Annotated in this window: 55 protein-coding genes and 1 pseudogene (1 of these 56 running past the window's edge); 13 read left to right on the top strand and 43 right to left on the bottom strand. The window is 33.8% G+C overall.

Going from position 1 to position 57,671, the window contains the following annotated elements:
• Positions 1-69: 69 nt before the first annotated feature.
• The 6 genes from ACZLO7_RS10250 to ACZLO7_RS10225 form a co-directional block, all read right to left on the bottom strand.
• Positions 70-309, bottom strand: coding sequence for a hypothetical protein (locus tag ACZLO7_RS10250; protein ID WP_464940198.1), 240 nt, complete (start codon positions 307-309; stop codon positions 70-72).
• Between the two features lie 320 nt (positions 310-629).
• Entirely contained in the window at positions 630-1,922 is a 1,293-nt protein-coding gene (hutI, locus tag ACZLO7_RS10245) for an imidazolonepropionase (RefSeq protein ID WP_464940199.1), read from the bottom strand.
• Between the two features lie 6 nt (positions 1,923-1,928).
• Positions 1,929-3,599 (bottom strand): urocanate hydratase, encoded by a 1,671-nt coding sequence (gene hutU / locus ACZLO7_RS10240; protein WP_464940201.1) that lies wholly within the window; start codon positions 3,597-3,599, stop codon positions 1,929-1,931.
• 15 nt (positions 3,600-3,614) lie between these two features.
• Positions 3,615-4,892, bottom strand: coding sequence for a YjiH family protein (locus ACZLO7_RS10235; protein WP_464940254.1), 1,278 nt, complete (start codon positions 4,890-4,892; stop codon positions 3,615-3,617).
• A gap of 331 nt (positions 4,893-5,223) precedes the next feature.
• On the bottom strand, positions 5,224-5,796 hold the full coding sequence (locus tag ACZLO7_RS10230; RefSeq protein WP_464940202.1) for a hypothetical protein: 573 nt from the start codon (positions 5,794-5,796) through the stop codon (positions 5,224-5,226).
• A gap of 105 nt (positions 5,797-5,901) precedes the next feature.
• Complete coding sequence (locus ACZLO7_RS10225; RefSeq protein ID WP_464940204.1) at positions 5,902-7,506, bottom strand: pyocin knob domain-containing protein; 1,605 nt, start codon at positions 7,504-7,506, stop codon at positions 5,902-5,904.
• A gap of 666 nt (positions 7,507-8,172) precedes the next feature.
• On the opposite strand from ACZLO7_RS10225, the gene ACZLO7_RS10220 reads away from it, so the two are divergent.
• On the top strand, positions 8,173-9,648 hold the full coding sequence (locus tag ACZLO7_RS10220; RefSeq protein ID WP_464940206.1) for a helix-turn-helix domain-containing protein: 1,476 nt from the start codon (positions 8,173-8,175) through the stop codon (positions 9,646-9,648).
• 842 nt (positions 9,649-10,490) lie between these two features.
• Here ACZLO7_RS10220 and ACZLO7_RS10215 read toward each other — a convergent pair.
• The 7 genes and pseudogenes from ACZLO7_RS10215 to ACZLO7_RS10185 all read right to left on the bottom strand — a co-directional run.
• A pseudogene (locus ACZLO7_RS10215) lies at positions 10,491-10,627 on the bottom strand (glycerophosphodiester phosphodiesterase family protein); the annotation flags it as partial.
• A gap of 299 nt (positions 10,628-10,926) precedes the next feature.
• On the bottom strand, positions 10,927-11,346 hold the full coding sequence (locus tag ACZLO7_RS10210) for a hypothetical protein (protein WP_464940207.1): 420 nt from the start codon (positions 11,344-11,346) through the stop codon (positions 10,927-10,929).
• Positions 11,347-11,642: 296 nt separating this feature from the next.
• Complete coding sequence (locus tag ACZLO7_RS10205) at positions 11,643-13,310, bottom strand: MutS-related protein (protein WP_464940255.1); 1,668 nt, start codon at positions 13,308-13,310, stop codon at positions 11,643-11,645.
• A 215-nt stretch (positions 13,311-13,525) separates the two neighbouring features.
• On the bottom strand, positions 13,526-13,780 hold the full coding sequence (locus ACZLO7_RS10200; RefSeq protein WP_464940209.1) for a hypothetical protein: 255 nt from the start codon (positions 13,778-13,780) through the stop codon (positions 13,526-13,528).
• Positions 13,781-14,081: 301 nt separating this feature from the next.
• Positions 14,082-14,468 (bottom strand): hypothetical protein, encoded by a 387-nt coding sequence (locus ACZLO7_RS10195; protein WP_464940210.1) that lies wholly within the window; start codon positions 14,466-14,468, stop codon positions 14,082-14,084.
• Between the two features lie 405 nt (positions 14,469-14,873).
• On the bottom strand, positions 14,874-15,299 hold the full coding sequence (locus ACZLO7_RS10190; RefSeq protein WP_464940211.1) for an HIT family protein: 426 nt from the start codon (positions 15,297-15,299) through the stop codon (positions 14,874-14,876).
• Positions 15,300-15,398: 99 nt separating this feature from the next.
• Positions 15,399-15,914, bottom strand: coding sequence for a GNAT family N-acetyltransferase (locus ACZLO7_RS10185; protein ID WP_464940257.1), 516 nt, complete (start codon positions 15,912-15,914; stop codon positions 15,399-15,401).
• A gap of 414 nt (positions 15,915-16,328) precedes the next feature.
• Here ACZLO7_RS10185 and ACZLO7_RS10180 point away from each other — a divergent pair, with 414 nt between their 5' ends.
• The 3 genes from ACZLO7_RS10180 (at position 16,329) to ACZLO7_RS10170 (ending at position 19,366) form a co-directional block, all read left to right on the top strand.
• Positions 16,329-17,717, top strand: a complete 1,389-nt coding sequence (locus tag ACZLO7_RS10180) for an alkaline phosphatase (protein WP_464940212.1) — start codon at positions 16,329-16,331, stop codon at positions 17,715-17,717.
• 62 nt (positions 17,718-17,779) lie between these two features.
• Positions 17,780-18,415 carry a hypothetical protein gene (locus ACZLO7_RS10175; RefSeq protein WP_464940213.1) on the top strand — a complete coding sequence of 212 codons (636 nt, stop codon included), beginning with the start codon at positions 17,780-17,782 and terminating at the stop codon, positions 18,413-18,415.
• Between the two features lie 225 nt (positions 18,416-18,640).
• On the top strand, positions 18,641-19,366 hold the full coding sequence (locus tag ACZLO7_RS10170) for a metallophosphoesterase family protein (protein ID WP_464940214.1): 726 nt from the start codon (positions 18,641-18,643) through the stop codon (positions 19,364-19,366).
• Positions 19,367-19,615: 249 nt separating this feature from the next.
• On the opposite strand, the gene ACZLO7_RS10165 is transcribed toward ACZLO7_RS10170, so the two are convergent.
• The 3 genes from ACZLO7_RS10165 to ACZLO7_RS10155 are packed head-to-tail and all read right to left on the bottom strand — an operon-like array spanning position 19,616 to position 21,650.
• Positions 19,616-20,635 (bottom strand): phosphotransferase family protein, encoded by a 1,020-nt coding sequence (locus ACZLO7_RS10165; protein WP_464940215.1) that lies wholly within the window; start codon positions 20,633-20,635, stop codon positions 19,616-19,618.
• Positions 20,636-20,692: 57 nt separating this feature from the next.
• Positions 20,693-21,235, bottom strand: a complete 543-nt coding sequence (locus ACZLO7_RS10160; protein WP_464940216.1) for a DJ-1/PfpI family protein — start codon at positions 21,233-21,235, stop codon at positions 20,693-20,695.
• A 37-nt stretch (positions 21,236-21,272) separates the two neighbouring features.
• A complete protein-coding gene (locus ACZLO7_RS10155; RefSeq protein WP_511261418.1) occupies positions 21,273-21,650 on the bottom strand; it encodes a GNAT family N-acetyltransferase in 378 nt (125 codons plus the stop codon).
• Between the two features lie 291 nt (positions 21,651-21,941).
• Here ACZLO7_RS10155 and ACZLO7_RS10150 point away from each other — a divergent pair, with 291 nt between their 5' ends.
• The gene (locus ACZLO7_RS10150; protein ID WP_464940217.1) at positions 21,942-22,424 is read left to right on the top strand and encodes an NUDIX hydrolase; all 483 of its coding nucleotides are present in this window, start codon (positions 21,942-21,944) and stop codon (positions 22,422-22,424) included.
• A gap of 68 nt (positions 22,425-22,492) precedes the next feature.
• On the opposite strand, the gene ACZLO7_RS10145 is transcribed toward ACZLO7_RS10150, so the two are convergent.
• The 13 genes from ACZLO7_RS10145 to ACZLO7_RS10085 all read right to left on the bottom strand — a co-directional run bounded on the left by ACZLO7_RS10145 (position 22,493) and on the right by ACZLO7_RS10085 (position 32,859).
• On the bottom strand, positions 22,493-22,894 hold the full coding sequence (locus ACZLO7_RS10145) for a VOC family protein (RefSeq protein WP_464940218.1): 402 nt from the start codon (positions 22,892-22,894) through the stop codon (positions 22,493-22,495).
• 219 nt (positions 22,895-23,113) lie between these two features.
• The gene (locus ACZLO7_RS10140; protein ID WP_464940219.1) at positions 23,114-23,947 is read right to left on the bottom strand and encodes a DUF6612 family protein; all 834 of its coding nucleotides are present in this window, start codon (positions 23,945-23,947) and stop codon (positions 23,114-23,116) included.
• 174 nt (positions 23,948-24,121) lie between these two features.
• Positions 24,122-24,505 carry a hypothetical protein gene (locus ACZLO7_RS10135; protein WP_464940220.1) on the bottom strand — a complete coding sequence of 128 codons (384 nt, stop codon included), beginning with the start codon at positions 24,503-24,505 and terminating at the stop codon, positions 24,122-24,124.
• Between the two features lie 315 nt (positions 24,506-24,820).
• Positions 24,821-25,750, bottom strand: a complete 930-nt coding sequence (locus tag ACZLO7_RS10130; RefSeq protein WP_464940221.1) for a GNAT family N-acetyltransferase — start codon at positions 25,748-25,750, stop codon at positions 24,821-24,823.
• A gap of 21 nt (positions 25,751-25,771) precedes the next feature.
• Positions 25,772-26,176, bottom strand: a complete 405-nt coding sequence (locus ACZLO7_RS10125; RefSeq protein ID WP_464940222.1) for an NUDIX hydrolase — start codon at positions 26,174-26,176, stop codon at positions 25,772-25,774.
• Positions 26,177-26,209: 33 nt separating this feature from the next.
• On the bottom strand, positions 26,210-26,647 hold the full coding sequence (locus tag ACZLO7_RS10120; protein ID WP_464940223.1) for an ASCH domain-containing protein: 438 nt from the start codon (positions 26,645-26,647) through the stop codon (positions 26,210-26,212).
• Between the two features lie 121 nt (positions 26,648-26,768).
• Positions 26,769-27,332: a nucleotidyltransferase family protein gene (locus ACZLO7_RS10115; RefSeq protein WP_464940224.1), complete on the bottom strand. Its 564-nt coding sequence runs from the start codon at positions 27,330-27,332 to the stop codon at positions 26,769-26,771.
• 237 nt (positions 27,333-27,569) lie between these two features.
• Positions 27,570-28,403, bottom strand: coding sequence for an MBL fold metallo-hydrolase (locus ACZLO7_RS10110; RefSeq protein WP_464940225.1), 834 nt, complete (start codon positions 28,401-28,403; stop codon positions 27,570-27,572).
• A 90-nt stretch (positions 28,404-28,493) separates the two neighbouring features.
• Positions 28,494-28,874 carry a GNAT family N-acetyltransferase gene (locus ACZLO7_RS10105; protein ID WP_464940226.1) on the bottom strand — a complete coding sequence of 127 codons (381 nt, stop codon included), beginning with the start codon at positions 28,872-28,874 and terminating at the stop codon, positions 28,494-28,496.
• Between the two features lie 852 nt (positions 28,875-29,726).
• Complete coding sequence (locus ACZLO7_RS10100; protein ID WP_464940227.1) at positions 29,727-30,638, bottom strand: GNAT family N-acetyltransferase; 912 nt, start codon at positions 30,636-30,638, stop codon at positions 29,727-29,729.
• A 102-nt stretch (positions 30,639-30,740) separates the two neighbouring features.
• Positions 30,741-31,034, bottom strand: coding sequence for a CD3324 family protein (locus tag ACZLO7_RS10095; RefSeq protein WP_464940228.1), 294 nt, complete (start codon positions 31,032-31,034; stop codon positions 30,741-30,743).
• A 182-nt stretch (positions 31,035-31,216) separates the two neighbouring features.
• The gene (locus tag ACZLO7_RS10090; protein ID WP_464940229.1) at positions 31,217-32,095 is read right to left on the bottom strand and encodes a helix-turn-helix domain-containing protein; all 879 of its coding nucleotides are present in this window, start codon (positions 32,093-32,095) and stop codon (positions 31,217-31,219) included.
• A 620-nt stretch (positions 32,096-32,715) separates the two neighbouring features.
• Positions 32,716-32,859 carry a hypothetical protein gene (locus ACZLO7_RS10085; RefSeq protein WP_464940230.1) on the bottom strand — a complete coding sequence of 48 codons (144 nt, stop codon included), beginning with the start codon at positions 32,857-32,859 and terminating at the stop codon, positions 32,716-32,718.
• 153 nt (positions 32,860-33,012) lie between these two features.
• On the opposite strand from ACZLO7_RS10085, the gene ACZLO7_RS10080 reads away from it, so the two are divergent.
• A complete protein-coding gene (locus tag ACZLO7_RS10080) occupies positions 33,013-33,435 on the top strand; it encodes a hypothetical protein (protein WP_464940231.1) in 423 nt (140 codons plus the stop codon).
• A 236-nt stretch (positions 33,436-33,671) separates the two neighbouring features.
• Here ACZLO7_RS10080 and ACZLO7_RS10075 read toward each other — a convergent pair whose 3' ends face one another.
• Together ACZLO7_RS10075 and ACZLO7_RS10070 are read right to left on the bottom strand one after the other, a co-directional pair.
• The gene (locus ACZLO7_RS10075) at positions 33,672-33,839 is read right to left on the bottom strand and encodes a hypothetical protein (RefSeq protein WP_464940232.1); all 168 of its coding nucleotides are present in this window, start codon (positions 33,837-33,839) and stop codon (positions 33,672-33,674) included.
• 432 nt (positions 33,840-34,271) lie between these two features.
• Positions 34,272-34,796, bottom strand: a complete 525-nt coding sequence (locus ACZLO7_RS10070) for a hypothetical protein (protein WP_464940233.1) — start codon at positions 34,794-34,796, stop codon at positions 34,272-34,274.
• Positions 34,797-35,079: 283 nt separating this feature from the next.
• Here ACZLO7_RS10070 and ACZLO7_RS10065 point away from each other — a divergent pair, with 283 nt between their 5' ends.
• Positions 35,080-36,744 carry a ribonuclease J gene (locus ACZLO7_RS10065; protein WP_464940234.1) on the top strand — a complete coding sequence of 555 codons (1,665 nt, stop codon included), beginning with the start codon at positions 35,080-35,082 and terminating at the stop codon, positions 36,742-36,744.
• 567 nt (positions 36,745-37,311) lie between these two features.
• Here ACZLO7_RS10065 and ACZLO7_RS10060 read toward each other — a convergent pair.
• The 4 genes from ACZLO7_RS10060 to ACZLO7_RS10045 all read right to left on the bottom strand — a co-directional run bounded on the left by ACZLO7_RS10060 (position 37,312) and on the right by ACZLO7_RS10045 (position 40,903).
• The gene (locus tag ACZLO7_RS10060; protein WP_464940235.1) at positions 37,312-37,506 is read right to left on the bottom strand and encodes a hypothetical protein; all 195 of its coding nucleotides are present in this window, start codon (positions 37,504-37,506) and stop codon (positions 37,312-37,314) included.
• 188 nt (positions 37,507-37,694) lie between these two features.
• Positions 37,695-38,840, bottom strand: a complete 1,146-nt coding sequence (locus ACZLO7_RS10055) for a WD40 repeat domain-containing protein (protein ID WP_464940236.1) — start codon at positions 38,838-38,840, stop codon at positions 37,695-37,697.
• A 334-nt stretch (positions 38,841-39,174) separates the two neighbouring features.
• A complete protein-coding gene (locus ACZLO7_RS10050; protein WP_464940260.1) occupies positions 39,175-40,341 on the bottom strand; it encodes a hypothetical protein in 1,167 nt (388 codons plus the stop codon).
• Between the two features lie 298 nt (positions 40,342-40,639).
• Positions 40,640-40,903, bottom strand: coding sequence for a hypothetical protein (locus ACZLO7_RS10045; RefSeq protein WP_464940237.1), 264 nt, complete (start codon positions 40,901-40,903; stop codon positions 40,640-40,642).
• 98 nt (positions 40,904-41,001) lie between these two features.
• Here ACZLO7_RS10045 and ACZLO7_RS10040 point away from each other — a divergent pair, with 98 nt between their 5' ends.
• Positions 41,002-41,508 (top strand): DJ-1/PfpI family protein, encoded by a 507-nt coding sequence (locus tag ACZLO7_RS10040; protein ID WP_464940238.1) that lies wholly within the window; start codon positions 41,002-41,004, stop codon positions 41,506-41,508.
• Positions 41,509-41,862: 354 nt separating this feature from the next.
• Positions 41,863-42,135, top strand: a complete 273-nt coding sequence (locus tag ACZLO7_RS10035) for a hypothetical protein (protein WP_464940240.1) — start codon at positions 41,863-41,865, stop codon at positions 42,133-42,135.
• 169 nt (positions 42,136-42,304) lie between these two features.
• Here ACZLO7_RS10035 and ACZLO7_RS10030 read toward each other — a convergent pair whose 3' ends face one another.
• The 3 genes from ACZLO7_RS10030 to ACZLO7_RS10020 all read right to left on the bottom strand — a co-directional run bounded on the left by ACZLO7_RS10030 (position 42,305) and on the right by ACZLO7_RS10020 (position 45,408).
• Positions 42,305-42,742, bottom strand: coding sequence for a HEAT repeat domain-containing protein (locus tag ACZLO7_RS10030; protein ID WP_464940241.1), 438 nt, complete (start codon positions 42,740-42,742; stop codon positions 42,305-42,307).
• A gap of 1,167 nt (positions 42,743-43,909) precedes the next feature.
• Positions 43,910-44,902, bottom strand: coding sequence for a serine hydrolase domain-containing protein (locus ACZLO7_RS10025; RefSeq protein ID WP_464940243.1), 993 nt, complete (start codon positions 44,900-44,902; stop codon positions 43,910-43,912).
• 41 nt (positions 44,903-44,943) lie between these two features.
• Positions 44,944-45,408: a GNAT family N-acetyltransferase gene (locus tag ACZLO7_RS10020; RefSeq protein ID WP_464940244.1), complete on the bottom strand. Its 465-nt coding sequence runs from the start codon at positions 45,406-45,408 to the stop codon at positions 44,944-44,946.
• Between the two features lie 273 nt (positions 45,409-45,681).
• Here ACZLO7_RS10020 and ACZLO7_RS10015 point away from each other — a divergent pair, with 273 nt between their 5' ends.
• Together ACZLO7_RS10015 and ACZLO7_RS10010 are read left to right on the top strand one after the other, a co-directional pair.
• Positions 45,682-46,449: an ABC transporter ATP-binding protein gene (locus tag ACZLO7_RS10015; protein WP_464940245.1), complete on the top strand. Its 768-nt coding sequence runs from the start codon at positions 45,682-45,684 to the stop codon at positions 46,447-46,449.
• Positions 46,436-48,367 carry an ABC transporter permease gene (locus ACZLO7_RS10010; RefSeq protein WP_464940246.1) on the top strand — a complete coding sequence of 644 codons (1,932 nt, stop codon included), beginning with the start codon at positions 46,436-46,438 and terminating at the stop codon, positions 48,365-48,367. The genes ACZLO7_RS10015 and ACZLO7_RS10010 overlap by 14 nt, the downstream gene beginning before the upstream one ends.
• A 487-nt stretch (positions 48,368-48,854) precedes the next feature.
• On the opposite strand, the gene ACZLO7_RS10005 is transcribed toward ACZLO7_RS10010, so the two are convergent.
• Positions 48,855-49,592, bottom strand: a complete 738-nt coding sequence (locus ACZLO7_RS10005; RefSeq protein WP_464940247.1) for a sensor histidine kinase — start codon at positions 49,590-49,592, stop codon at positions 48,855-48,857.
• A gap of 275 nt (positions 49,593-49,867) precedes the next feature.
• On the bottom strand, positions 49,868-50,551 hold the full coding sequence (locus ACZLO7_RS10000; RefSeq protein ID WP_464940248.1) for a response regulator transcription factor: 684 nt from the start codon (positions 50,549-50,551) through the stop codon (positions 49,868-49,870).
• A gap of 402 nt (positions 50,552-50,953) precedes the next feature.
• Here ACZLO7_RS10000 and ACZLO7_RS09995 point away from each other — a divergent pair, with 402 nt between their 5' ends.
• Positions 50,954-51,385 carry a hypothetical protein gene (locus ACZLO7_RS09995; RefSeq protein WP_464940249.1) on the top strand — a complete coding sequence of 144 codons (432 nt, stop codon included), beginning with the start codon at positions 50,954-50,956 and terminating at the stop codon, positions 51,383-51,385.
• A gap of 83 nt (positions 51,386-51,468) precedes the next feature.
• Here the strand turns inward: ACZLO7_RS09995 and resA are convergent, their stop codons facing one another.
• From resA to ACZLO7_RS09980, 3 genes are all read right to left on the bottom strand, one after another.
• A complete protein-coding gene (resA, locus tag ACZLO7_RS09990; protein ID WP_464940250.1) occupies positions 51,469-51,990 on the bottom strand; it encodes a thiol-disulfide oxidoreductase ResA in 522 nt (173 codons plus the stop codon).
• Between the two features lie 65 nt (positions 51,991-52,055).
• Positions 52,056-55,070 (bottom strand): efflux RND transporter permease subunit, encoded by a 3,015-nt coding sequence (locus ACZLO7_RS09985; RefSeq protein ID WP_464940251.1) that lies wholly within the window; start codon positions 55,068-55,070, stop codon positions 52,056-52,058.
• 598 nt (positions 55,071-55,668) lie between these two features.
• Positions 55,669-55,899: a hypothetical protein gene (locus tag ACZLO7_RS09980; protein ID WP_464940252.1), complete on the bottom strand. Its 231-nt coding sequence runs from the start codon at positions 55,897-55,899 to the stop codon at positions 55,669-55,671.
• Positions 55,900-56,908: 1,009 nt separating this feature from the next.
• Between ACZLO7_RS09980 and ACZLO7_RS09975 the strand changes: the two genes are divergently transcribed.
• Positions 56,909-57,671, top strand: partial view of a serine hydrolase domain-containing protein gene (locus tag ACZLO7_RS09975; protein ID WP_464940253.1) — the 5' portion only. It continues 548 nt past the right edge of the window; 763 of the gene's 1,311 nt are visible here — the first part of the coding sequence; it begins with the start codon at positions 56,909-56,911; its stop codon lies beyond the right edge, outside the window.

Below are 57,671 nucleotides of genomic sequence, written 5' to 3'. Positions count from 1 at the left end.
TCAGAGAGTACATGTTGGCGTTTGATTTGTTTTGCGGTCATTGATTAGCCCTCCCTTTGATATTTTGCCTTAGCAAATATAACTGTTGGTACATCTACCTAACTTCGATAGATCAACAATTTTAATAATCCAAGTACCATCTTCATCAATCTTATTTAATTCACGTAATAATTCACCATTGTATTCATGAAATTCACCATTTCTATAAGCTTCTTCCTTTGTGTACTTTTCACAAACAGTTATTTCGTCTGTGTATCCACCAAAAGAGCGTTCTTCTGCATCATCTAGTGTCTGAGTACCCCAAAACACCAACTTTCCTCTCGTCTATTTAACAGATAATAAAACGTATTCACGCTCTTTATTAATTTTCATCACGCCACATACCCCTTACCCTGCATATTTAACCGTCTAGCAACTTCAATGGCATAATCCGTCGCTCTATCTTTACAAAGCCCTGTATGGCTTATGATCGTGCTTAGATGTGAATCGAAATTTGGGGCACTTCCCCCATATAAGTCCTCTAAATACTGATAAATAAAGGATTTTATAAAGTACTCACTATTAAACCATAGAAAAAACCTCTGATTATAGCAATCAGAGGTCTCTTCCATTATTATTTCAAGCTCATTTCAATTAGTAACATCCAGTATTTCATCACACAGCACACCATTCTCAACAACAACTCGACCATTTTTAATAACCGTATGTGTATGATTCATGCCGTAGAAATATTGTAATTGCTGATAATTAGCAACATCTAGAATAAGTACATCTGCTTTTTTGCCTTCTTCAAGTGAACCAATTTCATGTCCTCTATTAATAGCATACGCTGAGTTGATTGTCGTGGCTGTTAATACTTCTTCCATCGTCATCCCCATATTCATACATGCTAAGTTCATGATAAATGGCAGAGAAATTGTTGGAGAAGATCCTGGGTTAAAGTCAGTTGAAATTGCTACTGGAACACCTTCATCAATCATCAACCTACCTCTAGCCGATGCAGCCTTCAAGAAGAAAGCTGTTCCAGGCAATAAAACGGCAACTGTTCCTGTTTTCGCCATATCACTAATCCCCTGATCAGAAGCGACAAGTAAATGCTCCGCTGAAATTGCACCTACTTCTGCTGCAAGCTCTGCACCTTCATATGGTTCTATTTCATCTGCATGAATTTTAGGTATCAAGCCATATTCTTTTCCAGCTAGTAGAATCTTACGTGATTGCTCAGGTGTGAAAACACCTTTTTCACAGAAAACATCATTAAATTCGGCTAGCTTTTCTTCCGCTACTTTTGGAATCATTTCATTTATGATCAAATCAACATATGCATCAGGATTTTCTTTGTACTCAGCTGGGATAGCATGTGCTCCCATGAACGTACTGGAAACATCAATAACATGATTTTCTTGCAGTTTTTTGACTACTTTTAATTGCTTCTCTTCTGTTGCCCAATCCAATCCATAACCACTTTTAGCTTCAACGGTAGTAATACCATGTCGCAAGAAATCATTTAAATGACCGTATGATTTTTCATAAAGATGTTCAAAAGAGGCCTCGCGTGTTTTTTTCGTTGTTGCATGTATACCACCACCAGCATTCATAATGTCCATATAAGTTGCACCGTTTAGACGCATTTGGAATTCATTTTCTCGCGTTCCACCAAAGACAAGATGTGTATGTGCATCAACTAATCCAGGCATGACCACTTTACCAGTAGCATCAATTATTTTTGCTTGCGACACTAGTTCTGGATAATACGCTCTTATAGATGCCTGTGTACCTGTAGCGACAATACGATCTCCACTTATTAATACACTGCCTTTTTCAATGATTTGTAGATCACTCATCTCTTCTCTAGTGCGAGCTTTATTCTTCGTTCCTTTTAAGGTAATTAATTGATTTGCATTTTCAATAAGTAAAATCATGTGTTTTCACCCTTCTGTTTTTAACATTGGCATATTCACATTTTTCTCTTGTGCCGTTTTTATAGCGATATCATAACCCGCATCTGCATGTCGAACAATGCCCATTCCAGGATCTGATATTAATACACGACTAATCTTTTCAGCTGCCATTTCCGTTCCATCTGCGACAAGCACTTGCCCGGCGTGTTGTGAATACCCCATTCCTACGCCGCCGCCGTGGTGGACACTCACCCAACTTGCCCCACCTGCTGTATTGACTAAGGCATTTAAGATTGGCCAATCAGACACTGCGTCCGAACCATCTTTCATCCCCTCTGTTTCACGGTTAGGTGATGCAACTGAACCTGAATCTAAGTGATCACGGCCAAATACGATTGGAGCCTTTAACTCACCAGAAGCTACCATTTCATTTACCTTTAAAGCAAATCGGTGACGATCGCCGTAGCCAAGCCAACAAATACGTGCAGGTAACCCTTGCCATTTAACCATTTTCTGTGCCATATCGATCCAGTTCACAAGTCCATCATCATCTGCAAACATTTCTTTCGCAAGGGCATCTGTTTTATAAATATCTTCTGGATCACCAGAAAGTGCAGCCCAGCGGAATGGTCCTTTACCTTCACAAAATAGTGGTCGAATATATGCTGGAACAAAGCCAGGGAAATCAAAGGCATTTTCTACGCCCATTTCTTGTGCATATTTACGAATATTATTGCCGTAATCAAACACTTCTGCCCCAGCTGTTTGGAAATCGAGCATCGCTTGCACATGGTCAGCCATCGCTTGCTTTGCCTTTTTTTCATACAGTTTCGGATCACTTTTGCGTAACTGAAGTGCTTCTTCAAGTGTCATATGATTAGGAATATAGCCATTTAATGGATCATGCGCACTTGTTTGATCTGTTACGAAATCTGGAACGATCCCACGTTCAAAAATTTCACGATAGACATCTGCACAGTTGCCTACAAGCCCGATAGAAGCAGGTTCATTTTTGTCTTGAAGCTGTTTAGCCAATTTTAGGGCTTCATCTAAATCTTCTACTAAATAATCACAATATCCTTCCTTGATTTTACGCTCGATGCGTTTTTTATCCACTTCGACAACAAGAATAACGGCTCCAGCCATTTTCCCCGCTAGCGGTTGAGCGCCACTCATTCCACCCATTCCACCTGTTAAGATTAATTTTCCTTTTAAATCTGCTGAACCAAATACTTTTTTACCTGCCTCCACAAAGCTTAAATATGTGCCTTGTAAAATACCTTGTGCCCCAATATATATCCAACTGCCTGCAGTCATTTGTCCATACATCATCAAATCTTTATCTTCTAATTCATAAAAGTGCTCCCAATTCGCCCATGCTGGAACAAGATTTGAATTTGCGATTAATACACGTGGCGAATGCTCATACGTGCGAAATACCGCTACTGGTTTTCCTGATTGAACAAGTAAAGTTTCATCATTTTCTAGCTTTTTCAATGACTCAATAATTTGCGCATAGCTCTCCCAATTACGAGCGGCTTTCCCAATCCCCCCATAAACGACTAGTTCATCAGGATTTTCAGCCACCTCTGGATCCAAGTTATTCATCAACATACGCATCGCTGCTTCTTGCGTCCAGCCTTTACAAGTTAATTCACTACCAGTTGGTGCTTTAATATTCTGCATAACATTTTCCATTATGACACGCTCCCTTTAAAATAGTAAAAATGCGATTGGTGTTACTAAAATAAGTGTTAAAACAACACGTTGGAACCAAATGATAATTAGTTGACGTATTGTTAAAGGTATATCAGTTGAAATGATTACAGGAATAACTGCTGAGAAAAATAAGATTGCTGAAATGGATACAACTGCTACTATAAATTTTGTGATGATCGTTGCATTCACGACTAATAATGCCGGTAAGAAAATCTCTGCTATTGAAACCGCTAACGCTTTAGCAGTTAACATAGGCTCTGGTAATTGTAAAATCCATGTAAATGGAACGAAAATATAGGCAACCCAATCAAAAATGGGTGTATACATTGCTAATAAAAGTCCTAATAACCCAATAGAAAGAATTGATGGTAGGACACCCATTGTCATCAGCAAGCCTTCTTTTAGATGCTGTAGAAGATTCTTTATAAACGATGGATTTTGTTTCACTGCTTGCATCGCTTCAGTCCATGCTGTTAATAGTCTTTTTTCAGTTACTATCACTTCTGGATCACCTTGTTCTACAATATACTCATCTTTTAATTTTCCAAGTGGCCATATTCTAGCCGTAATTGCCGTGACGATAAAAGTAACGATGAGCGATACCCAGAAGAACGAACTCCAATAGGCCATTAAATCAAGTGTATTCGCAACAACGACCATGAATGTCACCGATACAGTTGAAAAACCAGTTGCAATAATAGCAGCTTCACGAATCGTATATTTCCCTTGTTTGAATACACGATTTGTTAATAATAGGCCTACAGAATAACTACCAACAAAGGATGCTACTGCATCAACTGCTGAACGACCAGGAGTTCTAAAAATTGGTCGCATAATAGGTTGCATAAATACACCTATAAATTCAAGCAATCCATAACTGACTAATAATGCTAAGAAGATGGCTCCTATTGGAATAAGAACACCCACTGGCTTTATTAATTTCTCCATTAAAAATGGCCCTACACTTGGATCAAACAGCCAATCTGGACCTACTCCAGAGATAAGTAATAAGCCAGTACCTAAACCAATTACTTTAAAGACTGACATCACAATATTGACGATGTCCTTATTCCAAGTTTTTGAGATAAACGGATAAGCAGCACCACAAACTAGCATAATAACGATATAGATAGTTACTAAGGCTGGAACATTAATCGATAACCAACTAACAATATGATCTAATAAAATAGAAGATTTACCGTTGTATGTAAAAGTAACAAAGAAGCTAAATATACCAATCAAACTACAGACTACAAATTTAAAGACTGACATTAGATCTGCTTTTGAACTCTTTACAGTCAACTCAGTTTCTCGAACGCCCTCCACTTCAACCACTCCCCTTTATATTATTTTAAAATTCTGACCATTAAATATATATGAGAAAAAGTTTTAAAATAGAGGATTTTTTTTAGATTACATAGAATTTTTTTAGATTACATAGGGAATTTTTTTAGATTTTTTATCAATGACAGATTAATCATAAATAATGGAGAGGTGGAAAATTGAAATTTCGGGAAGATTCGATCCCTTTATTTGAAGAAACACTTTTGCGATGGAAACAAAAAATCAAAAAAAATACGGGGAGCCGAATACCCCCGTAAATTTATACTAATTTGATTGTCATACCTGCTTTATAGACTTTAAAGTTCACTGGATTAACCGTGTTATTGTCGCCGTTTGCTGCAAAAATGTTTAGTTCAATCTGGTCTGTTGGTAAAATTGCCCCCGTGTTAAACCGGATACTTCTCAAATCTTGTTTAACTCCAACGCTCGGTGTGCTTAACATAATTGCCGTACCATTGGAAAGGTATTTTCTTTGAGTGGTGTTCCTTACCCTCACCTGTACAAAATCCGCTCCAGTTAAGTTATACGATACTTCTATAGACATCGTAAAATCGTAATAGTGATTTGGTATTAGGGGGCCGATTGGTACGACAAGACCCGTCCCCGCCCACTTTGTAGCGACGTGGAAATAGTATGGCGTATTTTCTGTAATGATTGATGCCCCGTCATTTGCCCTTGCTGTGGCAGTGCTAATCGGCTTGATGATATTCACGACGCCTTTAATGGCTTTAATGCCCTTATGCGTTTGGATTCTAAGGATTGAAGAATTTTCGACCCCTCTAACTTTCGCATCCACTAGGTCATAGCAAGCTAGGCCCTTATGTGTCATCACCTGCAAGGATTTATCCAGGATGGATGCATCAGTCATCGAATACAAAGGTATTTCAAATGTCCCATTCCCTGTTCGTATGCGTTGATAAGCGATAGGAGTACCCATTTATAGATCACTCCTTATCCACATCTTACCAATTTCCGGATTACCAGGATCTGCAGATAATGATTCAATAATTGCAGGACTACCACCACCTTTTCCACTCAATTTCCATGGTGTCCATCCGGCATTATTAAAGTTGGATCTAAACCACATGCCATCTGTAGAGTGAGGAAAGTACAATTGAACAATCGAGTGTAAGTTGGTCGTTATTTGCAATAGTCCGGAACTGTTCGCCTCTGGTGGCGGTTGATTCTTTTTCGTATCAAAAGATAAATTTGCGAATGAAATTTGATACGTCCCCATTTGTGTTATTAAGTTGAAATCATCCGAATTTTTAATCTGTCTACGTTGAATCATAGCGGTTTTTAATACTTCCAGCTGTGCTGATGACGATAACTGTAACCACGATGTCCAGTCGGTTAAACCGAACTTAGAACGAACATAGATACCTTCTGTTGCTTGATGAGGGACGTAAAATTGAGATACGTTGTCATCCATTGCAAAAACTGTCATGATTCCATATTCGTAAGCACCTACAGGCTGATGACGTGCTGCTGTAAGTCCGGATGGCTCAATGATTCGATACGTTCCCATCTTCTGAATCGTATTCCAGTCCCTTTCTACCAATTCCCCCTCTGCGGACAATCCAGCCACACCGATTCTATTAGTGTTCTCACCATTGTTGACGTAACGTTCCTCAGGAAAGAACATCATATTAATGTTGTTCATGGAACTGGTAGAAGTAAATTCTGCAATAGGTCCTTGGTGTTGAATCATATGTGTATCCCATAGAACGCCCGTGAATGTATTTCCCATACCCGAAATCTTCAGAATTTCCCTCGTAGTTGTGCTTGGTTGAATCTGCAGGTTTGTAAAGATGTTACCTGAACATTCAAATGGAACACTAATATTTGATTCAATCACGATCATTTGATTACACTCTGATAATGTGATCTTATCGAATCGATTTGCATTGATCCACGTTTGCCCCTTAATTGGTTCCGTTGCTTTTAATCGAATTCCAATGTCAAAATTCCATATCACCAATCGTTCAATGTTTAGAAATTGAATCTGATGTGTTTCTCCACCCGAGAATAGAGATAAACCCACCCCGCCTGTAGTTGCCGTCCAGTTCCAAATGACTAAATCACGGATTACTGTTTTGGCACTAGCACTATCATACTTATATTTTCCGTCTAAATAGACAACTTCCTGTGTGTACTTATCAATTCCTATACTGATCGTACCACCACAAAAAGAAGCTTCCTGCTCCAACTCAAATCCCCTCAAATTCGCATCCAGTGAGTAATGCGTTGCACGTTCCCCGCGCAACTCAACCCCTTCACGTATCTTGATTGTTGCGTTTAATTGGTATTTACGTTCTTCTGCAATGACGACTTTTTGCTTATTCGAATACGCAAAATCCAGGGCCGCTTGAATTTTGATGGCATCAGTTTCCCCTGCAAAATCACTGACAAATATCTGTGTTTTTTGGGCAATAATTTCCGAGTCTAGCTTTTTGAAGTTATCATTAATTCCCTCGATATCGATACCATCCGTATTTCCAAAGAGATGCATCTTTAAATTTTTTGTTTTGGATTCACTCATTTAGTAACCTCCACCAATCTAATTTTTATAACTTGACGGAATTTCAACCCATGCTAATGATTCGTTCTTAACTCTCCCTAAGTCCTTTAAGACATTGCGATGGCTATATCTAAATGACAAAGAAAAATGGCCTTCATCCCCTAGAAACGAAGCTTAATTGTTTTATAGGCTTTTTGAGTGGATAGTTTGCTTCACCGCATCATAGGTGTGTTTTATCCAAAACTTATGATCTTACACTTGTAAAATCCCAATTATCACCTCATTGAATCTTTGAATTCTTTCAATGACTTCTGCTCAACGTTTAGCAATATTAAAGGTTAGATTTACCGGAATATTAAAGTCTTTTTCCATTAGATCTAATCACCAAGAAACCGTTTCTGGAAATCATTGTTTCAAGACATCATATGCTAATGCATTTAATCGCACCAATTCATTTGTATTGTTTGAACAATTGACTGTGCTTCAATCGAATCCGTAATAATCTGTTAGCGTCCCAGATATCACTGTTTCACTAACTATCATTCAACGACAGTTTTAAAATACGCGATTACAATAAAAGAGGAATTCCCTTGAATAATAGGGAATTATATTAGATACAATAGGAATTTTTTTCGATTTTTTATCAATAACATTTTAATCAAAAAAAATGTAGAGGTGGTAAGCAGGATGAAGCTATTAATAATAGATAGAGATCCAACTGAAAGAACCGGTATTCAATGGTTTATAAAACATTATCAGTTGGACATTACAATTGTTTATGAGGCGGGAACAGTTGAAGATGCTATAAAATGGCTTGAAATGGAGAATCCAGAAATTATTTTGCTAGAGCTTGAATTATTGATGCAAGATAAAACAAATGGATTAAAACGAGCTTTATCGATTCAACCTCATCATTTAATCGCAATAACAGCTGAACCCTTATTTAAGAATGCCCAAGAAGCACTTTCTTTACGTGCTTTAACCTTGCTAGTAAAACCGATTGATTTAAATTTGTTGAAACAATATTTAACACATGCATCGAGACAAGTTTTGAATCTTTCTAACGATACACTCTCCTATGTACAAGAGAACTCAATGTACCCAGCATTATTTATAGATGATTCCCCTATCGCTATAGAAAACTATGTTTATTGTTTTATGATAGAAACAGAGTTTTCAGAGCAGAATGAATTACTTTTCCACTGGCTACAATCACTGCCATTCTCGCAGCACTTTACTTTTTACCCATTATCAAAAAGAATTATGTGCTTCTCGAATGATTCAAGTCTAGAAGAGTTGGTCAAAAAGGGAAAATCAATTATGCGAGAATGGACTAAATACAACAATACACATTTAAATATTGCCATACACGATTTCCCTATACAATCAATTAAGACAATGTACAATTTATTAAAGCAAGCGTTGAACTTACGTTTTCAGAGTGGCTTTTCTCAAATTTTTTATGTCAGTAAAATACCTGGCTATAAAAAATTTGATCACTTCTTAACTATTGAACAACAACGTCTTTGGATTAATAGCTTAGAGCAAAATGATGCCCAAGCTATTAAGGATTTTTTGTATAACATTTCAAATATGAAAACGTACTATCAACCAGACGCCATCCGTATTCATCTTACAAGTATACTTGCTCAAGTCCGACGCTTTATGCTGAAATATCAAATGGACAAGATAATCGAAGTTGAAAAGAAATATGATCTGCTATTTGATATGATTTTGAATCATCCAGTGCTTTATACCATCATCCAAGAGTTCGTCCTCTTTTGCCAAGATGTTATGAATCATGCTGTACACCGAAAAGAGCACGGACAATTTGATTATGTAAATGGAGCACTTGATTATATTGATATTTATTACACGGATAGCTCATTGAATCTTACAACACTGGCCGAGTTCTTAGGCATTAGCACAAGCTATTTAAGTATGTTATTTTCCTCAACTAAGGGGATTACATTTAAACAATACTTAAATGAAATGCGGCTCACACATGCCCTGCAATTACTTAAAGAAACGAGTTTACCAATTAGCGAGATTGCATCATCCACTGGCTTTAATGATGCTAATTACTTTTCAAAGGTGTTTAAATCTAACTTCACCATTAGTCCTTTAGCCTATCGCCAGGAAATGAAATTGGCCGTAGATTGAGAAATAGGTTATAGATTAGGTTTCCGAAGCTTACCACTCGCTTTCCGCGGGCGAGCGTCGAGCCGCTTCGTCGAGCCGCTTCTTCGCTACGCTCCTGCAGGGTCTCGCCTGTCTCACTTTTCCCGCAGGAGTCGAGTGGACGCTTCTCCAGACTAATAAAATGATACCTGCTACTTTTCTATTGATTCATTCATTTTAATAGATGTTAGACTGTAGACAAGCTGCGAAGAAATTCGGGTTTATCTACAGTCTTTTTATTTGTATACAGGATAGATCAGGTTTCCGAAGCTTACCGCTCGCTTTCCGCGGGCGAGTGTCGAGCCGCTTCGTCGCTACGCTCCTGCAGGGTCTCGCCTGTCTCACTTTTCCCGCAGGAGTCGAGTGGACGCTTCTCCAGACTAATAAAATGATACCTGCTACTTTTCTATTGATTCATTCATTTTAATAGATGTTAGACTGTAGACAAGCTGCGAAGAAATTCGGGTTTATCTACAGTCTTTTTATTTGTATACAGGATAGATCAGGTTTCCGAAGCTTACCGCTCGCTTTCCGCGGGCGAGCGTCGAGCCGCTTCGTCGCTACGCTCCTGCAGGGTCTCGCCTGTCTCGCTTTTCCCGCAGGAGTCGAGTGGACGCTTCTCCAGAATAATAAAATGCTAAAGCTTGTTCTGACAACCATCTGCAATTACAAACTTCCAATTGGAAAATTATCAATTCACCCCTTCCTCATACACTTTCAAAATCAATAGAGGGATATTATCGAAAACACGAGTATGTTTATGATGAAAAAGATAAAAAAAATTTAAAAGGCAGTTGGAATGAGCTCAATCCAACTGCCTTTTAAAGACTATCAGGTATATATCCTATCCAACCATGTAAGTTAGAAGGTATTTTTTTATTGTGGCTTTTGACATCGTTCGTAAACTCGGGTGCCGCTCTCTTATTACAGCGATTGGCTGATTCCCACCATACACAGTTAATTATGTGCGAGAAATATAGGTTCACTCCGCAAGTTTTGCGAACAAAGAACTAATGTTTACATATATAGATATAAGAAGGATAAGAAGATCCAAGCTGTTTTCCATTTGAATATTCTCAGGATTTTGTTCACCAGATTCTCCTTTTGATGATCCATTTAAAAGGTGCGTGATACTAATAATTGAATATGTTGCGAATATTAATTTAGTGGATCATACCTTATACTCTACTAACTATAAAGTATATTTTCAGGAGCCCCATCGATGTGGCATTTTCAATTAGAAAAAAGCTAGGAAATTGCTCATTTTTTACCTAGTCTAAACCCTAAAACGAAAACAATTAACATACAAATAAACGTAAGAATAATAATTGTTGATCCATCAATCATTGTTAATAGTGCTGCCATTTTGCTAGCTAACCAAACAAATGGAAGAATGTAATACTGCGGAATGGCTGCAACACTTCCAAGTCTTCCTACATCATCTGTTAGGATAAATTGCCAGATGAATATTACTAACGAAATCACCCATATACTATTCCCCAACAACATTCCTTTCATAGAGTTTTTGCTAAATCGACCTATTACATATCCGACCCATAGCCAATATACAAAAAAAACAATTTGAGCGATAAGGGGGTAAAATGGAATCATTGATTGATGTGCTAGGTATCCATAGATTCCTGGTATAACGATCAAAATTAGGCCAAGTATATATTTCATCTTTTTCATCTCCTTCTAGATACAGTTTTAAAATCTAGCCAACACTTGTCTCTACTGTTTCTTTCTATTAATATTCATAAGATTTGTAGATATTACTGATTACTATGGAAAAAAACTCATTTCATACATCTTTCGTTTCGAAAAATCGGGCGTTAATAATTTTGATAATACAAGCAGGTTGATTATTCAAAATCACCATTTCAATTACAATACGAAATAATTGTTAATTCTTCTTCACCTATGGAGCATGTGGGTTCAAAAAAATATAAAGGGTGCATTTTTTACTTTACAAACTTTTAATTTCTTTCTTTCATTTCTCCCCACTCACGACGTTCTATGAAATACTCTGCTAACACGTTTGCTTTATTTGTGATACTTTGTGGATAATCCAGTATTTCAAGAAGCTTAATAGCGTTTTTCGTTTTGGATGGTCCAGAATGAATTGTATAATCAAATTGAACTTTACCCTTTTCAACCGATTCACTGAAGTGATAATTTGTATAAGCTTCTCTAGCAATTTCGGTTAATTCAATATCATGTGAAGCAATGATATTCATTCCTTTATTCATAGAAAGCCATTCCATCATTGCGGCCGATGCTGCTATCCGTTCAATCGTATTTGTTCCCTTCAGTATTTCATCAATAAATGAGATACATGGTTTACCTTGTTCACACAGTTGGATAATACGTTTGAGTGACTTTATTTCAGCTATGAAGTAACTATCCCCGTCTAAAACATTATCCTGAATAGCCATTGAAGTTACAATATAGCTAGGTTTCATTGTCCAGTTTTCTGCTAACACTGTATTAATTGTTTGTGCGAAGATTGTATTAATAGCAATTGCCTTGATATACGTGGATTTCCCTGACGCATTAGACCCTGTTATGAGTGTACTCTTGCCGAGCTTAGATGTATTTGTCACCGGGTCCTTGATAAGTGGATGATACATATTTTTGAATGAAAGTTCCTCTTCCTCCACAAATGTAGGAATACAATATGTATTTAGTGATTTACGGTAAAAAGCAACAGCTATCCCTGCATCAAGTTGCCCAATAAGTTGCCATAATTCACGGTATTCTGCTTTATGAGCTGAAATCGTTTTAATAATATTGTTATACGAAATAAAATCTAATAAAAAGAATATTCGAATGTACTCAAAAATAATGTCAAAATCTCCGTTGCCTCTTCCAATCGAAGTAATATTGCTTAAAACTAAAACCTTTTTGATTGGCTGCACCTTGTACTTGAACTCGTTTGCAAAAGTTGTAAATTCCGGATCTTTGATGGATGCAAAGCGTTTTCCAGTTTTAATAACAGCTGCTATGTACGATGTGGAATATAGATTATTCTCTAACGCTGGTTTATTTTTATAATATACAAAAAAGTTAATTAGAAATGATCCTACTAAACTTAGAATCCCGAACTTTAAGCTATACAACATCAAAAAGATTGAAGCAAACGGCAATAAAGCAAGTAGCACATAAACGGTTACATATTTTATGTTACTTTGATCCTCATAAAAAAAAGAAGATGAATTTGTATAATCTTGTTTTCCAAGCCCTGATAGTATTAGTAGGACCTCTTCTCTAAGTGCCTGATTGCTTTCCAATAATGAGTAAAGTTTTTCTTTATCTTGTAGATCTTCAAGGGATGGATCAATATCTCTTAGCTGATTAAATAAATATTCTGACCCTACCGAACTTTGCGTGTAATTGATTTTTTTGAAAACAGTATTCATTGCTAAATCATCCCATGTCAACTGATCTATACCATTATATCTTGGTTCACTATTTTTTTTATTTTCCCAGTACATTGATATTGATTCTTCAGCTTCACTTAGTGCGTTAAACTGCCCTGTTTCCCATTCTTTCCTAAACTTTTTTAGTCTTTTCTTATTTTTCATTAAAAAATTATAGGCAAAGAAAACGATCACGACTATTATAAGAAACATTAATTTATTCACCAATATTATCACTCCTATTACTTTTAAATTGTGTACTACCAGTTGCTACTCTTACATAGATACAAAAAATTCATATAAAATCTAATAGATTAATATAGAGATTTAATTTGTATCCAACCTAATGTGTAATTGCTTTACCCCCCGTTTCAGTAGACCTCTTTTTCAGGTACTAAATATGTCCCCGAAATTGAAATAACATTGTCTTTAGTAGCAATTTACTTGCAGTTGTAAGTGGTTTTATTGTTGATGACTTTACTTTTTTCTACCATTGTAATACTTGGTTGTACTGTCTTAGATTGAGCTATTTGATATATTAAAATAGAAGTAACTAAGACTGTGCAGATTAGAAGCCCTTTGATTGCAAAGTTAAAAGGACGTTTAATGGTATTATCACTTGCTTTTTTATGTAGCAAGTACGTAGATGTATTTTGAAACTGTGTTTCTTCTGGATTAATCTTTGGATCTTTCATGTACATTTACCTCCGAAGTTGTGACTCAGTTTTAACATATATACATTATATACCACCATAAACAAATATTACTTTTTAAATTTTGTGAGTCACAATAGCTATGTCCGAAGACGGCTGCTGTTAAAACGACCTTCAAAGATAATAAATCTCGAGAGCGCTCTTGTATACTTTTGATCAATTTTTTACTCAAACTTTATTCAAATCTACAAATGCATACAAAAAAAGAACTGCTACTTCATGTTTGAAGTCGAAGTTCTTTTAGGAGTTATTATTCAACTTTTCAAGGAGGCTATATTTTGTCTCAACCAATAATTTTCTTCTTACTATAATGATGCCGTATTGATAAAGAAACAGCTACAATGATGATGATGAAGGCTAAACTCATACCGATAATAAAACGAACGGCATAATTTGCTTCAGAATCTGCTAAATTATCCATGATGTTAATATAAATAGGGAAAAATAAAACGGTTCCAAAAATAGTTTGATACGGAATAATCCTACTAGTCTCATCAGTAAACACAATTCCATCTAGTATAAATAAAATGAAAAATACAACACTAATAATAACGCCAACCATTATAAATTCACTATCCATATTGAAACTACCCATATCCATAACGTAAGCTAAATAAAATAAGACGAATCCTAAAAACGCTGAACTTACAATTTGCTTTACAAAATTCATCTTCTCACCCTCTCCCCAATAATTCACTATTATAATACGGCCTTATCACAAGTGTTGAACATACATCATTGCCACTAAAACTGCCATTCCAATGGTCTTTGACTTAATAAATGTACAGTGTAAAAAACGGCTAATCCAGAACTATTCCTTTCACAAATGATAATTATTACTTCTTATTTTATTGATTTTGGAATTGTTAGAGATTATGCACATTCGATTTCTAAGTATGTAGCATTGTCAATTCATGCACGCTTTCTACACCGTATACTAGTCTATGCCCTAACGACTTTTTTTGTGCCGAATCAGTAATTTACTCTTTTTCATTTAGTCTATGCACCATATTATTGTTAATTTAACAAAAAAAAAGAAACTCCACCTGATTGGAAGTTCCTTTTACATTAAACATTATTTATTTAATTCACTAATGGCTTGAATTAGTTTTCCTTTAGTTAATATTAACTTCGATTTCTCTTCTATATAGTTATCTTCACCTGAATAGAAAGTGGCAAATGACTGATTTTTGTATCTTGGTACAACGTGCATATGATAATGAGATAACTCATTGAATATTCCACCGTTTTGACATATAGTGATACCATCTGGATTAAACAGTCTTTTTATTGCTTTAGATAGAAGCATAGATGCCTTCATAATTGCATTTGCAGTATCCTCATCAAGTTCTTCAACATCATAAATATGTTTTTTAGGCAGTATTAAAACATGCCCCTCATTGTATGGATCATGGTCTAAGAAACAACATACATCATCATCCTCGAAAACAACATAAACTGACTCATTTTGATTAGCTAAATTACACCCTAAACAGTCCATTTAAACTCACCTCTTTTAAATTGTCGTTTTTTATAAAAGTTCAATTCAAATGTCACCTCATTTTTGGAAAATCGTATTCTAACCCTCACGCTACACTAATCAGTTCAAATATTCTTCACTTAATACAGCGTAGTAATATTCATCCCACCAAGTATCTCCATGGGGTATGCATTTTTTGAAGAATCCTTCTCTTCTCATACCTATTTTCTCCATAACTCGATAGGAAGGGACATTTTCTGGTTGACAAGTGGCAATTATTCTATGTAACTTTAATTCTTTAAATCCATAGTCTAAAAATGCTTTTGCCGCTTCAGTAGCAAAACCCTTATTACAATACTTCGGATTAAATACCCAACCTATTTCAAAAGTATGTTCACCAAAGTATTTAAAAAATTCGATGTGACCAATAAGAATATTTTCTTCTTTTAGTATAATAGCGAATTTCTCAGCCCTATCAGCTAAATTATTACTCACTAATTGCATTGTTTCAGCTTCATTTAATACACCCGTTGGCATATACTCCATTACCTCTGGGTTAGAAGTATACTCATACAAACTTACCCAGTCTTCCTCGTTAAAATTTCTAATTAAAAGTCTCTCAGTTTTTAAAAACACTTCCATTGTTAACAACCCTCAATTCAATTAAATATTAATATTATCCTTTTATATATCTAGTCATCAAAATGTTTAGCTGTGCCTTTTTGCTAACCTCAAAAAGTTACATTTTCCTCCATCGACACCATTGCATGTAAAACAATATAAAAGCTACTTTTAATGACTGCAACAATCATCTTCTATAATTATACATATTACCTATAATTTGTTTCAATAACTTTTAAATCATTTTATATTCCATTAAATAAAATGCTTCATTTTGAACACACTATAATTTGATCATATATTATTTAGCTTACATGTCGAAATTTCGCTATTACAAATAATTTACATATCTCTTACATGGCGACAACACTATCATAAAATTGTTCCTGTATATTTTAGGTATACAAAAGTTTAGGAGGAATTATATTAATGAGCATGAATATCAAGAAGAAATTACTTGCGTTCGCTGCTGTATCCACTCTGGCAATTAGTAGCTTAGGTGTACCGTTTACTGAGGCGCAAGCAAAATCTGCAGCACCAAAAGAACCCGAGATAAAAAATATTATCTTCCTTATTGGAGATGGCATGGGTGTTTCTTATACTTCAGCCTATCGCTATTTAAAAGGCAGTCCAAATTCAAAATTTGTCAATCCTACATTATTTGATAAATATCTTGTTGGTCAACAAATGACATATCCTGAAGATACAAAAGAAAACGTAACAGATTCGGCATCAGCTGCAACCGCAATGTCAGCAGGTATTAAAACTTACAACAATGCAATTGCAGTAGATAATGATGAATCAGAAGTCAAAACCGTCTTAGAGTCGGCAAAAGAGATGGGAAAAGCGACTGGTTTAGTTGCAACATCTGAGATCACACACGCAACTCCAGCGGCATTTGGCGCTCATGATCCGAGTCGAAAAAACATGAATGCAATTGCAGATGACTATTATGATGAACTCATTAATGGCAAGCACAAAGTCGATGTCTTACTAGGTGGAGGTTCATCATTATTCATCCGCGAAGACCGTGATCTTGTGAAAGAATTTAAAAAAGACGGCTTTAACTATGTGACAACAAAAAATGATTTACAAAAGAATAAAAATAAACAGGTACTTGGCTTATTTGCAACTGGTGGTATGGATAAAATGATTGACCGAAAAGCCGAGACACCTTCTCTTGCTGATATGACAAACTCCGCTATTTCTAGTTTAAAACAAAACAAAAAAGGTTTCTTCTTAATGGTTGAAGGTAGCCAAATCGACTGGGCAGGCCATGATAATGACATCGTTGGTGCGATGAGTGAAATGGCAGACTTCGAAAAAGCATTCAAAGCAGCTATCGACTTTGCTAAAAAAGACAAGCATACATTAGTCGTTGCAACAGCCGATCACTCAACAGGTGGTTTCTCTATTGGTGCAAAAGGCGATTATAACTGGTTCGCAGCTCCTATTAAGGCAGCAAAACGTACACCAGACTTCATGGCTAACAAAATCGCAAATGGTGCCGACGTTGAACAAACATTAAAACAATACATTAACCTTGATTTAACAGCTGAAGAAATTCAATCGGTGAAAGATGCAACAGCTAAAAAAGAAATAGACATCGACAATGCAATCGAGAAAATCTTCGACACACGCTCAAACACAGGTTGGACAACTGGTGGTCATACAGGAGAAGATGTTCCAGTATACGCATACGGTCCATCTTCAAGTAAATTTGCAGGTCAAATTGATAACACAGATAATGCTAAAATCATCTTCAAAATTTTAGAACAAAATAAAAAGAAAAACAAAACAGTCATCAAAGATAAATAATTAAGAGTACGGGCTGACATTCCAAACGTTAGCCCTTTCTTGTATTATGTGGAGGTATAAAAATGAAAAAATCAATTGGCTTTGTACTTTTATCAACCTTATTATTCGGCTGCTCTGACAAAGATTTCAGCGCTAATACCCCTGCTTTGGCTCAAGAAATAGAAAGTAATTATCTTGATGGATATGGAGCAAATCCACAAGTACCTGATGACCGCACATTACTCACTGTTGGGCAATCCATCAAAGATGCAAAAGGTGAAGCAACATTACAAAAGATAAACTTAAAAGAACAATCAATCGACATTGGAGAAATCAAATTAACAGTGAAAGACACAAAACTTATTCACCTCTTCCCCGATTACAGTCTGACTGACTATTTCCATGGTCTTACACATGAAGAGGAGTTTGATTTTGTGAAACTCTTTGTGGAGATTAAAAACAGTTCCAACAAAAAGTTAAACTTCGCACCTATCGCTCTAATAGAAACAAATACTGGACAAAAAATCACTTGGGATCAAGACATTTACTTAGAAAATTTAAACAAAGAAATTGATCGTAATGCATCTAAGAAAGGTAATTTAGGATTCATCATTGATACAAAAACGAACTTAGAATGGATTGAAATTACAACGAGTGATTTATTTGATGCGAACGAAACAAAAGTTGCTGATGCTAAAAAGTTCCGAATAAAATTTTGATTAAAAAGCAATTACAAAAAAGACATTTAGCTAAATTAAACTGAATGTCTTTTTATGTATGTGCAAATTGCAAAATTTTATTTGTTTTAAGTTAATTATCTACAGATGTTTTAAAGCAAACATAAAATTAATGATGTAATAATTTTCTAATCCATGTACTATAAAGGTATGTTTTTAATTCAACTCTAGAGGAGTTAAGGATAGATTTAGAAGGGAGTTTTGTGTATGAAGACGGCTATTATATCTGACATTCACGGAAATAAAGATGCTTTACAGTCAGTACTATTAGACATTAAAAATCGTGGTATTAAATCTATTTATAATTTAGGTGACAGCTTATATGGACCTTTATTCCCTCTAGAAACATATGAACTTTTATTAAAAGTGGATATACAAAATATTAAAGGGAATTGTGATAGAATTTTATTAAATAAAAATACTGATAACCCAACAATACAATATGTACAAAATTTAATGGAAGATGAGCATAAGTCGTGGATTTCGAATTTGCCTTCTTCTTTGCAAACTGATGATTTTTATTTTTGTCATGGTACTCCAAGTTGTGATGAAACGTATTTATTAGAGGAAATGGGTTCAAATGGTTCAACACTTAAGAAAACGGAAGATATTATGAACTTGATTAATGGCATTTCACAGGACATTATTTTTTGTGCACATACTCATATACCTAGAGTTGTTTATTTACCAAATAATAAAATAGTTATTAATCCAGGAAGTGTTGGACTGCCAGCCTATGAAGATGAATTGCCAATTTATCATAAAATGGAATCAGGTTCACCTTTTGCTAATTATACAATTGTTACAAAAGAAGAAAATGAATGGAAGATAGAACAACTACATATTCCTTATAATAGAGATGCTGAAATTATACAAAGTAAAAATAATGGGCGTTTAGATTGGGCAATAGCACTGAAAACCGGGAGAATTTAATATTTTTGGGTCTTTATCGAAAGAATAGACGAGAAAAAACTACTTTATTACCCATTTTTAAACCATAGCATATTTTCACCCTCTAATTAAAGAACTTTCAAGAGAGGTGCTGTACTCATATATAGCATCTCCCTTAGTTTTACACATTAAATTAAATGAACTATATTACCTATACACAAACAGAATATTTTAATCATTATTTACTAGTAATAACAAGTGCTAGTGATATCCTGACTATATGAATTCTCATCATTCGATTTCTCTAATAATCTCATCAATCGTTTTCATATATGGCTGTGCCCAAACAGAAAATGCCATATTTTCATCCCAAGTAACTGCACCGATAGCCTTTGCACAGCCCCAATCTAATATCCGTTGCATAAGCATATGTACTTTTAAACGTTCTGTGATTTGTTCTTTGTTATCAGTATCAGCCATATATACTTTTATAAAGTACTTTGCCTCATGTAATTCATCGTTATCGATATAAATTATTAAAATCTTTATCAAATCCGCTAAGGGATCACCAAAATAGGCATTAGTAAAATCAAATACACCACTTATTTTCCACTCTTGCCCTTCATAAAGAACTAAGAAATTACCTGGCTTAAAATCACCCATTACAAATGTTGGTGTATCGAATTGATCAAAAGCATCTTTAGCATGTTGTAAAACATCATCAACCCATTTTATATCACAAAATGTTATTTCAGAATATTTTCCAGCATCTTTTAACCAATAACGTATTCTATTAAAAAGCCAAATTGTATAACCCTCTTCGAACGCCTTTAAGCTATTCGTTTTTGAATCATACTCTCCACATATATCTACGCTCCAACTATTTAATAGCGATAGAGTGTTCGCTATAATTTCTGCTATCTGCTCTTTATCGTCATTTATTAACTCATTAGCTACTTCTATGTCGTTAAGATGCTTTCCTCTAAGTTTTGGCATAATAGCATAACTCCACCCAAAAATAGATTTAGAACTATCTATGATATACGGCGTTGGAACAGATATATTAATACATTTCGAGATATTATTCACAAAAAATTGTTCTTCTTTCAATTGCCCGGGAAATAGTGGATTGCCCTTTAACACAAAATCTCCTTTTGAGGAATGAACAAACATTGTTTGTCCCATTGCACCATTATCTGTTCTTTTCGCAGAAATAAGTTCACCTAAATTGTGTTGATTTAGCATTTGTTGTAATTGCTCATTCTTAATATCGCCTAATTTATTGGATGCGAAGAGTATTTTTGTTGTCATAAATCAGCCTCCACCATATTTAAAATCAAAGCAAACATGCTTTATCAAAATAATAATTTATTTTCCATACCACGACTCTTCGAAATCAACTTTAACCGCTTCGCCAAATAGAACTCCCCACTTTATAAAGCCAGAACCCCTAGCTGTTATTATATTGCCATCTTGTACGACTAAATCTTCAACATAGTTCGCATCATTAAATAAACCGCATTGCTCTCTATGCTCTTCAAGCAATCCAATTGTGTATTTCTTCCCCTTTAACAACCCCGCTTTTGCTAGTAACATCGGTGAGCTTGAAATACTTGCAATAACAAAGTTTTCTTGGTCAGCAATCTTCTGAATAAAATTAATATATTGTTCATTTTCAACGACACTAGCAATGTCCATACACCCAGTTAATAAAAGGCTATCGAAGTCTTGGTAGTTTACTTGATCTATTGTTTCGTCAGCAACACAGGTTAGACTTGCCTCCCCTTTTACACCTTCTTTTGTTAATGATATTACTGAAATTGATTTTCCACCTTGCATTAAGATAGATAACGCCGTCGTTAATTCATACTCACTAAATTGTGGATATAATAAAACCGCGGTCTTTTTCATTTTTAAACACACCTCTATTCTATTCTTTAAAACTCTATTAAATAAGTATTTTCACCATTGTATAGTAGCTACTACCAGGTGGGTAATCCTTGATTTCACCTACAACTTTATATCCTTTCAACTCATAGAACGAGCGTGCCTGAAAGTCATATGTTGTTAATAATGCCTTTTCCGCACCCTCGTCAATCGCCAGTTTTTCTGTTTTATCTAGTAATTCGCTACCTATACCTTTTCCTCTAAATTCTTCACTAAACCAAAAATTATTAATCTCAACCCAATTCCAATACACTTCGGCAGATATACCACCAATCCATTGTTGCTGATCATTTGACACAATTATATTGATAGGTTGCCTAGCACCATCTTTTCTTACTTCTTTATGGTGTATGGAGTGTTCATTGTTAAACTCTTTTATTTTGTTATTTAAAAAGTTTGAAAAATCTTCATTCTTATCTAGAGATATTTCTATTTGGTATTTCAGCTTTGTTCACCTCAACTATTTTTGTCTTAGAGTAACTTTTCAGAATCATGCTTTTATTAGAATTATTTCCTTATCTTGAATTTTACATTAAAAATTGTAAAATATAAACAAACTATTAGTAATTTATGGAAATATTCTATCTTTCAGTTATACAATTACAAATTTTCTATATATAATAGTGTTTGGAAGTTGCGATAGAGTCTTTTTTTATTAGGGGGAATTCAAGTGGAAATGCCAACACATATTGTTGCTGTAGGTGGAATTGTTGAAGATGAAAATGGCAATATTCTTTTAGTTAAGACACATCATGGGGGCTGGGTTTTTCCGGGTGGGCAAGTGGAAGTTGGAGAGAATCTAATAGATGCATTAATTAGAGAAGTAAAAGAAGAAAGTGGAATTGACATTACTGTATCAAATTTAATTGGTGTTTACTCAAATACAAGCACACATAAATGGTACGACGGAATCACTGATGTTCCTACAAAATTAATGCTAGATTATTGTTGCAAACCTGTTGGCGGTGAATTAACTGTTTCAGAGGAAACATCAGAAAGTTGCTGGGTTGCTAAGGATCAAGTGTTAAAATTTATTACGCAAACTGCTTATCGAACTCGTTATAAAGCCTATTTAAATTTCGATGGAAATATTAATTATATGGAATATATCACTAATCCTGAGTTTGAAATCAAGCTGAACAGGACTGTATAGAGAAGTTTAAATAAAAAAACGGTCATAGCCAATTCGCAATGACCTCTTTCTATTAATGTTTAAACTTACTATAATACCTCTGTTAACCCTAAAATAGTATTAATACGTTCATTTTGTTCTTTCTTATCCAAGTATTCAAAGAAACCCAGTTTATTACCCCAAGGATCTTTAAAAGTCCCCCATTTCGCATTTACTTCCTCACGTGAGTATATTTCGAAATGCTCGACTTTCAATTCTTTCATTATTCTTTTTTGTTCTGCTTCAATATCTTTTACTGCCAATCGTAAAGGCCCACTATCTTCAGAAGGTATTCCTTCTGCAACTTGTAACCAACAGCCAGGGATTATCTCCCACTCTACAAATCCTTCATGTGGTATAATATCTGGTTCCTTATTTAGTAAAGTTTTGTACCACTTATGTCCTTCTTTAATATTAGTAACACGAATTTGCATTGTCATTTCAAAAAACAAATAAATCCCTCCTATTTAGAATTATTATGTATTTCTACAAAGGTTATATTTTCCCTCTCTTATAAACAATTCTATTTGTTAAACAGGATCGTGCAGATTTCTTAACTTAAATCCATGGCCACTATTAAATGAATAATTAATTAGAACTATCTAATCTAAAGGCCCATATATACACTTATAAAAAAAAGGTCATAGCTTTTCAGCTACAACCGATTTTTATTACATTTCTTTAGCTTTTTCAGTTACTTCTTTAGGTACTGTAATTGGTTTAACACTGTTGAAGTTGCTAAGTTTTAAGTCAGTGTTTGTTTTCATCTTCATTTCATTGCCTTCTACTTTCATCGAGATATTCATAATTGTTTTCATATTCTCAATATTGTAGTCTTTGTCAATATTAATTACATATTCAACATTTTCAAATTTCATGTCATCAAGTGGTGGCGTTTCAGCACCTTGTGACATTTGAGCAAGTTGAGCTTCTACTTCAGTTTTCATGAACTTCGTAAATTTCTCACCTTCAGCTTTTAGTGTTAATACATATTTGTCACCTTCAGTATCAACTTTAAAGTCTTCTACAAATTCACTCAGTTTTTTTAATTGTTCAGAAGGATCCGATTGCTCTTTATAAGAACCTAAAACTACATCGTATTGTTCTTTTGGCATCTTCATCCATTGATTCATTGTCGATTCTTTCATATAGAAGCCTTTATCTGTCATATAGCCTTCCATTTTGATATCCATTGCATCTTCTTCACCTATATTTTTCATCTTAGTCGTTGAAGTAAAATATGAACTAAGAGGATCAGCAACAATATCCATTTTCAAATCACTTACAGCATCAATAGACACTTCTTTCCCTTCGTTTTTGAAAGCCATATTATACTTAATATCACCTGCTGCAGAGTAGCTTTTCAAAGATTCTTGGTTCTTTAACGTTTTTTCATAAAGCTCTTTTGCTGTTACATCTGAATCTCCAACTTTTTGATTTGCATTACATGCGCCAAGTACTGCAACTGCTAGAAGCATTACGATTGGCAAAAACCATTTTTTCATTACAAAATCCCACCTTTTTACTTTTAAATAGACATTAACACATTTTACCTTAAAGTAAAATTTGTTAAAATTATCTATTGATAGTATAATACGACAAAAAATAAAAAGTTTCAACAGTTTACTAAACTATGTAAATAAATATATTTCTGATTTTTATAGTAAATCTACTACTTTTTATATATTATTCATTACAATTTCAATACTTAAAAAAACTGTTGTACAAATTAATGCAATCATTAATCCCATTTGGATGTAGACTTCGGGTGAACCACCTGTGATGAAAATATAGACTACGAAAATCATTAAACATATTACTCCACTAACTAGATGAAGCAAGAAACTGATCGTTTTCTTAAATTGATGTTTATGACAAATTTTTTCTATAAGCATTGTGGAAAGTAATCCAAATGTGAAAATGAAAGGAATTGTCATAGAACTGACAACCAACCCAATGATGAAAAAGTCATTAGCATTTTCTCCAATAAAAAATAACGGAAGAATAAAAAAAGTGAACATGGCAGTTAAGGTTGCTACGAATAGTTTTTGTGACAACAACATGATCAATTCCTTTCAGATATTCATTCCAATATCTTTATTCACTGTCTAATGCAATAACACGAATGACTTATATTTATATTTATTAGACTAAGTTTATCACACAAATCGGAATCATTCCTTCTGTAAATTCAGCATTTAAATTCGTTGCTCCTGTCATTTTCACAACTTTCGATATCTCTACAAAAGGATATCAAGATTAAATCAATCCAATTCCTAATCAAAAAAGAACATTCAACATTGTATGTAAAGAGTTAAAAAAATGTTCATTTTACGTAATTATTATGGTTGGTTAACGACTTTCTCTAATAAACTCAATTATTCTTCGTTTACTTGATAATATGCTTCAAGTAGTTTTTCGACTGGGATGTTATCTATTTTCATGCCTGTTATATCACTATCCTGTATTTCTACATCTCTGAGATTGCAAAACCTTAATTTACTACTTTTCAAATCACACCTCTCAAATAATATAGGATTATTTTCTGTCCCAAGATCTGTGTCTAAAAAACGAACTCCGCCTAAAGATGCCAACATAATATCGCTATTTGCTAGATTTAAATCAGCAATAAGCGTATTTTTAAAATTAATATTTTGGAACTTTGAATGGCTGAGGTTACAATTGTTAATATAGGAATTCATCAAATTACTATTACTAAATGAACTACCTTTCAAATTCACTTGATAATACTCGGCTTTAGTCATATCACAATTGTCGTACTGAATACTTGAAAGTTCTTTATTTTCAACTATTTTTTCTTTAGCTACTGATGTTTCTATTTGTTTTATATAATAATATTCATCTTTAGTTTCGAATCTTATTTTATAACCCATCTTTTTATAAAAGTAGTGATTATTGATTTGCCTGCTAGATGTTTCTAGTTCCCATTTCCTTACATCTAAAAACTCTTTTTCCACTAAATTTATCGCTCTTGAACCAAATCCTCTACCTTGATAAATAGGGTCTACGAATATACGGTCTATTCTCCCAAAAGATTTCCCTGATACTGTAACAATGATACCTCCAACGATTATTTCATCAAATATCAACTTATAATAATTCAACTCTTTAATCATATATTTGTTCATTTCAATAGATGAATATCCTGGAGGCTGAATATTAAAATCTACATTCTCCTCATCTTCTGACAACCACTTTTTTGCTTCTTCATCAAAAGTCCTTTTCTTAATTTCCGTTAATATCTCTGCATCATTAATTGTTGCTTTTTCTATTGTTAATATGGACATTTAAAAGTGCTCCTTTTTATTTTAAAAAGATAGAAAGAAAGGCTCTCCCTCGTTATTCAAACAATGCATAAGCTCTTTTCTAAAGTCTTCGTTTTTTATAAGTAATAGAGCATCTTTTGCATCATAGTAGCCAACTTCTATACTTTCAGAACTCGTTCGAAATCCTGTACTTACAGGCGTTGCTAACCACCAAAAATTACAGATTCCCTTATTCAACTCCTGAGATATTCCGCAAAATTTTATTAGTTTGATATCTATGCCCGTCTCTTCTTTAACTTCTCTTATTACAGTTTCTTTAATCATTTCATACTCTTCCAATTGACCTCCAGGCAATTCCCAACCTCTTTCAGGATCTCTTTTTAACAATATTTTATTTTCACTATTAATCACAACCGCTCCAGAAGTCATAATAAATTTTACTGTCATAGGATCTCCTTTCTTAATTAGAAGCATTACACCCTATTTTATATCAATAAGTTTGAATCTCTCACAGACAAGAAGCATATCCTCTGTAAATGTTATGCCATATTTCTGTAATTCCGCACTAAAGTACTTTACGTGTATATCTCTCCAATTTTCATATGTACCATCACCTTCAGCAATTGCAAATTCTTCCGTTACTTCATCCATAGGTATTACTGAAACTTCAACTGTTTTGACAATTGCAACAGGCTGCTCTTCGCTATTTAAAATAATGCCGTACTCATCAGCCTTAGGTAGTGACATATTTTCTAACTCGTAGAAAACGTGGCCCGAACATGTTGCTGTTTTAACCCCGCTAACTACTTGTTTGGCAAGTCTATCTGTCGTATCTCCGAACTTCCAAGCACTTACTGATGTTGGCTTGACCTGATCTGCCCAATACTCATTCCAATAGTTTTGTGCTTCTTTATTCATTATAAAACCTCCAGTATTTCCATTTAATAGATTGCAATTTCCATTTATAAACCTGATTTAAAAACTATTTATTAAAGGTTGAACAAGCATAATATGTTAGTTCTTCTTATAATTAGACAATTTAGTACCTTAGCGTTAATTTGGGCCAAATTTTTTTCCAATTTTTCGATTCAATTCTTTTCACATAAATATTATGTATGGACTTGCCTTTCTCAAATTTTGGCGTTGGTTTTACTATACAAGATAGCAATTCCTCTACCCCATATGGTGCGCACAACTCAACCTTGGAGTTGTTTAAGCGCACGCCAATAGCTGTAGGTATTTCTGGAAACTGAGCCATTCCATCTTTAGAGGAAATATAGGGTACTGCCCCATTTAGTACATGCATTCGGGCTTGATTTTTTACTGACCAAGGCTCATCTGGCATCATACTAAACAATTGCTGTTCGAGAACCTTCTCTATTTGTTTATCCACTTTTTCAGCATTGTAGTAAATGACGTCAATATCTGCTAATGGCGTTCTTTCTTTATAATCATATAGTAGGTCCCAAACTTTACTCCGAACAAAACCCGCACAAACCCAACAATCAGGTAATTTCAATTGTTCGACAGCTTGTAAAATCTCCATCATCCATGTATCTTCTTCGATAGTTTTTATAAGATCACTCTCAGATTGTAAAAACAACTAGATTACACTTCCTCTCTATATATTAAAAATCGGAAATACTCAATCCTAGGAATAGCATATCCCACAGTAGTTAATTGAATTTTTAATCTGTTAGCAATCTTCAGTTTATTATTACTAATAAATCCCTTGTAAGTCAAATTAAGAAACATAATAAGAGATTTCAAGTTTTAAAAAATTTAGTAGAATCTAGTTACCTTTGATGAGTAAACGTGGAGAGGATAACTATTAGTTTCTTTATCTAAGAGCGAAACTTTTCAAGAAAAAGACCATATCATTTGAAGGTTCTAAATCAAAGCGCTTTTTGTATTCTACTACTCCCTCTTCTAAGCTTGAGCATTTATTTGCAATATCAAAACTAATATTTAATTGTTCCCAATAAGATACCATTTCTTCTCTACTGCAAACTGACTCATGTGAACAAACATAGTATTTAGCATCATACTCTTCAATTATTTGTATCATTGGAAATAATAATTTATCATCAAAATGGTTATACCCTTCAATCGTTCGACCATAAATACAATCACCTAAAAATAAAGTTTTCTCTTCAGGAATATATATAATTGTTGAATCGTCTGTGTGAGGACTTACAATTTGCCGTATTTCACACGTAATTCCACCTAAGTCGATTTTCATTTCACCATCAAAAGATAGATTCACATTTTTTGGTAAAAAATTCTCTCTGTCCTCAATTTCTGCCTTAATACATCCTATTGAAAAATCATTAAATACACCCTTACTTTTTGCTAATTCTAATGATTTATCATCATATTTAATCCCACGATACATATTCAAATAATTGCTTGTTTTGTTATTAGCAATTGAAAGCACATCCCATTCTGTTATACCAAAAGTATGATCCCAGTGATGATGTGTTAAAACCAAAAATTTAACAGGAGGCAAGTCCATTTTATCTATTTCACTTTTAAATTCCTTAGCATGTTTGGGTGAATTTCCAGCGTCAACAATTAGACAAGATTCATCACCTATTACAAGACCTAACACCGGTCTATCTGTTTCATCACTATTTTTCATATAGTAAATTCTATCAGTTATTTTTTCTAACATTAATTTCACTACTCCTCACTCGTTTTTGAAGTTTTATAGAACAATTTCAGTCGATATGTAATGAGATTTATACCATATAAAAATCATCTCTCAGCTTTGAAACTCTGTATTTAACAAACTATATAACCACATATCCTTACATTCTCCGGTAACACTATGGCATTCAAACTTCCTTAAATAACCTTCTTCTTTGAAGTGGAATTTTTTTAATAACACCTCTGAAGCTATATTTTCATCACTAACCAATGCCTGGATTCTTACTAAGCCTAAATGGTTAAACCCTATTGATAAAACCTCATGTACTGCTTCGGACATTATTCCACGACGCCAATATTGTTCTGATAGTTCATAGCCAATTTCAGCCCTTTTCCCTTCAAATTCACTTAAAAATATTGTTCCAATAATTTCATCTGTGACTTTGTCTGCAATTGCAAAACGAATAATCCAGCCTGCACATAGCCTTTGTTCCATAATTTGATAACTTCATAACTTCTATCTAATGTTTCTGGTCCATTCCAATCAAGATTTCGATATACATTTTCATTTGAATAATATTTTAATAACGTGGGTGCATCTTCCAATCTTAACTTTCTTAAACGAATTTTTTGAGTTTCTATCACTGGAAATTCTTTAAATATCTTTGTAAAATCCACTTTTTTTCCCCCAGAAAATATTTAATTTTAGCAAATAACTTATAGCTATTATTCTATCTAGATATCATTATTCACACGAAGTGCTAAATTGGTTAAAACTTGTTTCTATATGTTCGAGTAGGTTAAATCATCCTCTGAATGAGTTAAATCAAGCGCTGAGTAGATCAAATCAGTTTTCTAATTTCTCCAGTAGGTTAAATACTTCTTCGAGTAGGTCGAATCATCTTCTGAATGAGTTAATTCAAGTGCTGAGTAGATCAAATCAGTTTTCTAATTTCTCCAGTAGGTTAAATACTTCTTCGAGTAGGTCGAATCATCTTCTGAATGAGTTAATTCAAGCGCTGAGTAGATCAAATCAGTTTTCTAATTTCTCCAGTAGGTTAAATACTTCTTCGAGTAGGTCGAATCATCCTCTGAATGAGTTAATTCAAGCGCTGAGTAGATCAAATCAGTTTTCTAATTTCTCCAGTAGGTTAAATACTTCTTCGAGTAGGTCGAATCATCTTCTGAATGAGTTAATTCAAGTGCTGAGTAGATCAAATCAGTTTTCTAATTTCTCCAGTAGGTTAAATACTTCTTCGAGTAGGTCGAATCATCCTCTGAATGAGTTAATTCAAGCGCTGAGTAGATCAAAACAGGCTCTCCTATTATTCAAAAACCTTAGTTATTTTCAGGTATGAGATAAAATCGGGAACATCAGCTTATTATTTTTAAATAGTTCACCTTCATCACCCATTACCATAAGTGTAGAATCATCTTCTTTCAAAAGAGTTACTTCATAATTTTCGCTGTTGATTGGTATAAATTTAAGTATTGCACTCTTTGTCTGTTCTGTTGCCAAGGTATTTAGTACATCTTCAATTTTTATTTTTTCGTTTGCCAGAATATCATATAAGATTAACTTGTCTTCTTCGTAGTCTGCTATAGCAATTGCGTTCAAGTCTTGTATATAGAAAAGGTTTTCCCTAAAACTGAACAATTCAAAGTAGTTACAATAGAACATGACTAGCCCAGCGTTATCTACCATTGAAAGTGCAAATTGTGCTTCAGTATTCATTGCTGTTTCATAAAGCAGATTAATATCGCTAACATTATCGATGTCCATTTTTCGGACAGAATAAGGACTTTCGATTTTTGAGATTCTTGTTGAAGCTTCATATTCCTCTACAGGTACAAATCCAAACTTAGGATAAAAATCAAGAACGCTGTCATTGGCGAAAAGATAGAACATATCACATCTATCTTTCCACTCATCCATAACAGTTTCCATAAGAACTCGGCTTAGGCCTTGGTTGCGGTAATGTTCATCTGTCATTACTGTACCAAACTGAACAAATCGTTTTTTCTCCCCTAAGACGATAAAATCAATAGCATTGACTGTAATGTGAGAAACCATTTTATCGTTATCTAACAGAGAATATAGAATGCAATTTTCTTTCCAATATCCACTCTTATACCACTTCTCAAAATTGAAATTATAAGTTTGTTGTGTTAGTAAATTAAAACTTTGCCTTAGCTCATTATCATGCTGATAGCGTGATATCATTTTGTAGTTTTTACCATTTAATATTACGTTTTTCAATTCCATTTTCCTCCTGCCGCTTATCTAAATAAATTATATCTTGATTACATAACTGGAAAAAACCTCATTCTTTTTTCATAAAAGAAAATAAGCCAATGTAGTTTATAACCACATTGACTTATCATTTGCTTTCTTTTCTTTTAGTAAGATTCTTTGAATACTTTTTGATGATAAATAATATTTTCCCGCTAAAGTAGTAGTATCTATTCCCGATAAGAAATCGTTGTAGATATTAGAATTCCTTGTATCTAATTCTCTCCTTGTAGCAGTATCTGTTCCCCAAGACTTTTTATTTTCTTCTTTTCTTGGGATATAAATATATTCACCATCAACATATTTCTGTATTAACTCTACCAACTCTGCTGGCAGAAGTTTATTTGCTCTTTTATAGCTCATATTTGCACTCCTAAATCTTAATAGTTCTTTTAGGAATAGCAAAGGCTATTTATTCGTTTTTATTATTTTGCAATAGCCTTTACTATGCAAAATTAATAACTTCTCTTCTCATAAATTTCTTCCCTCCTTTTATTTTCTCTATTTATTATTCACTTCAATTATTATCCATATCTTATCATATATTACTCACTAAAATCCAAATTACTCGGTTGTTTTGGAAAATGCTCTTGTGAAAGCATATTTGTTGTAGCTACTTTTTCGTTCACTTCTTCAAAACGAAAGCCATCTGCCCATACTTTCCCAGTACCAATAAGTAAAACGCCAAAGTGAATGGAGGCACTTTCTTCTGGAATATCTAAAATAATTGAATAATGATTCCAATCAGTTGTCCCTTGAATGGAGCGATTATCCATATTATCAAACTGAATGGTATCGCCAGAAGTGTTATCAATTCGAAGCCATGCACCACATTTTGTAACGTTTTCTGTTTTTAAAAAGCACGAAAGCTTTAATCGCTTTCCTTTGTAATCATGTGCTTGAAAGCCTTGCATGATTGTTGCAAACTGCTGTGTTCCTGCTTCACCTTTTGCAAAAAGTAACCCTGATTTTGTCCCTGAGTGAAATACATCTCCGTCTATTACAAAGTCATACAACTCTGGATTAGAGCCACTTAAGCTCCACCCTTTAATATGTTCGCTTGTATTCATCGTTTTCTCCTCCTCCATCATTTGTACTGCCTGCATTAGCTTTCGATACTTCCCAGGTGGCAAGCAATATACGTCTTTAAATGCTCTTGTAAAAGCCTCTTGAGATTGAAATTGAACTAGGAAAGCAATCGTTAAAATTGATTCATCTGTGTGTAATAGAAGCGTTGCAGCCATCGCTGTTCGGCGTAAACGAATATATTCCCCAATCGACTTCCCTGTTTCTTGTTTAAAAATCCGCAATAAATGATATTTCGAATAACCGATAACAGAAGGGAAAGTATCAAGTTGAATTTCTTCTGTCAGATTACTCTCGATATAAGAAATTATTTTTTGCGTTACTTCGCTGTAATACATCTTGCTCACCTCGAAATCATCATACCGAATATTGAGAAAGTTTTTTTGATAAATATTGCTAAATATAACTGTTTAGTAACTTTTCATTCAAATTATACAACATTTGTAAATAATTTTAAGGTAAAATACTTAGAAAATAAGGTGTAACTACATCTATCTTTTAAAATGGAACCAGTAAGTACAGTGATTTGGAGTGGGGATTTTAGCAATGGCTTTTCTCCGATGCCGTTAATCTCCGTTCCGGCGGACGCTTTCCTGGGGACGAACCTTGAGCCTCCTCGTCGCTAGCGCTCCTGCGGGGTCTCAAGATGTTCGCTTGTTCCCCAAGGAGTCGCCGCCTGCACTCCAATCAACTAGTTTTATCGTTTTTCTGAGTTTTTCATTCTTTCCGATTCACACCTTTTTGGTTTTTAGTGTCGGATAAAAATGTTTCTAGTAATCGATTTTACAATGAAAATACCACCTTCGCCTACCATGATTAAAACATACGTTCTATTTAAGGGCGTGAAAAAACAAAACATACGTTCTTATCTCATCGAAAAAATACGCAATTTCTTGAATATGGTAAATATTTTGTTGTAAATGCAAATAAAAAATTATTTTTTCAGATTATCTTCTTTTTATAACAATAATCGCACAGCTTGTGTGTTGTTATTGACGGCTACTGTTAGTAATCCTAACGATTTATCAAACTTCCAAAAGGCGAGAAAAAATGCGACAATCGGGAATCCGACTATAGAAATCGCTTGAAACGTTTCATCCAACCTCAAAACCTCCTAGTTATTTTTAATATCTCATTATATAAAGGGATATTTGCGTCGAAAATTACAACCTATTTCCGATAAGTTTTTATACATTTAAGGGAGATTTCGCTATTATTAGTAAAAGAGAAAAAGGGAAAACAAGGAGGAATTTAATTGCGTAAAAGAAAATCTTTTGTAATAACTATAGTTCTGGTTGTTTTGGTTGGGATAGGTTGGTACACGTATGGACAATACAAGTCTACAACTCTAGCTGCAACGGATTTACTTGAAAATGCTGATTTTAATGATAAAGACTCGCTTATAGAGGCTACAAGTTCGAATTCGCTGAAAACAACTGAAATTCCGGAAGAAACACAAAAAGAACTTTTACAGGCTTTTGAAAATGCGGGGTTTAAAGAATTGAAGGATAATGAGGCTATACATCCGGATTACGAAATAAAGATTTCAGCATATGGGCGTTATGGTTTGTTTGTAGATACATCTAATAAATTTGTATATGTGAATGATTCGAACAAAAAATATCTAATGGTAAATGATAATGGTTTTTTTGATATTTTAAAAAACGCTACAAAATAATGAAAAAAGGCACTTACCGGGAGGAGTAAGCGCCTTTTTTATTATGCATTACATAATTTTTAGTGCCATTTTTAAGTTCGTACCAGTGGACTGTAACAGATCTAAAATAGCCCATTTCGTTGTTTGTACCAAAACGGATAACGTTAGTTTTAATCGTAAAGTTTACTTTAACAGCTTTTAATTCTGTGAGCATTTTGCGTGTTTTTAAAAGCTCAATATAGCCGTTTGTAGCATCGTTACACATCGTTATAAGTTGATTGACGTTCAGCAGTTGAAAGAAGACCAACAATATCTAATACAATTAAAGCACCCCCGGATAAAACAGATGAAAATGCAAGGGCAATAGTAGCACTTCCATATAAATTGAAAATATTAGTTAGAGCAGTCTTGTTTGTGTTGTTCAAGTTGATCCATCTGAAAGTTTTCTTTTTATTTCATGATTTTTAAGTGCGTTGAGTATGTAATCACTATTTAGTGTCTTATTTTTTTGTACATGCCTTCTTTTAAATTGATCAAAAAAATCCATTTCATTCTTTATAGTGAAAGGACTAATTCAAGGTGGTGCTGTCCATGATTTGAGACTTGGTTCAATAATTTGTTCATGCTCGCTTTCACCTATCCGAGCTCTCTGGAAAAGAACCTTTACTATTCAATGTATTTTTACGTATTTAGCATAACTGATTCATAAGATCTATTATTCGTAGTATTCTCCGTTGCATTTTCCGAATTTAAAAAAACATTGTAGATTCCTTGAATATTTGGCCATATTAAATTAAATCAATATTCTTGATGTTATTTTGAGAATAGAACATAAGCCCGCATTAGTACGTTAATATTTACTCATATCCACCGTTAGCTTCTGGAAGTTTATTATATTCTTCTTTATTTTTAACTAAAGTGAATACATAATTTCGAAGCTCTATTAGTTGTTTTGCTTCATCGGTGGTAGTTTGACAGTACTGTTCACCAGAAACATGATGTGTGATAGTTTCTCCGCTAATTGTGATTTTCCATTCATCTTCACTAAGGGGTTTTTGAGCACATTTTTTATTAGGGATCAATTCTTCCATTTCTGTTATATTTATGTCTTTCATTTTTCGATAAATATCTGCCATTTCACTTGTTGTAAATGATGAATTTGTTGTTGCAGTTCCATCTGAAATTAAGTCCTTTGTTACTGTATGTTCGTAGGTATTTATTTCATTCATTTTTCCAACACCAAACTTAACTATAAAGTCAAAGTCACTTGGCATTTCAATAGGCATAGATCTATAATTACTACCCTCTTTTGAAAAACTATTTATTTCACATCCTGATACGTACAGCGTAAGAATAAATAATAAAATCGAAACTTTTTTCACATTATCCCTCCACTTTAATCATCAATTGTCCTTTATAGATAATTGTTCGACAAATATTCCCAAACACCTCTACTCCTATTTGAATAAGAACCTTTAAAATTTTATGTCACCAAGGTAGTCAGGGGTGAAAGCCTATTTTTTCTACTAAATCGTTCTTAAGTAATTTCGTATAGAACAAAGACCCAAAAGCAATACTAATGAATGAAGTCTAAACTAGTAACTATAGCAGCCTATATTGCACAGCAATAAGAATTAGAAGTAGTTGAGTAGGAGGATTTTTATATTGACTTTAAATGAAAAAACATTATCCATTTTCGCCTTGGGTGGCATTAATGAAATAGGGAAAAATATGTATGTTATTCAATACGCAAATGATATTGTGATCGTCGATTGTGGTGCTAAATTTCCAGATGAAAGCTTATTGGGTATTGATTTGATTATCCCTGACATCGGTTATTTGCAGGAAAATAAAGAGAAAATCAGGGCTTTAGTGGTCACACATGGGCATGAAGACCATATCGGGGGAATTCCTTACTTCTTACAAAAACTAAATGTTCCTATTTACGCTAGTCGTTTTACACTCGGTTTAATTGCACTGAAATTAAAAGAACATAAACTTATTAGGACTACAGAATTAGTAGAAATCAACTCAGATTCAAAGTTAGACTTTGGTGAAATTGCAGTGAGCTTTTTTAGAACAAGCCATAGTATCCCCGATTGCCTAGGCATTGTTTTTGACACACCAGAAGGAAAAGTCGTTCATACAGGGGACTTTAAATTTGATTTAACGCCAATGAACGATCAATATTCTGATATTCATAAAATGAGCGAAATTGGTACACAAGGGGTATTACTCCTCATATCTGAGAGTACGAATGCAGAGCGTCCTGGCTCTACTCCATCTGAGCAATTGGTAGGCGAACATATTGAAGCAGCCTTTATGAAAGCTAAGCGTAAAATCATTATTTCCACCTTTGCTTCAAATGTAAATCGTATTCAGCAAATAGTTCATGCAACCTTAAAAACAAATCGAAAGCTTGCGCTGCTTGGTCGTAGTATGGTGAATGTCGTATCTGTTGCTTTAGAACGCGGGTATTTAGATATACCAGATGGCTTGCTAATTGAAGCACGCGATGTAAAGTATATACCTCCTGAAGATGTCGTGATTTTATGTACTGGCAGTCAAGGAGAACCACTTGCCGCCCTTTCTCGCTTATCCACTTCCAATCATCGAGAAGTAAAAGTATTACCTGATGACACGGTTATTTTTGCTGCATCCCCTATTCCTGGGAATGAAAAAGATGTATCGCGGATAGTAGATAGCTTCTTTCAAATGGGGGCCAAAGTCATTTATGGATCCGCTAGTAAAACAGGGATGCATGTTTCAGGACACGGCTATCAAGAGGATTTAAAACTAATGTTAACCTTAATGAAACCAAAATATTTTATTCCCATTCACGGTGAGTATAGAATGTTATACCTACACCGCTTGTTAGCTGAGTCCGTTGGAGTTGAGGAAAAGAACACCTTCATCATTAAAAATGGGGATGTCGTGGATATTGAAAATTCACTAGCTCGTCAGACTCGAAAAGTTTCGTCTGGTGATACTTACGTTGATGGAATCGGTATCGGTGAAGTAGAGGATATTGTTTTACGAGATCGAAGACAACTATCTGAAGACGGTATGCTCGTTATTATTGTAACAATCATTAAAACAGAAGGCACACTCGTATCAGAACCTAACACTATTTCCCGCGGATTTGTCTACGCAAAAGATTCCGAGGGACTACTAAGGAATGTGAACGATATCGTTAAAACAACCGTTAATGATTCTTTGGATGGTAGTATTAATAAAATGAAGAAAAAGATTAGAAAATCAGTAGGTCAGTATTTAAATGCGCAGACAAAAAGAAAGCCGATGATTTTGCCTGTTATTATTGAAATTTAATTGTATTTACTCAAAACATAATTATCTTGATAGGGTGGAGGTCGCTATTTCAAGATAAGGTCGGCATCATTTTTCATTAAGCCTGTAAATATTGATAGATCAATGTATAATGGCTATTTCTTAGACGATGGGACAGCAGAAGAACTTACTGATTTTCACAGAAAATGATGAGGATGACTTCGAAATCTTTTGTATGAGACATTATGAAACAAATGATTTACGGATAAAAACTAATAAGAACAACAAAAATTAACTACAACTAAATAATATTAAATGCAACTCTATGACAAAACAAAAATGCCAAAGTCCTTGATATACAAGGATTTGGCGTTCTATGAAATCAGTTGATGTCTATGTATGGAGACTGCTGGAGTTAGACCTCAATCTCGTAAGAATGTTGATGGGTTTTGAGTATTTTTATATCCTACTGAATCCGGGTTTGACTACGATTTACCTAAAATAGCGTTGTCGGGGGCAAGTTTTTTATGTTAAGTAAGATTGGGGCTAATTGCTTCAATCTTTTTTTCGTTATTACCCGCACATTGTAAAGAAACCCTTTGAAGTTCTTTAGTTTTTATATATTTGCCGTTTCCTATAAACAATCAGACCAATAATTGAAAGAAGTAAAAGTAAACTACTAAAAGTTAAAAAGAATAAAGATGCGGCTTTTTTTTCTCCCCAGAGATTAATTGCTTGTAAAAAGCCGAGAAGAACCATAGAAAAAGATAGTGTTAATTGGCTTTTTGAAACATTTTTAAACAATCGAATACCTCCCTTCAAATCCACTTGATAATTTCACCATAAAGTGAGGTATAAAATGTAAATTGGGGCAAATTAAAACGGCGGTCGATTAAAAATGAAAAAAGTAGCGGAAGTTATTCCACTACTTTTATTTTTATTTTAAAAGTTTTTTCGGTCTTTCCCATATGCAATCGGATTGATAGTGTTCACTATTTAACGTAATACTTGTAAACCCCTCCACCAGCAACGATTAAATATTTGCTGTCTTTAGAGAAATTGATATTATGTCTGTCAATTAGTCTTATTTCATATAAAAACTTATAGGAACCATCATATATTTTAATTCCTCTACCTTCTAAAGTAGCGATTCTAGTTCCATCAGGACTGATTTTAACATCACCAAAAATGGTATAAGGTCCTCCGAATTTTTTAAGAACCTTTCCTGAATTTGTATCAAAAGCATAAACGCTTTGATTTTCTTCTCCGATGACTAATAACAATTTATTATTCTTTTTTGTAAAAGTGATATGTGTTACCATTTCATCGAAAGTAAATTCCTTTATTACATCCCCGGTTTTTGTATCGTTTAAAACAACACGATTATTATCATTATAAGCTGTAGCTAAAATCGAACCATCTTCTGAAAGTGCCGCAGTAATTCTTTCTGTTTCATCAGCTATATTAACCACATTTAATTCTGAATCCACAACTTTTCCATTAATTTTGTTATAGCTAGCATACGCTATCCCATTTTTCACATCAAAAAGGGAATAAGTTTTAAAATCAAACATTTTATATTTAGCATAAGAATTAAATTTATTATCTTTATAATCAAAAACACTACCATCATAATGAACTAATCCGTTTTTCCAGAAGAAAATAGAATTCTTTGTGTTTCTATTTTTACCAAACTCTTTTACTACATCCCCATTTTTTAAATTAAATAGAGTTGAGCCTACTGAAAAATATTTATTGTCAAAGGATGTATCTACTTTTCTTCCTATATACGACTCTTTAACATGCCAAACCTTTCTAGAAACAGTGACAGGCAATTTAACTTTTTTACCATATGCTTTTACATAAATATAAGCTTTACCTACATTTTTAGATTTCACAATGCCTTTATTAGTAACAGTCACAATCTTCTTGTTCGACAAACTAAAAGATACTTTTGGATTCTTTACGATTTTCCCGTTTTTCCTTACACTATAGGAAACTTTAGCAGAACCTTTGTACATAAGAGTACTTTTACTAAGCTTCGCATTAATCGTAAACTTACTTGCTGCATCAGCAACTGGGGGTACCAAAGAAAATAAAAATAAAACAACTACCAAATAACTGATGATCTTCTTCATCTACAACTCACCTCTAGCTTTTTACTGGAGAAAATTCCCCGTTTATTATCATATCACATTAGCGAAAGTAGTAATCTGAAACTTTAGACTAATAATACCCTTAGAGTTTTATATAACTAAAGTATGTGACGTTTTTTGACTGTAAGGTTCTTGACGTAAAAAAGTAATCGAACGGTCCACTACTTTTGTTTAGACTATAAAGCTAAATTTTACGTTAGGTTCAAAATTAATTATCAAAACAAGTTTTTTGGTAATGTTTATAACCTATAAAATAAAAAAAGAATCCCCTTCAATAAGCTCTTTAAAGGAGATTCTTTTTCAAATTATATTTTCTTTACTCGTTACTTATTTTCACCAGTTTTTCGCCTTGTTCTAAAAGTGTTTCATAGTCATTGTTCTCTTTAATTTCTTTTATTTTATTTTCAATTGAGGACGTATCATTCATATTAAAGTACGTATTTAATACTTCATATGGTGTCTTTCCTTGTTTAGTTGCACTATCTTCAATAGCTTCTTTCCATGGAATATTCGCTTTATCCATGCTTAATTCAAGAGCTGAACCAGTTTCATATCTCATATTCCGCTCTAAAAACCTTGGAGATTCTGCCTGTCCATCAGCAATGAAGTTGAACGCTTCCATAAAAGTAACATGATATGGCTTCTGTTTCTTTGCAAGTACCATAAGATTTCCACCAGTTAACTTACTATAACGATACTCTAAGTATCGTGCTGAACCTTCTATTGCTTCAGTTTTTGTTTCTCCAATTAATTGAGGCCATTTTTTATAGCGATAATTACGTACAATTGTCCAATCATATAATGCCTGTTTGATACTTTCTGGGTTCGTATCAATCATTGCTTTATCTAATAGCTTAAATTCTAATCCCATTAACGCGTAATTTTCTTTATTTATCGGATATTCGTGAATCGACTCTCCACCATTTGCATCATATGTCCAATCTTTTTGTTTATAAGCATGAAAAGCCTCATGTAATAAGAAAGACGAAAAATCAAAATATAAATCTGGATTACTAAACATTTTAGTATAATATTTTAAATAAAATACATCCATATCGTTAATATTTATTGTCCCAAAGTTCCAAGGCATCCAGGTAGAAATAGTTCTAAAATCAAAACGAGTTAAGCGATAGACCTTAGGTAAATGCAAAGAATTTGGGACTTTTATTTCTTTTGCAAAAATACTATTTTCTAATCCCTTTACATTAACTGCATAAGCTTCTTGTCTAAAGATTCCCCCATCTTTATTACTACGTATCAGAACTAATGGCTTTTTTTCGAAATGATAATCTTCATTCCAAAGTTTATCACTCGATTCTTCGAAGCTCTTATAGATAGTAGATAATTCTTTTAACATGTTTTGATCCGTTTCATTTAAAGACTTAAACTCTGTATGATATGTTTTATTTAAAATTATGCTTCCCAACATAATTCCTATAAATATCACCAATAAGATTAGAATTACTCTTAAAAACTTTTTCATCATACACTCCTTTTCTAAAACGATAATCCTTATGATGAGTAAGGGTTTACAAATCCTTTGTTTATTAATACTCTTTTGGTGCAGACCCAAAATTATAGAAAATACAATGTATACAAGATACCTTAGAAATTCCCATAACTTTAGTCTCCTTCATAACTAAATTTTATTTATGTAAGAAAATGGGTTTACCAGAAGTTGTAAGATCATCACGGAAACCAAAGCATTTGTAGGAAACAAATAATATCAACTGAAAACAAAATGAATTTCGTTCCAGTTGATATTATTTAATCAATCATTTTTAATTATTAACTACATTTAGGCACCAAGAGAAATTATCCCAAGCAGAATACCAACCGTTGAAAAGCTCGGACGAATCATCCCAACGGACATCGAATTTCTTCTGCCCGTTAACATCCACTAAATACAAAGCAAGGGTCTCATCCACCTTAGAGACAGCTAATTTCATACCGTTTTGAAGCTCTTCTTCAGTGAATTGAACGTCTGAAACCGGACGTAGCTGTGCCTGTTCAAATACTTGTTTGTTACTGATTCTGTAATTCATAATAATCCTCCAATAAAACTTTCAGTTAATTTTAAATTCCTACTCGATCTACAAATCATAGGACTATAAAAGTATATACTATATTATTCAGCAATGAAATGCCAAGTCTAAATACGTGTCTGTTTCTGAAAAACATAACAAAAATTACTTTCTTTCTTAAACGGTCTATTGGATTAAACTTACTATCAAAAATATCTATTAATCTTCAACTAGCCCTAATTGGGGGAAAGTCATGGCGTAAACCTCTAAACAATAACATCATTCCAATTATAGAAAAGGCACTTACTATGGATATACCAGTAGGGGCAATATGTGATGCAACAGTTTTTATGGGAGCCAATGGATGGTTAAATGAAATAAAGCATACAAGCAATGGTCTTAATGATTTGAAAACTTATGCAAAGGATAACTATCGAAATGAAATAAACTATGTACTAGAGCAAGCAGTTACCGATGGAAAAATTGAGACCGCAAATGGCACAGCTTCTTTAGAATTTGCAAAAGAAATTCTTGAATTATTAGAAGCATATCCTAAGGAATATATTAATCAGCTTTATAACTTTCATAAATTAGGGTATTATGAGGCTGAAAAGACAAATTCTTAAATAACAAATTTTCATAATGCACATAATCCTTAAGATAGGCAATTATGTGCATTTTTCCTTTACAAGATTTCCCCTCAAGCAACTTTGTATTATCTACCATTAAACCATACACATTCAAACACTCAATGAAAAAGCCAATCCACCTATGGCAGCAAATATAAGAGGAAGCGTGCCCTCTTCCCCAATCCTCCTAAAGAACAACCATTTTAGAGAATAGATAAACAACTTGTCCGTTCTCAACTAATGAAACGTATGATAGTCTTAGGTTATCAAGATATATCGAGAAATGACATGTTGAACAAGAATTGTTATTTAGTGTAAGAGGAATGAAGTAATAAGGAGAACACATAATTAATGTTAGAATTTATTTTAGGTTTCATTTCCGCAGGGATATATGGAGGCAGTAATTCTTTAGATACTCAAAAAATTGATCGAAATATTGAAATGCTAAAGAATTATACTTGGTTTAAAAATATTTATGATGACGAAAACTATCATCGGATGTTTTTTGTAAATAGAAAAGTTAGGTGGTATTTACAAAGTTCAATTCGTGTAAAAAGAATTATGAAGAAGAAAAAGGCTCAAAAACGTCTAATAATTTTTTTGAATAAACAATTACAAAATTGAGGGACAACCAAATAGAAGAAGTCCCTTTTCTATTATTTAAAATCAACAATAAGATTTAACAGAGCCAAAAATAAAAAAGGCCAAATTATCTTTAAACATAGAAAAGCCCAACCAATTTGTAATAGTTTGGTTGGGTTTTGTCTGTTTATAGTGATATAAGATATAAAAATTATTTATTTAAGCTTGTCCATTTTTGTTCAAGCCATGTTTTGAATTCTTTACCTTTATGGCCTTCGTATGCATCGTATACATCAAGGCGCATACGTTCAAGTTTTCCAGCAAAGTCTTCAAATGTGTGATCAGCTGGTAAGCTTTTCTTCACACGGATTAAGATTTTATCTGTACCTTTGATAATATCAAATTTTTGAACTTTAGGTGGTTCTACATTTTCACCAAATGCAATTAGTGCTTTGTAAGCTGCTTCTTGTACTTTGTAAACTGTATCATTTTCCATACGGTTTTTAAGAAGGTCGATTACTTTAGCGTGTTTACAAGTGCTCAACTCATTTACTGCTGCAATACGGTCTCTCCAGCTAGATGTGTAATTCGCTTCTTTTTTTAGTTCTGCATAGTCTTCTGGTAATTCTGTTTCAAACTTTTTACTCAAGTTATGTCAAACTCCTTTAAAATTGTAATTGAGATGATTCAAGCTTTCTTCGACAATTGGTCTGTGGAATATCAATTCTTCTCTATCTTACCATTATATACGAAATCAACGGCTAGCTCTTACTTATTAGAACTTTAATTTAAAAAATAGTTATTTTTACTCTAAATAAGCACTCAAACACGTCTAATTCATAGCTATGAGCGATTTAGCTAGCATAAAAAATTTTTTCTCTAATTTTTTAATATGATGGGTAAATCCAACATTATTTAAACCACACCAACCTCTTTCCAGTTTCATACAATTTTAAAGGTGAATTCTTTCCTCTGTTTAGAAAATAAAACCTATTACATTTTCTATCATCAAAAACAAACCATTGGAAATAAAAGGCGTTGAAGGATCATGCGAATGGAGCTTCCCTAAGCATGAATTACCTCCAGTAGGCTAAGTCACTCTCTGAATGAGTTAAATGAAGCTATCAATAGATCAAATCATACTTATAAAAGTTCGAATAGATTAAATGCTACCTCCAGTAGGTTAAATCACTCTCTGAATGAGTTAAATGAAGCAATCAATAGATCAAATCACACTTCTAAAAGTTCGAATAGATTAAGTGCTACCTCCAGTAGGTTAAATCACTTCCTGAATGAGTTAAATGAAGCTATCAATAGATCAAATCATACTTATAAAAGTTCGAATAGATTAAATGATACCTCCAGTAGGTTAAATCACTCTCTGAATGAGTTAAATGAAGCATTGAATAGATCAAATCATACTTCGAGAAGTTCGAATAGATTAAGTGCTACCTCCAGTAGGTTAAGTCACTCTCTGAATGAGTTAAATGAAGCTATCAATAGATCAAATCATACTTCTAAAAGTTCGAATAGATTAAATGATACCTCCAGTAGGTTAAATCACTCTCTGAATGAGCTAAATGAAGCTATGAATAGATCAAATCATACTTCTAAAAGTTCGAGTAGGTTAAATGATACATACAGTAGGTTAATTCACTTCCTGAATGAGTTAATTGAAGCTTCGAATAGATCAAATCGGTATAATCTTAATAATCGGTTCAAGGTTATCTTTATTTTCTTACTTATATCAAACAAAAAGAACAACTTTCAAGAAATCTCAGCCTTTCTTAAAAGTAGCTCTTTTCATAATGTCTTGTCACAAACACTCCATTATACAGTCCCCAAATCCACGAATATCGTTTAAGTAATTGTATCCTTCTGGTGAACCAAAGTTATTAAAAGCACGTACTGCGATTATCTCATGCTCTGGAATGACTAGAATCGCTACATTTGTATAGCCAAGGATTTGATAAGAGCCTTTTGATACTGTTTTCCCTATTTCTGTTCGACCACAAGATTCTCCCTGAACGAACCAAAAGAAGCCGTTCTTTGGATAGCCTTCTAGTAAAGTATTTGGGCTTTGTACAGTTGTAATGTAATCGAAAATCGCCCTAGGAATTAGCTGTTTACCATCAATTTTTCCTTTATGTACATGTAATGCTCCCCACTTAACTAAATCTCTAACAGAAGCATACATATTCATTTGACTACCATCTTCATTATTACTTGTGTACCAATGAGGATCATTTTCTTGCCTAATCACTTCAACATGGCGAGAATCCAATTCACCATACCAACCTATCTCTGTTAAGCCACAAGCATTCAATACTTCAGTTTTAACAATATCTGCAATCGTTCTGCCTGAAGCTTTCTTGATGATTTCAGACAATAGATCTACTCCAATATTACGGTAAGCCCAACTTGTCCCTGATTGGAACTCTTTTTCAATTTCTCCATTTAACAGCCGCAACCCATGAGTGTGTGTGAGTAAATGGCGGATGGTAACATTCTCTAATACCCCACTATCCTTTTCAGGGAAAAATGATGCAATCTCTTGCTCAAGTGATTGGATCACCCCTTCCTGGATTAAATAAGCTGTAGCAAATCCGATAAACGTTTTTCTGACAGAAGCAAGATGAAATAGTGTATCTTTTTGAATTAATCTAGCACCCTCTTCGTTACTGTGAAAACCAGTATAAGATTCTGCTACAACTTGCCCTTCTTTCATAACCATAAAGGCAGCGCCCGAAGCATTTACTTGCTGAAATGTATTCAGAACGTTCTCCCATACTGGTGAAAATTGATTCATTCATAAGCCCCCTTCTTTTACTAAGTGACTCAAAGCAAATTTCACTTACCCTCTCGAAATAATAGCTGCAAACAAAATAATTCCTCTCTTTCGACAATACGCCCTGTATTCACAAAACCTAATTTCTCATATATTTTCTTCCCTAGCTCATTTTCTGGTTCAGTAGATAAATAAATTTCTTTGCAACCATCTAGTTTCTTCATCTCTTCTATTACTAACAAAATGGCTTTAGGTCCATAACCGTTACCTTGGTACTTTCTATCAATCATAATTCGGCATAACTCGAAAAAGTTTTGTTCTTCAGAGAAACCATACATAGTAAAACCGATTAATATACCATCCAATTCAATAGCTTTTGTGATCCATGTTTTTTCAAATTGTGCCTGAACAATTGATAGTGCATTTGATGCGACGAATTCTTCGCATAATGTCGGCATACTCTCTTTATTTGTTGTTAAAAAAACAACATCCAGCCAATTTGATTTATCTATTTCTATTAGCTTCATCTTTCCCCCGCCTTTATTTGTAAGTTAAAATTATTCTAATCAATTGTATATGTATTAGACTTTCAATTAAGCCCATTAATTTCAACATGACCCTATTTTTAACTTTATAATTATTATATAGATTCATACACATTCAAAGTCAATCTATATAAATCACTCCTATTGTGACAAAAATGTAAGTTATGGTTACTTCTTGTTTGGAAAATCGATGGAGAAGTTCCTGGTTTCAACGTATTCTTAATGTACAAACTAACTCTTGAAAGGAGTACTAACATGGAAGCAATTTTAAAAGGAAATTCGATACATAAAGTTTTTGGAGCAAAAAACAATATATATACTGCTCTACAACATGTAGATGTAACTATTAATAAAGGGGAATTCGTTGGGATTATGGGACCATCTGGAGCTGGTAAAACTACACTGCTCAATATTCTTTCGACAATTGATAAACCAACGTCAGGTAGTATTGTCATTGGGGGTGAATCAGTTGACTCAATGAAGGAAAAGGATTTAGCTAAATTTCGTAGAAAGCATTTAGGTTTCATCTTTCAAGACTATAACTTGCTAGATTCCTTAACGATACAAGAAAATATTCTATTACCACTCTCCCTAGCGAATTGGCCCGCTCAGAAGATGGAAGTTAAAGTGCGAGAAATAGCCAACATACTGGGAATTGCAGCTATCTTAAACTCTTACCCTTACCAAGTTTCTGGAGGCCAAAAGCAACGAGCTGCTGTTGCAAGAGCAATTATTACAAATCCAAGTTTAGTATTAGCAGATGAGCCAACTGGGGCATTAGATTCTAAATCATCGACAGATCTTCTAAATACATTCACTGTATTGAACAAGGACTACGATTCGACTATCTTAATGGTCACACATGACGCTTTTGCTGCAAGTTATTGCAATAGAGTACTGTTTATGAAAGATGGACGCCTTTTCACAGAAATTGTCCGAGGAGACAAGGACAGAAAAGAGTTCCTTAACCTATTATTAAACACGCTTTCTACTATAGGGGGTGGGACCCATGAACATGTTTAATATTGTAAGAAAAAATATCAAACACAATTTCTATCAGTACTTTCTTTATATTGCATCAATGACACTCAGTATTACGATTTACTTTACTTTTTCATCACTACAGTACAATAAACAAATTAGCCAAGCTCTAACGGATACAGAAAAACTTTCATCAGCTTTTGGTGCTGCTTCTATTCTTTTACTACTATTTGTATCCATTTTCATCTGGTATTCGAATAACTTCTTTGTTAAAAGACGTAAAAAAGATATTGGTTTATATTCGTTATTAGGTGTTGAGAAAAAACAAATTGGCAGAATGCTATTTTATGAGAACTTTATTATGGGCATACTTGCACTCTTAATAGGGCTTGCAATCGGGGAATTATTCTCTGTTTTCTTCAGTATGATTTTAGTGAAATTAATGGGCTTTTCTATTGCTATTACATTTACTTTTAATTCAAGAGCAATCATACAAACTTTACTCGTATTCAGTGTGATTATTTTCCTTACTTCATTGCAAGGCTACTTTATTATTTATCGTTTTAAATTAATCGAGCTATTCCAAGCCACTAAAAAAGGCGAGAAAATAAATAAACCTTCTTTGTTATTAGCACTTCTTGCCCTTGCAATGATTGGAGGTAGCTACTGGTTATTACAACTGTCTCCAGAATCAAGCAATTGGGATCAGAACTTTAACCGTACTATCATTATAATAATTATCTCCATGCTTGTTGGCTCGTTTTTGTTATTCCACTCCTTAAGTGCCTTTATCTTTGTATTATTACAGAAGAATAAGTCGTTTTATTTTAAGTGGTCTAATCTTTTAACTTTTACGCAATTAACAAATCGATTAAAAAGCAACGCCTTTATGTTCACTATTATTTCTATACTGAACGCAGTAACACTTATCGCTTTTGGATTTGGTTATAGTATTTATTACAATACTCTGGATCAGGTGAAAAGTTTTGTTCCGTACAGTTATCAATATGAAAGTACATCTTCGGAAGTAGATGCAAAAATTCGTGAATTAATTGCCACGGACAATGATCATTCCCTTATCTTTGAACACGACTGGGAATACACAATGGTAAAAGGCGATGCTTCAGAACTTAAAAAAGTTCCTGGGGGGTACTTATACTTTGACGAATCATTTGCTGTTGTATCCAATACAACTTTCAATCAGCTAGCTGATAAATTAGATTTAGATACAATTACACCTTTAAAGAAAACAGAAGGTCTAACAATTATCAACAATTTCATTGGTTCACAAGACCAGCAATCAAATTTAAACAAATCGATTTCGTTGCATTCAGCAAATACGGATTCAAAAATAAAGATTGTTGATAATAAATCATTTTCATTATTGAATGACCCTGTTCAACCTTTCTTAATAGTTGTAAATGACGAAAAATACAATCAACTTAGCGGTGAAAATACTCCTACTACAGTGCATGCTCTGAAAGTAACCAACGAAGCTAAATCTTCTGCACTGACAAAGAAAATCATGAAAGAACTTCCTAGTGAAGTACATTTCTACAGTTTTTCAGATAGCTATCAAGAAGCCCAATCTGTCTACGGATTACTGATCTTTATAAGCGGATTTTTGGGATTAGTCTTCCTTGCAGCATCAGGAAGTATTATTTATTTCAAAATGCTAACAGAAGTAACTGATGATAAAGTCAGATATACAACATTAAAGAAACTAGGTGTACAAAAGAGCGAAGTGTTGCGAGTTATCGCTAAACAATATTCTGTTGTCTTTCTCCTACCTTTAATCGTAGGCATTACTCATAGTTGTATGATTTTAACTGCTATCTCAAATTTAATGGATATCAACTTCATCATTCCTGTAATCATTTGTATCGTATCTTATACACTACTTTATATCTCTTACTATGTATTAACTGTTATTTCTTGTAACAAAATAGTCAATGCATAAAATAGAGACAGACACCAATAATGTTTATGTCTCACAGACTGTAGACAAACTAGAAGAAATACGAGTTTATCTATGGTCTTTTTTTAAAATTAGATAAGGCCGTTGATTTCCGATAGGATGGACGCTTTCCGCGGGCGAGCGCCAAGTCGCTTCGTCGCTACGCTCCTGCAGGGTCTTGGACTGTCTCGCTTTCCCGCAGGAGTCGCCACCTTCGCTTCTATCAACTACACCTGTAATAAAAACGCATCTTTAATGATCTTGGAAAATGATACAGTAAAAGATTGAGGACGTGGTGTATATCCTTAAATTTCCCTCCTTAAAAACGCACCGATACATGCGATCCTCACTTTTGCTTCTATGAATTATTATAAACTCATCAATTAGGCTCGGCAAAGTGGATAATTAGCATAGATGTTATTATTTAAAGGAAATCTAAAAAAACAAAATGAGAGGCAGGTATAAATAGGTGACTGCCTCTCATTTTGAATTATTTTATAGCATAGTAATCATGCAGTTTTGGGAAATGTATAGTAACAGCTGTAAACTGGTTCTTTTCTGAAGTGATAGTGATTGAATGGCCTAACTTATTTGCCAATCTCTTAGCTAGATATAGACCCATACCCGTTGAGCCACCGTGACTTCTTCCATTCATCCCCGTGAAGCCTTTATCAAAAACTCGCTGGATGTCTGCCTGTTCTACCCCTATTCCATTGTCTTTTATGATTAATCTTCTTTCTATCTCTTCTTCTTCTGAAGAAATATTCACTTCCCCTTGAGGCGAAGTATACTTCAAAGCATTAGATAGAATTTGTGCCACAATATAAGCAAGCCATTTTTGGTCAGTTAGTACTTCTGTAGAATCTACTTCTAATGTAAGTTTTATCTTTTTTTGAATAAATATCTTGGCATTTTGTTTAATAATTGAACGAATAACTACGTCTAAATCAACAGGAACTATAAAATAATCTTGATTGAAATCATCTGCTCGAACGAAATAGAGTGCCTGTTCAACGTATCCCTCAATCTTATCTACTTCTTCTTCTATACTATTCAAAACCGGATTTTCCTTCTCATTCTCAATAATTAAACGACTAACCGATATAGGTGTTTTAATTTCATGGAACCACGATGTCATATAATCTATTGTTTCTTTTTTATCATTTATAATATTCGTGACTTTTTGCTGATGCTGTTGATTTACTTGCTTTAATACTTCTTGAAACATCTGCTGTTCCAATGTTTTAGGAGTCAGTAGCTCTTCCTGGATTAAAAAACCATCTCTACAACTACTTTTCAATGCAATAAAATGTTTTTTTATAAAATAGTATTCTATAAAAATGTACAAGAAAAACAAACAAGTTGAGATGAGATACAGGTAGAGTAAATTATTTATTGGGATTGAAAGTCTTGGGTTGATATAAATCACTACTGTGATAAACAACATGATCATAATATAGGTTAAGATTAGTCGCCTCTGAAAGAACAAATGCTTCCAAATACTCATATTAGCATATACCCTTGCCCTTTCTTCGTTTGAATATAATCTTCCACACCCATATCTGTTAGTTTACGACGTAATCGATTTATATTAACCGTCAATGTATTATCATCAATAAAACTCTCATCTTCCCATAGTGCACGCATTAGCGCATCACGACTAATAATTTCATTCTTATTTTCAAAAAGAACCGTCAATATTTTAAATTCATTTTTTGTTAGTTCACTTTCTTGCTCGCCAAACTTAACTGTTGAAGTCTTTAAGTTTAAAGTCAAATCGTTATGTTTGAGAACATCTAAACTAGGTGAAAGATATGTATAAGTTCTACGCACTAGTGCATTAATCTTCGTCACGAGTATGTCCATTGAGAATGGCTTCTGGATAAAATCATCCCCACCCATATTTATGGCCATCATAACATCCATCTTCTCATTACGAGATGACACAAATACAATGGGCACATTTGAATACTTTCTAATTTTCTCGCACCAATAAAACCCATTAAAATAAGGTAAATTGATATCTAACAACACTACATGCGGCTTCACTGATAAGTACTCTTCTTCTACTTGTTGAAAATCCTTAACTGGATAAACATCATATCCCCATTTAATTAAGTTTTCCGCAACCATTTCGGCTATCTTTTGTTCATCTTCGACAATCATAATGTTAAATTTATCATCCATATTTCATTACCCCTACCAATTAATTGATTTTTACCCACACTATTCAATTAATTATACTCATTCTTACAGCATTTTTGAATACTACGCTAACCTTGACTATGTATTATCATGTATGTTCACCTTTTCACAGTAAAAGTCATAGCAATAGGATTGATACAATTTATATGTCGTTATATTTTATTAGATACTCTAAAGGAAAATACATGTTCTGGTCACTCATAGCAACTTGTTTGCATAAGTTAATATGATGTCAAAAGACTTTAAAACTATTACTAAATTAGATGAATCTTTATAACATTAAAGATTCGATTGCATTAAGATTACATATATAGGAAAATATTGTTATAAACGAAACTCGTTCCGTGTTTTAACAATATGTAAATTTTAAAGGAGGAGTTGAAGGTGAAACGCTTTTTAAGGTATTTCATTTCATTATTAATTATTGGAATTATCATTTATCTTGGACTAAGTTATAAATTGCATTTAGAAAGAGAGGCTGCCAAAACATATACTATTCTTCCTTTGATTAGATTTTCTTTCGTACTCCCTATTATTATAGGAATGTTGCTTCGATTACCAAAATTAATTGTTGAAATTAAAGAAAAGAAACAATGGACGTTTGATTGGATAAAATTTGTTGTAATTGCTATACCGGCACTGGCTGTAGCATTTTCCCCTTTCATTCTTTACACTTCTATTGGCAAGTATTTTTCCTATTTTGGTGAACTCGTTAGTTCACAAAATACATTATTGATGACAGTCGGTGGAATTGTATTCGGCTATGTATTATTGGACAGTTTGAAAAAAGAACATGAACTAGTCATTGTTTCATAGATACTGAAAAGTCCAAATGATTTAAATAAGATAGCCCATTCTCGATAAAACTGAGAATGGGCTATCTTTTTACTTCCAAATGATTATCTTTTAGGTAAAATCAACTCTATATTTTTCTGAATTGATTTATTACCCATTTCACCTGCTGATATTTTTTTAACTGTACCCTCGGAGTCGATGAATACCGACGTAGGTAAGAACTCTACATTATAACTTTTAAAAACAACTATTGAGTGATCTATTAGTATCGGAAAACTAATATTTTTAGTGAATTTTTTAACTTCAGAAGGTGTTTGTGCGTTATTTATTGCAAGGATTTCCACTCCTTTTGATTTATACTTAATATAGTTTTCTTCTAAATCAGGCATTTCCTCTTTGCAATAATCACAATAAGTTGCCCAAAAATTTAGTACAACTCCTTTACCTTTATAATCTGATAATTTATGCTTCACTCCATTTAAATCCTCTAGAATAAAATCAGGTGCATCATCACCTATTTTCACCAACTCATATGTTTCTTTTATGAAATTACTATAGACGGTATAAGCAATGGCACTAAAGATAATTACTACAATAACAGTTCGCATAACCGTTCTTTTTTTCATCTATTGTCCTCCTTACAATCCAATGAAATCCCAAAAAATCGGCGCTAAAATTCCGTTTGAAATGTTCATTTCTTTTTTGATGGATTAAATAAACTGTATAGTATTGGGACAATAAAAAGCGTTAAAAAAGTAGATGTTGATAGTCCTCCAATGACGACAACAGAGAGTGATTTTGACACCATTCCTGATCCATTTGAGAAAGCCATCGGGATTAAAGCTCCAATTGTTGCAATAGCTGTCATCAAGATTGGCCGAATACGTATGACACCCGCTTCAATTAAGGCTTCATGTCTGATCATTCCATTTCTTTCGTTTTGCTTCACCTTATCTACTAGAACGATAGCATTCGTTACGACAATTCCATTCAGCATGAGTAAACCAATCATAACAGGCATACCTATTGGTTCATTTACAATATAAAGTCCAACTAGTGCTCCAATGATGGAAAATGGTATGGCAAACAAAATAACAAATGGAGCCTTTCCTTCTCTAAAGGCAATTACCATGACTAAATATACCAAGAAAATACTAATTGCGATGGCAATGGATAGGTCTTTAAAGCCATCTGTCATTGATGCGGATGCACCTTCTTTGTAGTAGTTAATATTTTCTGGCAACTGCAAATCATCGATGATTTTATCTGCTTTTGCTATCACATCTCCTACTTTTCCATCTGTGATTGTCCCATTAACCATGATATATTCATTTCCATTCAAATGAGAAACAGTGGTAATATTATTAACTCTTTTCAGTTCTCCTATCTCTTTAAGAGAAACCGGCATACCCATTACATTGTTAATCTTTTGATTCCCTAGTTTTTTGATGGATGTAATCTGATTCATCTTCAAGCCAAGTTTCACTTCTCTTATTTCGCCTTCCATCCTCATCGTTGTTACTACATCACCGTTAATTAGTGTACGCAGACTTTGTGCTACCATGGCTGGCATTAGTCCTTTTTCAGCAAGCTTTTCTTCGTCCAAATCAATGGTTATTTCAGGCTCTTCACCTTCTAAAGACGTTGTAACATCTGTCATTCCATCTACTTCTTTTAAACTGGTTGTGATTTGCTCACTTGCCTTTTTTATATCCTCAAAATTTGACCCATTTACAATAAGAGTATACCTTCCCTCTGCACCTCCAATAATTCCACCTACACCCGATACAGTAATTTTTTCAGGCTCAGTTATAGTTGAAAACTGAGATCTCAAATCCTCAACAAATTCATTAGTATTTGCAACAGAATCTTTCACAACAAATGAAATCGTCGCACTTTCCGATTCACCATCTATATTTGTATTTACAAGATTGATATCCTCTTGATTTATTAAGATATTTTCTACTTTATTTGTGGCTTCAGCTGTTTTCTCTGGAGCGGTTCCTTTTTTCATCGTAATTTCGACATCAAAATTATTAACTTTCTCTTGTGGCAGAAAAGTTGTTCCTAGTCTAGGTGCGATTAAGGCAACAGAAGCTACCAGAATTAATAATGCTGCAGTTAAAGTAACGAATCGATGTTTTAACACCCAAGTCAAACTTTTGCGGTACCCAATTTGAAGTGCATTTTCTTGTGGTTCCTCTAGTGTGATTTTTAAAAGAAAAATTCTCGATAAGAGCGGAACAACCGTTATTGCAACAATTAATGAAATCAATAATGAAATAACTATGGTCCATGCAAGCGGTTTGAAAAATCCTCCTACAATTCCCGGTACAAAAGCCAATGGTAAGAAAACGGCAACGGTTGTGATTGTGGAAGAAGTAATTGCAGATGCTACTTCCCTTGTAGCTTGTTCTATGAGCCTATCATTTCTTTCTTTTGAAACTCTTACTCTTCTAAATATATTTTCAATGACTACAATCGAGTCATCCACAACTCGTCCGCAAGCTACGGCAATTCCTGCAAGTGTCATGATATTTAATGTATACCCTATCATTTTCATCAAAAGAAAAGATGCAAATATAGACACTGGGATGGATATAACAGCAATAACGGTTGAACGGATATTTCTTAAAAATAACAAGGTTACGACAACGGCCATTAGTGCACCTAAAAATGCCTCTCGGAGCATAGAATAGACTGATTGCTTGATTTCAATTGATTGATCACGCAATGTTTCTACTTTATATCCTTCAGGAAGATCCAGATTTTTCACTTCTGCCTTCACTTGATCAACGATAGCTACTACATTTGCTCCACCTTTAGCTATAATACCGAAACTTACTCCTTGTTCCCCGTTTATTCGTGTAATATTATTTGTGTATTCACTTTCATATGTAACTTCAGCAATTTCACCTAAAGTAGTCGTTCCAGGTGCAGTTTTAGTGGTTTGTGAATTTGCTTCTTTTGTGAAAAGTTTTATATGTTTAACATCAGCAACTGATTTCAATTCTTTATTTACTCGCACCGGTAATACTTCGTTCGATACAGAAATATCTCCGGTCGGCATCGAAAGATTATTTGCCAAAATAGCTTCTTTAACATCATTAATTGTAATTCCTTTTGCCTCTAATTCTTTAGGTAATAGTCGAATACTCACTAGCTGATCTGCAATCCCGCCGACCTTTACTTCACTTACCCCTTCTATAACTTCAAGGCGTGGAATAATATGTTTCTTCACAAACGTTTGAACTTCTTCATAATTTTCATCAGCATAAATCCCCATTGAAAAGACAATCGGATTTTCTTCTGGACTAGATAATTCAAACTTCGGTTCTTCTGCTAATTCAGGCAGCTTCATCTTATCTACACTTGTCCTCACTAACTGTTCAGCTTGCTCCATATCAACTGACATTTCAAATTCTATCGTTGAATATGCTGCATTAGCGACACCACCTGTATAGACATTCTTTCCCCCTTCAAGCTTCATGAACTCTCTTTCCATTTGCTCCCCAATATCATTCATCGATTGTTCCGGCGAAGCACCCGGATAAGGTATAATAACTGTCAAATATGGAATATCCACATTCGGATACTTCTCAATATGTAACTCTTTTAGAGAATATATTCCTCCAGCAACAATAAGAAGTACCACTAATAACAGAGCTAATCCATTCTTCATACTAAACCTAATTATTGATTTCATTTTGCACCTACTTCATAAATTTGATATAACATTAATATACTATCATGGTAAAAAGGTAATTTACAGTAAATTTTTACTATTAATATTGAAAACTGCCTTATTGTTCGCATCTTATTGTAGAAAATATATTATTAGATAAGACCGTTGATTTCCGCTACGGTGGATGCTTTCCGCGGGTGGGCGCCAAGCCGCTTCGTCGCTATGCTCCTGCAGGGTCTTGGGCTGTCCCGCTTTTCCCGCAGGAGTCACCACCTCCGCTCCAATCAACTACGCATGTAATATAAACAAATCTTTTGAAGCGATGATAAATGATGACGAAATCCTTCCTGACTGTAGATAAACTTGAAGAAATTCGAATTTATCAACGGTCTTTTTTCTTTTTGGCTCTGTTAAATTTAACTGTTGTTATTTAAACATAAATAGATTGTTCAGAAGAAAAACCGTGAAATGCTGTAAAATCAGCGTTTCACGGTTTTTAATGTGTGTCCAAACTTTCATTTGGGAAAGTTTATTGAATTTATAATGTATATAGTATTTATTATTCAAGAATATTACAGTAATACTATCAGTTTTTTTAAGTACATTTTGAAGCCAACAGTTATCCGAAGTAATTCTGAAAACACCTACCCACAAGAAACATACTCACTATCCCCCAAGCAGCGGCACTCAATATCCACCAAATTACTGATTTAGATTTTGATGAATTCCCCTCGTCTTCCGGATTTGTTTTTATAAAAACAACCTTACTTTCCATACCTTTTTTCATAGAAATGAGAACGACAAATCCAATTATTATGAAACCAATAGTTATCCAAAGTACTAGGTCCACTCTTACACCCCCTTTGCCTAAATGAATTTTACCGCAATTTATTATAGTAATTAGATTCTACATAGATAACAAAAAACCTTCGATTCTAGTATGTTTTAGTATATAAAATACCCTGTGAAAATAATAATTAATCCGGATTAAAATGCTGAAAATTAAAGTTACCAAAGCGTCGTTAGGTGCCAAGCCGCTTCGTCGCTATGGTCCTGCAGGGTCTTGGACTGTCCCGCTTTTCCCGCAGGAGTCACCACCTCCGCTCCAATCAACTACACAGGTAATAACAATATCTCTTTTGGGGCGATGAAAAAATATTGACGAGATCCTTTCAGACTGTAGACAAACTCGGAGAAGAAATTCGGGTTTATCTACGGTCTTTTTTCCTTTAAAAATATATAGATAAGACCGTTGATTTCCGCTACGGTGGACGCTTTCCGCGGGCGGGCGTCAAGCCGCTTCGTCGCTATGCTCCTGCAGGGTCTTGGGCTGTCCCACTTTTCCCGCAGGAGTCACCACCTCCGCTCCAATCAACTACACAGGTAATAACAATAAATCTTTATAGTTTACGCAAAATAATGACAGTGAAAATAATTCTTAAAGAGATCAAATTGAGAGTATATTCAGGATGTGAGCATTCTGAATGCCTTTTATCGACATATAAAGTTATTTAATTTTACCGAGAAAAATCAAATGGAGATACTACTTGTGAATTTTATTAAAAGTCAAGATTTTAAGTAATGTACTTTATGTATCAGTATTCTTTATACAATGTGTAACATTATAATAAGTTATTTTAAAGCTGAACTAATTTTTGTATTAGTTTAGCTTTTATTTGTGTATAAAGATATAACTTATATTAAACAATCGGGCCATTTAATTGAATAACACTTCACAATAAATTGGATATTAATGCTAGAATATACATAAGATTTTGGGAAATTCACTTAAACTAAAGGTTAAGTTTAGTTGAACAAGCAATTACAAAGATTTGTTAAGGGATATATGGGGGAATGACATGATTACGGAAAAACGGATAGGTAGATGGATCGAAAGGTACGAAGAAAATGGTTATTTAAATGGCTCCATTTTAATAGCTTCTAACGAAAATATTCTTTTAAATAAAGGTTTTGGTATGGCAAATTGGGAGCATGATGTACCCAATAAACCTACTACTAAATTTCGCATCGGCTCACTTACTAAGTCCTTTACATCTATTGCTATATTTCAATTACATGAAAAAAGGAAATTATGTATAGATGATTGTATAGGGAAGCATCTTCCTAATTATCCACAGGGTAAAAAAATTACAATCTATCATTGTTTAACAAACACTACAGGGATTCCAAATTACACAAGTTTTCCTGATTTTTGGTCTAAAACAATGAGACTCCCGAAGGCTTTACATCAACTGATTGATTCATTTAAACATCTTGAATTGAACTTCGAGCCTGGTGAAAAATTTGAATATTCAAACTCAGGATACGCATTACTTACAGCGATTATTGAACAAGTTTCAGGGATGTCCTATGCAGAGTACATACAAGAAAACATATGTCGCCCCTTGGGCATGCATAATACAGGCTGTGATGACGGGGTTAAGATAGTTGCAAATTTAGCTTCTGGTTATTCATTCTGGGAAAATCCAATTCACTCAGTATACGCAGATTTATCATTTCCTTTAGGAGCCTATGGGCTATATTCTACAACAGGGGATTTATTCCTTTGGGATCAGGCATTAAAATCATCTCAGCTTCTTAGCAAAGAACTAAAAGAAAAAA

It is taken from the genome of Viridibacillus sp. d25.2 (assembly GCF_055456015.2).
Note: the sequence above shows the minus strand (reverse complement) of the source record. Positions and strands in the feature narration are given on the sequence as shown.

What these genes read in the sequence shown, in the direction of transcription:
- ACZLO7_RS10135 (WP_464940220.1), bottom strand. Translation starts at nt 24,505, where the DNA reads ATGTTGTTGTCACAAAAACTATTCGTAGCAACCTTAACTGCCATGTTC.
- ACZLO7_RS10220 (WP_464940206.1), top strand. Translation starts at nt 8,173, where the DNA reads ATGAAGCTATTAATAATAGATAGAGATCCAACTGAAAGAACCGGTATT.
- ACZLO7_RS10170 (WP_464940214.1), top strand. Translation starts at nt 18,641, where the DNA reads ATGAAGACGGCTATTATATCTGACATTCACGGAAATAAAGATGCTTTA.
- ACZLO7_RS10190 (WP_464940211.1), bottom strand. Translation starts at nt 15,299, where the DNA reads ATGGACTGTTTAGGGTGTAATTTAGCTAATCAAAATGAGTCAGTTTAT.
- ACZLO7_RS10160 (WP_464940216.1), bottom strand. Translation starts at nt 21,235, where the DNA reads ATGAAAAAGACCGCGGTTTTATTATATCCACAATTTAGTGAGTATGAA.
- ACZLO7_RS10200 (WP_464940209.1), bottom strand. Translation starts at nt 13,780, where the DNA reads ATGAAAGATCCAAAGATTAATCCAGAAGAAACACAGTTTCAAAATACA.
- ACZLO7_RS10040 (WP_464940238.1), top strand. Translation starts at nt 41,002, where the DNA reads ATGCCAAGTCTAAATACGTGTCTGTTTCTGAAAAACATAACAAAAATT.
- ACZLO7_RS10090 (WP_464940229.1), bottom strand. Translation starts at nt 32,095, where the DNA reads ATGTATTACAGCGAAGTAACGCAAAAAATAATTTCTTATATCGAGAGT.
- ACZLO7_RS10015 (WP_464940245.1), top strand. Translation starts at nt 45,682, where the DNA reads ATGGAAGCAATTTTAAAAGGAAATTCGATACATAAAGTTTTTGGAGCA.
- ACZLO7_RS10120 (WP_464940223.1), bottom strand. Translation starts at nt 26,647, where the DNA reads ATGAATAAAGAAGCACAAAACTATTGGAATGAGTATTGGGCAGATCAG.
- ACZLO7_RS10130 (WP_464940221.1), bottom strand. Translation starts at nt 25,750, where the DNA reads ATGTCCATATTAACAATAGAAAAAGCAACAATTAATGATGCAGAGATA.
- hutU (WP_464940201.1), bottom strand. Translation starts at nt 3,599, where the DNA reads ATGGAAAATGTTATGCAGAATATTAAAGCACCAACTGGTAGTGAATTA.
- ACZLO7_RS10050 (WP_464940260.1), bottom strand. Translation starts at nt 40,341, where the DNA reads ATGAAAAAGTTTTTAAGAGTAATTCTAATCTTATTGGTGATATTTATA.
- hutI (WP_464940199.1), bottom strand. Translation starts at nt 1,922, where the DNA reads ATGATTTTACTTATTGAAAATGCAAATCAATTAATTACCTTAAAAGGA.
- ACZLO7_RS10010 (WP_464940246.1), top strand. Translation starts at nt 46,436, where the DNA reads ATGAACATGTTTAATATTGTAAGAAAAAATATCAAACACAATTTCTAT.
- ACZLO7_RS10105 (WP_464940226.1), bottom strand. Translation starts at nt 28,874, where the DNA reads ATGGAACAAAGGCTATGTGCAGGCTGGATTATTCGTTTTGCAATTGCA.
- ACZLO7_RS10035 (WP_464940240.1), top strand. Translation starts at nt 41,863, where the DNA reads ATGTTAGAATTTATTTTAGGTTTCATTTCCGCAGGGATATATGGAGGC.
- ACZLO7_RS10020 (WP_464940244.1), bottom strand. Translation starts at nt 45,408, where the DNA reads ATGAAGCTAATAGAAATAGATAAATCAAATTGGCTGGATGTTGTTTTT.
- ACZLO7_RS10235 (WP_464940254.1), bottom strand. Translation starts at nt 4,892, where the DNA reads ATGTCAGTCTTTAAATTTGTAGTCTGTAGTTTGATTGGTATATTTAGC.
- ACZLO7_RS10095 (WP_464940228.1), bottom strand. Translation starts at nt 31,034, where the DNA reads ATGAGCTATAAAAGAGCAAATAAACTTCTGCCAGCAGAGTTGGTAGAG.
- ACZLO7_RS10165 (WP_464940215.1), bottom strand. Translation starts at nt 20,635, where the DNA reads ATGACAACAAAAATACTCTTCGCATCCAATAAATTAGGCGATATTAAG.
- ACZLO7_RS10125 (WP_464940222.1), bottom strand. Translation starts at nt 26,176, where the DNA reads ATGACAGTAAAATTTATTATGACTTCTGGAGCGGTTGTGATTAATAGT.
- ACZLO7_RS10110 (WP_464940225.1), bottom strand. Translation starts at nt 28,403, where the DNA reads ATGTTAGAAAAAATAACTGATAGAATTTACTATATGAAAAATAGTGAT.
- ACZLO7_RS10210 (WP_464940207.1), bottom strand. Translation starts at nt 11,346, where the DNA reads ATGAAATATATACTTGGCCTAATTTTGATCGTTATACCAGGAATCTAT.
- ACZLO7_RS10045 (WP_464940237.1), bottom strand. Translation starts at nt 40,903, where the DNA reads ATGAATTACAGAATCAGTAACAAACAAGTATTTGAACAGGCACAGCTA.
- ACZLO7_RS10005 (WP_464940247.1), bottom strand. Translation starts at nt 49,592, where the DNA reads ATGTTTCAAGAAGTATTAAAGCAAGTAAATCAACAGCATCAGCAAAAA.
- ACZLO7_RS10195 (WP_464940210.1), bottom strand. Translation starts at nt 14,468, where the DNA reads ATGAATTTTGTAAAGCAAATTGTAAGTTCAGCGTTTTTAGGATTCGTC.
- ACZLO7_RS10175 (WP_464940213.1), top strand. Translation starts at nt 17,780, where the DNA reads ATGAAAAAATCAATTGGCTTTGTACTTTTATCAACCTTATTATTCGGC.
- resA (WP_464940250.1), bottom strand. Translation starts at nt 51,990, where the DNA reads ATGAAAAAAAGAACGGTTATGCGAACTGTTATTGTAGTAATTATCTTT.
- ACZLO7_RS10055 (WP_464940236.1), bottom strand. Translation starts at nt 38,840, where the DNA reads ATGAAGAAGATCATCAGTTATTTGGTAGTTGTTTTATTTTTATTTTCT.
- ACZLO7_RS09985 (WP_464940251.1), bottom strand. Translation starts at nt 55,070, where the DNA reads ATGAAATCAATAATTAGGTTTAGTATGAAGAATGGATTAGCTCTGTTA.
- ACZLO7_RS10025 (WP_464940243.1), bottom strand. Translation starts at nt 44,902, where the DNA reads ATGAATCAATTTTCACCAGTATGGGAGAACGTTCTGAATACATTTCAG.
- ACZLO7_RS10140 (WP_464940219.1), bottom strand. Translation starts at nt 23,947, where the DNA reads ATGAAAAAATGGTTTTTGCCAATCGTAATGCTTCTAGCAGTTGCAGTA.
- ACZLO7_RS10225 (WP_464940204.1), bottom strand. Translation starts at nt 7,506, where the DNA reads ATGAGTGAATCCAAAACAAAAAATTTAAAGATGCATCTCTTTGGAAAT.
- ACZLO7_RS10000 (WP_464940248.1), bottom strand. Translation starts at nt 50,551, where the DNA reads ATGGATGATAAATTTAACATTATGATTGTCGAAGATGAACAAAAGATA.
- ACZLO7_RS10180 (WP_464940212.1), top strand. Translation starts at nt 16,329, where the DNA reads ATGAGCATGAATATCAAGAAGAAATTACTTGCGTTCGCTGCTGTATCC.